Below are 57671 nucleotides of genomic sequence, written 5' to 3'. Positions count from 1 at the left end.
ATGCCGATCCTCGGCGCGATACCGGCAGCTTGCGCAGCACGGCGCACACGCCTCTCCGCGTGCGTGGGCCGTGCCGGCAATGCGGACAGCCTCGCTCATTACGAGGCCTGCCCCAAGCTATTCCAGTACGGTGCGAACACGTGCGCGGACAGCGCGTAGCCGATGGCGATATTGACCACGACGCCCGCTGTGAAGGCCAGGAACGGCTTCAGACCCGTGGCCGTCAGCGAGCGCAGTCGCGTGGTCAGCCCGATGCTCAGGAAACAGAACGTGAACGCCCACGTGCGCAAAGCGGTGATCGGCGCGACGAATTCGGGCGTCACGACCTTGCGGTAGTCGACCAGCGAGTAGTGGCTGGCGATCCACGTCACCAGCGCCGACGCGATCACGAAGCCGATCACGAATTTCGGAAAGCGCGCCCAGATTTCACCCGCATTGGCCTTGGTTTTGACGCCGCTGTCCTGCGATTCCCAGCGCGTCGTCGCGACGATCGCTAGCACGAACGCCCAGATGCCGATCCAGATATCGCGGCCGACCACCTTCATCAGCGTGAATGCCTGCAGTGACGCCTCGGGTGCACCCACAATCGCGCCCGCATGCTTCGCGAAGTCGCCGTAAGCTTGCGCGGCGGCAATGCCCGCGGCATCGGCGAATTCGGATGTGCCGATCCACGCGCCCGCTACCGCCGTCGAGAGGCCCAACGAACGCGATGCGAACGGCAAGACGAAGATCATCACGATCGCCCACAAGACCACCAGCGTAATCGCCACCGACGCCTGTTCGCGCTTGGCGCGCACCGCACCGGCAATCGCGATGGCCGCCGAGACGCCGCACACCGCACCGCCCACGCCCAACACGGCCGCAAAACGCCGGTCGAGGCCGAGCGCCTTGGCTGCGAGGAAAATCACGAAGAACGTCACGAGGGAAACAATGGTCGCCTGCCCCACCGCGACCGGCCCCGCCCATACCAGCAAGGTGAACGGCAGCGTCGCGCCGAGCAACACGATGCCGACCTTGATATAAAACTCGACCCGCAAGCCCGCGGAGAACCACGCCGGCAGCGTGAACACGTTGGAGATCAAGAGACCCAGCGCCAGCGCCACCAACGGCGGCTCGAGGTTGTACTTCGACGCATTGACCCACGCGCCCAGCGTGAAGATCAGCGCCGATGCGATGAACAGGATCAGGAACGAACCGAGGAAAATGCTCACCCGCTGCTTCAGCGCGGCAAGGCTCACGCCGAACAGCACGGCGAACACGATGAACAGCGCGGCATAGTTCGGCAGATGCTTGCCGATGTCCTGCGCGGCCTGCCCCACGCTCGCCCATTTGGCCGGCGCCACGGCCAGCCACTTGATGCTGCTGCCAGACGCGAACAGCGCCCAGGCAATCACGATCACCAGCAGGCCGATCCAGACGGCCCACCAGTCTTCCGTGGAAAAGAGACCGCCGCCGCGTGTGCTATGGCCACTGTGCGGTGTGCTGGGCGTCGCGCCGGTCGGCAAAGTCTGGTTGGTATCGCTCATCGCAAATGCCCCGAGGAAGTTGAGGTGCGTCGGCGCAAGGTTGTTGAGTTTTGCTTGAATATGCGCCGATTCGGCGAAATATAGGCGAGCGGCGACGCAAAACGAAACGACCATTCGCTCTATGAATATGACTTAAAGAAGTAATGCCGCGAAGCGCGCCCAGCAACGGACGTCAGATGTCGAGCGGATCGACTTCCAGATTCCAGCGCAGCACGCCTTTCAGGCCGCGCAGCATCGGCTGCCACGCGTGCAAGGTGGCCTGCAACGCCGCCCGCGATGTGCTCTCGATCAGCAATTGCGCCCGATGCACGTGCATCACCTTGACGATGGTGAGCGGCACGGCGTCATAGACCGTCACGCGCCCGGCGGCGGGAATCTCCGTCAGCGCGGCGGCGGCCTGCTGCAGAAAGGCGAGCGCGGCCTCGAGCGTGCGGCCTTCGGCGCGCAGCAAAGCCTGATAGGCGAACGGCGGCAAATGCGCGTCGCGCCGCTCGGCCAGCGTCGAATTGGCGAAGCCGACGTAGTCGTGCCGCCCCAGCGCGTGATACAGCGCATGACGCGGATAGCGCGTCTGCACCAGCACTTCGCCCGGCAAGCCGGCGCGGCCCGCGCGGCCGCTCACTTGCATCAATTGCGCGAAGAGACGTTCGCTCGCGCGGAAGTCGTGTGAAAACAGAGCGGTGTCGGCGTTCAGCACGCCGACCAGCGACACCCGCTGAAAATCGTGGCCTTTCGCGATCATCTGCGTGCCGACGAGGATGTCGACCTCGCCGGCGTGGACATCGGAAAACAGCGCTTGCGCGCTGCCTTTGCGGCGTGTGCTATCGGCGTCGATACGCAGCACGCGGGCGCCGGGCACCGCGCTCGCCAGCGTTTCTTCGACGCGCTGCGTGCCGCGTCCCATCGGCGCGATGTCGACATTGCCGCACTCCGGGCACGAGCGCGGAATACGCGATTCCCAGCCGCAGTGGTGGCAACGCAGCGCGCGCTCGGACTTATGCAACACGACGTAGGCGCTGCAACGCGGACAACCGGCCACCCAGCCGCAGGCGTCGCAGGCGAGTTGCGGCGCGTAACCGCGCCGGTTCAGGAACACGAGACTTTGCTCGCCGCGCTCGAGTCGCGCCTTCAGCGCCGCGATCAACGGCCCGGACAACCCCTCCACCGAGGCCCGCCCGCGCCGGCGCTCTTCTTCCAGATCGATAAGCCTGACGGTCGGCAGAACGGCCTCGGCAACAGCACGGCGCGACAGGGTGAGACGCTTATAGCGTCCCTGATCCGCCTGCCACCAGCTTTCCAGCGACGGCGTGGCCGAGCCGAGCACAACCGGCAAGCCGAGTTGCTTGGCGCGATAGATCGCCAGATCGCGCGCCGAATAGCGCAAGCCTTCCTGCTGCTTGTAGGCCGGATCGTGTTCCTCGTCGACGACGATGATCGCGAGTTTCGGCAGCGAGGCAAGTACCGCCAGCCGGGTGCCGAGCACGATGCGAGCGCGCCCGGCGTGCGCGGCGAACCAGTTGCGGGCGCGTTCGCCTTCCGCGAGACCACTATGCAGGGTGACGATCGAGGTGCCTGCGAGCGCAGCAAAGCGCGCACGGAAGGCCGACTCGAACTGCGGCGTCAGATTGATTTCCGGGACGAGGACGAGGGCCTGCGCGTCGGGCTTCGTCGCCAGGATCTCGGCGAGCGCGCGCAGATACACTTCGGTCTTGCCGCTGCCTGTCACGCCGTGCAGCAGGAACGGCGCGAAACCGTTCGCGTCGCGGATCGCTTCGACCGCGCTCGCCTGTTCGTCAGTGAGCGTGGGCAGGGTGGGTGCGGGCGTATCCGGCGATGGGGGGGGGGCGAGCACCTCGGCCGCTTCGATCACCTCCAGCGCAACCCAGCCTTCGGCCTGCCATCCGTCCAGGGTTGCAATGGCTTTGGGGTGGAGCGCGCGAACGTCGGCAGCGCTCAGGAACTCGGCCTCGGCCAAAGCCTGGGCAAGCTTGCGCAGCGCGCTGGCGCGTACAGGCAGTGTGTCCGGCAACGCGGCGCGGCCCTCCGCTGTCAGGCTGTAACGCTCTTCCGGTGCGAACAGCCGCGACCAGCGCGAGGCGTCGCGCAGAGCTTGCGGCAAAGCGGGCAACGCCACTTCACCGAGGCCGCGTTGATAGTAGTCGGCGGCGAAGGCTGTCAGCGCCAGCCATTCGGCCGAGACGGGCGGGCACTCGGTGCAAATATGGTTGACCGCTCGCAGGCGGTCGGCGGGCACGTCGCTGTGAGTGGTCACTTCGCAGACCAGGCCGACTACGTGACGTTTGCCGAACGGCACGCTCACCAGCATGCCCGGCGCGACACGCTCGGGCATGTCGTAGCGGTAGTCGAACAAAGTCGGCAGCGGATGATCCAGCGCGACGCGGACGAACATTTCACTCACGCGGCGGTGTGGATCGGGTGAGCGGATGCGGCATTAGGCCGCGTCACGGTGCACAGGGCGCAAACGGCGAACCCATCGAAGTTAAAGTAAAACTTCAATTTCGGCGCTAAGTTTTGGATTCGGCTGAACAATTGCAATCGGTCCGCTTGCCTGTGGATAACTTTGTTGAGAACTTCGTTTAGATAGGCCGGGAACCGCGCTGCAGCGGCCTTCTGTGGGATTCCGCACATTCTGTCGCGAATCCGTGAAACCCTTGCCAGACAAGGCTTAGATCAAATGCGCCTGCAATGTGCAAGGGCCGGGGCACGACGAAAGCCTCTACCGCGCCGCAGCGTGATCAATGTGCATAAGTCAAGTCTTGACTTTCGCGAGACCGCCATCTGACGGCCCCCTGACTACAATTATTCCCTTAGGCCGAGAGCCCAGTTCGCTGCGTCGCAACAAAAATGGTAACGATTACGGCGTCAGCTTGGTGCATGCGTGCCGCTGCGAATCGCGCGGCTATGACGATGCACTTCGTCCACGAGTTCGGCAACATGCTCCGGCGGCGTGAACTGCGAAATGCCGTGGCCGAGATTGAAAACGTGACCCGGATGATTGCCGAAGCTGTCGAGCACGGCGCGCGCTTCCATGCGGATCGAAGCCGGCGGCGCGAACAGCACCGAGGGATCGATATTGCCTTGCAGCGCCACCTTGCTGCCCACGCGTTCACGCGCCTTGTTCAGGTTCACGGTCCAGTCGAGACCGACCGCATCGACGCCGATATCGGCGATCTCGTCGAGCCACAGTCCACCGCCTTTCGTGAAGGTGATCACCGGCACTTTCTCGCCGTCGTGATCGCGTTTCAACTGGCTCACGACCTGCTGGATGTACTGCAACGAGAAACGTTGATAGACACCGTCCGCGAGCGCCCCGCCCCACGTGTCGAAAATCATCACGGCTTGCGCGCCGGCTTCGATCTGCGCATTCAGATACGCCGCAACCGATTTCGCATTGATGTCGAGAATGCGGTGCATCAGGTCAGGGCGCGCGTACAACATCGATTTGACCGTGCGGAAATCCGCCGAACCGCTGCCTTCCACCATGTAACACGCCAGTGTCCACGGGCTGCCCGAAAAGCCGATCAGCGGCACGCGCTGACGGCCTTGCGCGTCGGTGAGCGCCGTGCGGATTTCGCGCACCGCGTCGGTCACGTAGCGCAGCGTGGCGTCGATATCGGGAACGTCCAGACGCGCCACATCGTCCTCCGTGCGCACCGGCCGGGCAAATTTCGGCCCCTCGCCCGCGACGAACTCGAGACCGAGGCCCATGGCGTCCGGCACCGTCAGAATGTCGGAGAACAGGATCGCGGCGTCGAGCGGATAGCGCTCGAGCGGCTGCAACGTGACTTCCGTTGCATACGCCGGGCTCTTCGCCAGACCGAGGAAACTGCCCGCGCGACCGCGCGTGGCGTTGTATTCCGGCAGATAGCGGCCAGCCTGGCGCATCAGCCAGATCGGCGTGTAGTCGGTCGGCTGGCGCAGCAGCGCGCGCAGGAAAGTGTCGTTCAGGAGTTTATGGGCCACGTTGCGTACGACTGAAGGCAAAGGAGCATTTTACCGGACCAGGCTCGCCGCATCGCGCTTGATGCGGGCAATAACTGTCGCGCACCTTGCTTGCGGCTTGCTTTTTTGCCGCCAGGTGCGGCGCGATGACCTGGCTGAACGGCCAATGTTCAAGCGTGAATTGCCGGGCTATCATCCGACAGCCTTACCAAACAATTACGCGCAACCAAGGAGACTCGATGAACAAGGCAGCACTCGCACTGCTCGGCGTTTTGGCCGGCGTTTTGATGCATGCAGGCGTGGTCCAGGCGCAAACCGCCGCCACCACCGCGGCGCCCTCGCGGCTCGATGAAATCCTCGCACGCGGCACGCTACGCGCCTGTACGACCGGCGATTACAAACCGTACTCGTTTTACAAGGCAGACGGCCAGTTCGAAGGCATCGATATCGACATGACCGAGTCGCTCGCGAAATCGCTCGGGGTGAAGACGGAATTCGTCAAGACGTCGTGGTCCAACCTGATGAACGACTTTGTCGCGAAATGCGACGTCGGCGTGGGCGGTGTTTCGCCGACGCTTGACCGCCAGAAGCGCGCGTTTTTCACACAGGCGTACATGATCGACGGTAAGACGCCGATCGTTCGATGCGACGACGTCAACAAGTATCAAACGGTGGCGCAGATCGATCAGCCGGCGACCCGCGTGATCGTCAACCCGGGGGGCACCAACGAGCGTTTCGCCAAGCAGTATTTCCCGCATGCCAACCTGACCGTCTATCCGGACAACGTGACGGTCTTCAAGCAGATCCTCGCGGGTAAGGCCGACGTGATGGTGACAGATGCCTCGGAGACCTTGTTGCAGCAAAAGCTGAATCCGGGACTGTGCTCGGTGCATCCGGATAAGCCCTTCCAGTACGGCGAGAAGGCTTGGTTACTGCCGCGTGGCGATGTGGCTTTCCAGCAGTATGTCGATCAGTGGTTGCACCTTGCGCGAGCGACCGGCGAATATCAGGCGATATCGGATAAGTGGCTGAAGTAAGGGTGCGCGGTTCGGCCTACGTGCCATTCAATCGGGAAAGCGGCGCTGCCTGATCGATTAACAGGTCCGTATGGCCGACACAATCGTGTAACCGGACCCCAAGGCATTAAGCCAACCCGAACAAGGCAGGTGAACAAGGGGTCAATGAATCGGCCGCTTGCGCATCTGTCCCCCGCGCGTGAGATGTTGCAACGCAACACACGCGCTCGACCGCAAACCGAGGTTTCGCCACGCTGGAAAAGCGCTTGTAACACGGTCGATCCGTCCAAAAAAAGATGAACGTGCAACCATTTCATGCGGAATCGACTGAATGGATCATGCCGCACGATGCGTCGCGAATAGCATCAATCAGGCGTATGAAATTGCCAACGAAGCATCGGTAAAAAATTCGTTTAAAACGTTTCTGATTGGAAATAAGTCCCGCAATGCCTTATCTGGCGGGCGTTACAACCTGAAACACTTTGTTACCGCGCTCGTAGGTTAATTCGCCCACAATGCCCTCAACGGTTTCAACACGGATGTGGCTGGGTGCGTGGTGTGAGCGGATACGATGCACTTGCCGGTCGGCGTATGCCGAAGCCCTGTGAAGGGGCATCCCTGCTGGGGCCGTAGTCGGCGCAGGGTCGTCGTCTCAGTAGGTTCCACCTTTGGTCTCCTCGCGCTAACCCCGTAGCGTGTGGTTTTTAGCGGGCTCCAGGCCCGCTTTTTTTTCGTCCGGTCAAACGTTTGCGAGCTTCTGTGCGGGTCGATTTTGCGGTTTTCTAAACGCGCGTTTTCTGCCCGCTGATTCCTTTCAAAGCAAACGGTTTTCCCAACAATGCAGAGCCGGCGCCGCGCCAGGATTCGCGCGGCGTCGAACCCGCATGGCCTTCAGGCCGTTTTATTTTCCTGCACCTTCAATTCGCTGATCATCCGTTCGCGCATGATGAATTTCTGTACCTTGCCGGTGACCGTCATGGGTAGTTCGTCGACGAAACGGATGTACTTCGGCACCTTGTAGTGCGCAATCTGGCCCTGGCAAAACTGCTGGATGTCCTCGGCAGTGGCCTGCTCTCCTGAGCGCAATACGATCCACGCACACACTTCCTCACCGTACTTCGCGTCGGGCACGCCAAACACCTGCACGCTCTGGATTTTCGGGTGGCGGAACAAAAACTCTTCAATCTCGCGCGGGTAGATGTTTTCGCCGCCGCGAATCAGCATGTCCTTCAGGCGGCCGACAATGTTGCAGTAGCCTTCGGCATCCAGCGTCGCCAGATCGCCGGTATGCATCCAGCCATCGACAATGCTTTCCCGCGTCTTCGCTTCGTCTCCCCAATAGCCCTGCATCACCGAATAGCCCTTGGTGCACAATTCGCCCGTTTCCCCAACCGGCACGATATTGCCAAGCGGATCGACGATTTTGACTTCCAGATGCGGCTGGATACGGCCAACCGTCGTGGTGCGTTTGTCGAGCGGGTCGGTGGTGGAACTCTGGAAGGACACCGGGCTCGTCTCCGTCATGCCGTATGCGATCGTGATCTCGTTCAGATGCATCTTCGAGACGACCTTCTTCATCGTTTCGATCGGACACGGCGAACCGGCCATGATGCCGGTGCGCAGGCGTGAGAAGTCGTAAGTGGCGAAGTTCGGGTGATCGAGTTCGGCGATGAACATGGTCGGCACCCCGTGCAGCGCAGTGCACTGCTCTTCGGCGACGGCGGCCAAGGTGGCGGCTGGATCGAAGCCCTCACCCGGGAATACCATATTCGCACCGACCGAGACGCACGCGAGCACCGCCAGCACCATGCCGAAGCAGTGGTAGAGCGGGACAGGAATGCACAGGCCGTCTTGCTCCGTCAGACGCATCGCCATAGCGATATAGCGCGCGTTGTTGACGACGTTTCTGTGGGTCAGCGTCGCGCCCTTCGGATTACCCGTCGTACCGCTGGTGAACTGAATATTGATCGGGTCGTAGCAGGAAAGCGTCGCGCCGATGGCGTCGAGCTTCGCGACGTCGAGTGTTGCGCGGCCCTGCTCGATCACGTCGGAGAAAGTGAGCATGCCGGGCGTTTCCGTGTCGCACATGCGGATCACGTAGCGCAGATCGGGCAGGCGAGCGGCGCGCAGTTCGCCCGGCGCTTGCGTTGCCAGTTCCGGCGCGAGCTCCTGCAGCATCTCGAGATACATCGACGTCTTGAAGCGCTCGGCAGCAATGATCGCCTTGCAGCCCACCTTGTTCAACGCGTACTCGAGCTCGGCGAGGCGGTAAGCCGGATTGATATTGACGAGCACGGCGCCGATGCGTGCCGTCGCGAATTGCGTAAGCAGCCATTCCACCCGGTTCGGCGACCAGATGCCGACGCGGTCGCCCTTCACGATTCCAAGTGCGAGGAGCCCGGCCGCCAGCACGTCGATTTCTTCAGCGAACTCCTTCCACGTCCAGCGGATTCGTTGCTCACGAAACACCACGGCCGGGCGATCAGGGAAGCGCGCGGCCGTGTCACGCAGAAACTGCGCTAGCGGCGCATCACTCAACGGGACCTCGGTCGACCCGCGAACATATGACAGATTGTCTTTGGGTTCAATGAGTGCGCCTTCGCCTGACATGTGCGTTGCCATGGTGTTTGTCTCCGTGAGCGGATGCTCGCTCAGTCTATTGAAATGAAATTGAAATCAATTGTGCCACCGGCGTGTGTCCGTACGGCATCAAGTCTTACCCGCAGCGCATTGGTGGCTACTGGGCTCGTTTCGACTGCTCACCGTTCGATCTGAATACAGGATTTTTCTGACCTTTCCGTAAACGTCAAGTACAGGTCAAAAAAAAGCAGCCGCGAAGGCTGCTTTCTCTCTAATACATGATGCTTAGTTCTGACCGCGCAGCTTGCGCAGACGCTGGATCGCAGCGAGCTGAGCCGTTGCATACGCCAGTTCCGCTTGCGCGGTTGCGTATTCGAGGTTCGAACCCGTGTTCTGCAGCGCTTCTTCTGCGCGCTTGCGTGCATCTTCGGCCTTGGCTTCGTCGAGATCCTTGCCGCGGATCGCCGTGTCGGCAAGAACCGTCACAGCGCCAGGCTGGATTTCGAGGATACCGCCGGCGACGAACACAAACTCTTCTTCGCCGTTTTCAGCTTCGATGCGCACCGCACCCGGACGAATCCGCGTGATGAGCGGCGTGTGGCCCGGCAGAATGCCGAGTTCACCCGCTTCGCCCGGCAGCGCGACGAACTTCGCCTGGCCCGAGAAGATCTGCTCTTCCGCGCTGACGACGTCTACTTTAATGGTTGCCATATCGACTCCTATGTCGACCAGAGTTAGCGCTTTAGCGCTTACTTTGGTCCCATGCAACGCTCGACGAGTGTTAACGCTTATGTCGACCGGCGCGAATGCTTCAGCACTGACTCCGGTCCCACGCAGCACGCTCTCGTCTCATGCAAGGCGGGGTTGAGCGTAGTAAGAGGCGCCGTTTTCGCGAAATACTACCGTTCTGGTAGTGGTTCGGCGCGAGCGGCGCCCGCTTCGTTACACCCGACCTTTACTGGATCTTCTTGGCCTTTTCGAAGGCTTCGTCGATCGTGCCGACCATGTAGAACGCTTGTTCCGGCAGGTGGTCGCACTCGCCTTCAACGATCATCTTGAAGCCACGGATCGTTTCCTTCAGCGGCACGTACTTGCCCGGCGAGCCCGTGAACACTTCAGCGACGTGGAACGGCTGCGACAGGAAACGCTGGATCTTACGAGCGCGCGCCACGGCGAGCTTGTCTTCCGGCGCCAGTTCGTCCATACCCAGAATCGCGATAATGTCGCGCAGTTCCTTGTAGCGCTGCAGCGTTTGCTGCACGCCGCGCGTGATCGAGTAGTGCTCTTCGCCGATCACGTTCGGGTCGATCTGACGCGAGGTCGAATCGAGCGGGTCCACTGCCGGGTAGATGCCCAGCGAAGCGATGTCACGCGACAACACGACGGTTGCGTCCAAGTGGCCGAAAGTCGTAGCCGGCGACGGGTCGGTCAAGTCATCCGCAGGGACGTACACGGCCTGCACCGACGTAATCGAGCCAGTCTTGGTGGACGTAATACGCTCTTGCAGCTTACCCATTTCTTCAGCCAGCGTCGGCTGATAGCCCACTGCCGACGGCATACGGCCGAGCAGTGCCGACACTTCCGTGCCTGCCAGCGTGAAACGGTAGATGTTGTCGACGAAGAACAGCACGTCGAGGCCTTCGTCACGGAAGTGCTCAGCCATCGTCAGACCGGTCAGCGCGACGCGCAGACGGTTGCCCGGCGGCTCGTTCATCTGGCCGTACACCAGCGCGACCTTGTCGAGAACGTTCGAGTCCTTCATTTCGTGATAGAAGTCGTTCCCTTCGCGGGTACGCTCGCCAACACCGGCGAACACGGAGTAACCACCGTGTTCCTTAGCGATGTTGTTGATCAGTTCCATCATGTTCACGGTCTTGCCCACACCGGCGCCACCGAACAAGCCAACCTTACCGCCCTTGGCGAACGGGCAGATCAGGTCGATAACCTTGATGCCGGTTTCGAGCAGTTCCGTCGACGGCGACAGTTCGTCGAACGCCGGCGCCTTCTGGTGAATACCGCGAACCACGTCCGAGTTGATCGGGCCGGCTTCGTCGATCGGGCGACCCAGCACGTCCATGATCCGGCCGAGGGTCGGCTTGCCAACCGGCACGCTGATCGGCTTGCCGGTGTTCTTCACCGTCGTACCGCGGCGCAGACCGTCCGAGGCACCCAGACAGATGGTACGGACGACGCCGTCGCCCAGCTGCTGCTGGACTTCGAGGGTCAGTTCCGAACCGTCGAGAATGAGCGCGTCGTAAATCTTCGGCATCTGGTCGCGCGGAAATTCCACGTCGATCACCGCGCCGATGCACTGTACGATCTTGCCTTCTACCAAAGCAGTAGTACTCATCGCTTTTCCTTTAGATACTCAATTCTTCACTCGCGCAAAGGCGCAATTTCGATGGGGCCGCCAAGGTGGGGGTGCGCCTCACGGGCGCACACGAAGCAGCTTGCCTGACCGTCAAGGTCAGACTGCCGCCGCGCCACCGACGATTTCCGACAGTTCTTTCGTGATCGCGGCCTGACGGCTCTTGTTGTACACGAGCTGCAGTTCGTTGATGACCGTCTTCGCGTTGTCCGAAGCGGCCTTCATTGCGACCATTCGTGCCGACTGCTCCGATGCCATGTTTTCCGCGACGGCCTGATAGACCAGCGCTTCGACATAACGCACCAGCAGTTCGTCCACCACGGCCTGTGCATCCGGCTCGTAGATATAGTCCCACTGCGTGCTCGGCGTCGTGCCGTCTTCGTCCTTGCGCTCGAACTGATCTGCCGACAGCGGCAGCAGTTGCTCGATCACCGGCTCCTGCTTCATCGTGTTGACGAAGCGCGTGTACGCGAGGTACACCGCCGAAACCTTGCCTTCCGAGTACAGGTCGAGCTGCACCTTCACCGCGCCGATCAGCTTTTCCAGATGCGGCGTGTCGCCCAGATGCACGACATTCGACACCACCTTGGCGCGCAGACGATTCAGGAAACCCAGACCCTTGGTACCGATCGCAGTTGCTTCGATCGTCTTGCCCTGGCCTTCCAGCTCCTTGAACTTCTGCAGCGACGCACGCAGCACGTTGGTGTTCATCCCACCGCACAGACCTTTATCGGTCGTGACGAGGATGATGCCGGCCGTTTTCGCACCTTCGTTCGACACCATGAACGGGTGACGATACTCCGGGTTCGCACGGCTCATGTGCGCAGCGATATCGCGGACCTTGTCGGCGTACGGGCGAGCAGCGCGCATGCGCTCCTGAGCGCGGCGCATCTTCGATGCGGCCACCATCTCCATCGCTTTCGTGATCTTGCGCGTGTTTTGCACGCTCTTGATCTTGCCGCGAATTTCCTTCATTCCAGCCATTGCTTGCTCCTTGTCGGCCCGAGTTAGCGCTTTAGCGGTTACTCGGGGCCCATGCAAAGCGATCGAAGCAGCGCGGATTCAGTTGCCTGCGGCCCGCGCCGCTCCAAGGTCCTTTTATGCCTTGCGGATCACTCGCACATCAATAAGCGCCGGACTTCTTGAAGTCTTTGAGAGCCGTATGCAGCAGGGCTTCGTCGTCCTTCGAGAGTTCCTTGGTATCTTCGATGCGCTTGACCAGGTCAGCGTGCTTCGACTTCAGGTAATCACGCAGGCCCTTTTCGAACGGCAGCACTTGCGCGACTTCGAGGTCGTCGAGGTAACCGTTGTTCGCGGCGAACAGCGCGACAGCCAGTTCCCACACTTGCAGCGGCTGATACTGCGGCTGCTTCAGCAATTCCGTCACGCGGCGGCCGCGCTCCAGTTGCTTGCGGGTTGCTTCGTCGAGGTCCGATGCGAACTGCGCAAACGCTGCGAGTTCACGGTACTGCGCCAGGTCGGTACGGATACCGCCCGACAGCTTCTTCACAACCTTGGTTTGAGCCGCACCACCCACGCGCGACACCGACACACCGGCGTTAATTGCCGGGCGGATACCTGCGTTGAAAAGGTCGGTTTCCAGGAAGATCTGGCCGTCGGTAATCGAGATCACGTTCGTCGGAACGAATGCGGTCACGTCGCCGGCTTGCGTTTCAATGACCGGCAGTGCCGTCAGCGAACCGCTCTTGCCCTTCACTTCGCCGTTCGTGAACTTCTCGACGTACTCTTCCGAGACGCGAGCAGCACGTTCCAGCAGACGCGAGTGCAGATAGAACACGTCGCCCGGGTAAGCTTCGCGGCCCGGCGGGCGGCGCAGCAACAGCGAGATCTGACGGTATGCCCAAGCTTGCTTGGTCAAATCGTCATACACGATCAGCGCGTCTTGACCGCGGTCGCGGAAGTATTCGCCCATCGTGCAGCCGGCGTACGGTGCGAGGTATTGCATCGCAGCCGATTCCGAAGCCGAAGCGGCCACGACGATCGTGTATTCCAGCGCGCCGGTTTCTTCCAGCTTGCGGACCACGTTCATGATCGACGAAGCTTTCTGGCCGATTGCGACGTAGATACAGAAGAGGTTCTTGCCCTTCTGGTTGATGATCGCGTCGACTGCGACTGCGGTCTTGCCGCACTGACGGTCGCCGATGATCAGCTCACGCTGGCCACGGCCAACCGGCACCATCGCGTCGATCGACTTCAGACCGGTTTGAACCGGCTCTGAAACCGACTTACGCCAGATCACGCCCGGCGCAATCTTTTCAATTGCGTCGGTCTTCTTCGCGTTGATCGGGCCCTTGCCGTCGATCGGGTTGCCGAGTGCATCGACCACGCGGCCGAGCAGTTCCGGACCCACCGGCACTTCGAGAATGCGGCCCGTCGTCTTGACGATGTCGCCTTCCGAAATGTGTTCGTACTCACCCAGAATCACGGCGCCGACCGAGTCGCGCTCGAGGTTCAGTGCGAGACCGAAGGTGTTGCCCGGGAATTCGAGCATTTCGCCCTGCATCACTTCCGACAGGCCGTGGATGCGCACGATACCGTCGGTCACGGAGATCACGGTGCCCTGGTTGCGAACGTCTGCGCTCGCTTCAAGGCCCTGGATCCGACTCTTGATCAGCTCGCTGATCTCAGAGGGATTGAGTTGCATTATTCGCTCCTGATAGTCAATTCTGTTGCGTGCCAGCCGCTAAAGCGCCTCGGGCGCTTCAGGCCGTCAGAGCCGTCTGCATGCTGGCAAGCCGCGCGCGGACCGAGGTATCGAGCACTTCGTCACCGACCGTCACGCGCACGCCGCCGATAAGCGACGAGTCGACTTCGACCGTCGGCTTCAGCTTGCGCTTGAATTTGCGTTCGAGACTTGCGACGAGTTCGTTCAACTGCGCGCCTTCGAGCGGGAATGCGCTGACGATCAGCACATCTGCCGCCCCTTCGCGGGCGTTCTTCAACTCTTCGAACTGCGTGGCGATTTCCGGCAGCAATTGCAGGCGATGGTTATCGACCAGCATTTGCACCAGATTCTTCGCTTGTGCATTGTCCTTGAGCGGCGACTTGACCGCGGACAGCAGCAGATCGCTGACCTGTGCGCGGCTCACTTTCGGGCTCGAGGCGATCGACAGCACTTCGGGCAGACGCGCAACCTGTGCCAGCTCCTGCACGAGCGTGGACCAGGCGGCGATGTCACCAGCTTCGGCCACGCCAAACAGCGCTTCTGCGTACGGACGGGCGATGGTTGCAAGTTCGGCCATGATCAGAGCTCGGCTTTCAGTTGATTCAGCAGGTCAGCGTGAGCTGCCTGGTCGACTTCGCGCTTCAGGATCTGTTCAGCGCCCTTCACGGCGAGTGCAGCAACTTCGCCGCGCAGCGTTTCGCGGGCCTTCACGACTTGCTGTTCCGCGTCGGCCTTCGCTTGCGCGATGATGCGAGCGGCTTCAGCTTGTGCTTGAGCCTTGATTTCGTCAGCGACTGTCACTGCGCGCTTTTCTGCGTCAGCGATACGTTGCTGACCGTCATTGCGTGCCTGAGCGAGTTCCTGGTCGACGCGCTTGTGGGCGGCTTCGAGTTCCGCCTTGCCCTTTTCAGCAGCCGACAAACCGTCAGCGATCTTCTTTGAGCGCTCGTCGAGGGCGTTGATCAACGGCGGCCACACGAACTTCATCGTGAACCACGCGAGGATCAGGAACACGACCATTTGCGCAAACAGGGTTGCGTTGAGATTCACGGTGTTTCCTTAAACGTTGCTAGTTCGGAAAGTGAAACGGCAAGGCGCTCATCGATTCTGTATTCGATCAGCGCCTAAGTGCCCGTTCCGCCCTGCGCCTTTACCAGTTATAGCTCAGGCGCAAACTTCCGAGGAACCTCAGCCTGCCAGCTTCGACAGCAGCGGGTTCGCGAACGCGAACAGCATTGCCACACCAACGCCAATCAGGAACGCAGCATCGATCAGACCAGCCAGCAGGAACATCTTGGTTTGCAGCGGGTTCATCAGTTCCGGTTGACGAGCACATGCTTCGATGTACTTGCCACCCATCAGGCCGATACCGATACAGGCGCCGATTGCACCCAGGCCGATGATGATGCCGATACCGATGGCGGTCAGACCCTGAATGTTGGCGATGAAAGCTTGCATGATCACTCCTTTGTGAAAAGTCTTTTAGAACTGGTTGGAACTGGGATTTAATAAAACAAAACTAAAAACAATTCGTCATTCGACACGCCGTGATTAGTGGCTGTCGTGTGCCTGTCCGATGTACACCAGCGTCAGCATCATGAAAATGAACGCTTGCAGCAGAACGATCAGGATGTGGAAGATCGCCCAGACCGTGCCTGCGATGACGTGGCCGATAAAGCCGAGCACTGACGCGTCCGCGCCGAAACCCCACATGCTGCCGAGCAGGGCAATCAGCAGGAACAACAGCTCGCCCGCGTACATGTTGCCGAACAGCCGCATGCCGAGCGAAACCGTCTTTGCGACGAACTCGATAATGTTCAATGCAAGGTTCGGGATCCACAGCAGCGGATGCGCGCCGAACGGAGCCGACAGCAGTTCATGCACGAAGCCGCCTGCGCCCTTGATCTTGAAGTTGTAGTAAATCATCAGCGCGAACACGCCGAGCGCGATGCCGAGCGTGCCGTTCAGGTCGGCGGTCGGCACGATGCGGTGATGGGGGATGGCTTCCGACAGACCCAGCCAGCCGATCACGCGGCCCGGCAGATCGACGGGGATGAAGTCGAGCGAGTTCATCAACGCGACCCAGACGAACACGGTCAGTGCCAGCGGTGCGATGAAGGTGCGCGAGCCGTGGATCATCGATTTCGATTGATCTTCGACCATCTCGACCAGCATTTCGATCAGGCATTGGAAACGGCCCGGCACGCCGGATGTCGCCTTGCGAGCCGCCATATGGAGGATGCCGATCGTGACCAGACCGCAAACGATCGACCAGAAAAGGGTGTCCAGATTCCACACATGGATGTCGAAAATCGACGTCTGGTGCGCGGTGGAAAAGTTCTGCAAGTGGTGCGCGATGTACTCGGACGGATCCAGAGCGCGCGTGCCTTCGCTAGCTGCCATATCGTTAATGCCACCCAAATTGTCGAAAATCGTCTTAGGCCGTTCCCGCCGCAATTCTGTATTGCGGGAACACGCCGGGTGCGGATCGTGTCATATCCGCACTCCTTACGCCAGCGCTACGCGCCAGCCTGAATTTTGTGCTGCTACTCTCTGCTACTACCTTAGCGCCACGCGAGGGCGATCCAGTATGTTTTGAGCGCGATGAGGTAAGTCACGAGCAGCGGCACCCAGCATACGTCGTGATACCAGAAAGCGATGACGACAAACATCGCGATCGTTGCCCCCATCTTGAGCGCTTCGCCAATCATCCAGCTCATCGCTGTTTTGGCGCCGCTCAGCGTTCTAAGACGTGCCGCGAACAGCGCGCTCGGCACCCAGCAGATCGCCCCCCCCAGGAACGCGGACAGCGCAGCAGCGCCCGGCGGCTTGTAGAACAGCCACCACACCAGCGTCGCACCCAGGGACAAAACCATTTGCGCCGCCACGACCTTGAAAGGCGTAACGCGCGATGGACGACTCACATTCGGGCCAAACAGCTTTTCGGCCTCGACCCGGGTGAGCGGAACGATATTGTTATCTTGTTGCTCGACATCCCGCGCATCGTCAGTTGTAACGTGCTGACCGGTGGACGCATCGGAAACGGTGCGTTCAGCGCGGTGGTCGTCACGCCCATTCTTCGGCGCTTGATTCGACGTTTTAACCGCCATCGCAGTGTTCCGAAAGTCTTGTTCCAGCCCGCGAGCTTACGCTGCGCTTACGGGGTTGCCGTGCAATTAAATCCGGGCGATTGTAAGCGATAGTTGCAGGCAATTCAAGACTTTAGGCCGTTCAATAACCAGCGTGAAAACGGCCTCCACGATGCGGGAACACGATCTTGGGCGCGCTGTACACGGCAAATGTAAGGCGGTCGGGGGATGGCAAAACATGCGTGATGAATCAGGCCGTTTGAAGTGCGCGAATGCGTCGTTTCGACGCTGCTGCGGACGTCTCAAAAATGCAACAGACGATGATTTTTGCCAGCTTTGGTAGACATGGGGGGCGCCGCCGGGTAAAGGCGGGGCGGTAGACCACGGCCCTTTCTGTGATGACCAGACAACGAGGGGCACTGCCCTCTGCCCTGACGATCGACGACGCGAGCAATCAGGCGGCTGCTACTCCCTATCGCTCCTGCCCCACCCTGCCATCCCCGTGTTGGCATCCAACACCTACGGCCTGATCCATTTTTAAGTCAAAGGGCCGAGCATGCGGAACCCATTGCCGTATCGCGGCAATAAGGCCAAGCCTTCGCGAACAGCTCAAATCGAAGGACAATCCGGCCACTTCTGCATCACCATGAAAATATCCACGAAAACAGATGTGTCGCAATCCTTATTATCAAACGTAATGGTTAGTTAGGAATCCAACCGACATCCACGTGTGGTGCTCACCGGCAGTATCGAGCATTTCAGTCGCATCGTGCACCATCCCTACTCGGTCAGCGACTATCGATCGATCAGAAAAATCGCCAAACAAGCCACACTTGCGTCAGATGCAACCGCCACACTACCGCTACCATCGAAAACCACACCAAGCGCGCCAAATAGCCTACGAGCGGAAGCCGGGAACAAGGCCCAGCCAGTCCGCAAGCAGGCTCAACACATCCTTCACGCTCAACCGCCAGGATCAGGCCGTGGCGTTTCCACGCAACCGGACAAGAATCCCTTCCAACGCATCCAGATCGCCGAAGTCCACCAGCACCTGGCCACGACCGCGTCGGCCGAGCTTGATCTTTACCGTTGCTGCGAGCAGATCGGACAACTCCTCCTCAAGCCGTCTTGTGTCGCGGCCACCGTCCTGACCCGCTCGCGCCTTGACCGCAGGCGCAACCTTGGTCGTCGCCGTCACCAGTTTTTCGGTTTCGCGTACCGACATGCGCTTGTTGACAACCTGGTTGGCCAAGGTGATCTGCGTCGCGGCGTCGACGGCCAATAGCGCGCGTGCGTGCCCCATGTCGAGATCGCCGGCCAGCAACATCGTCTGCACCGGCGACGCCAGATTCAGCAAACGCAGCAAGTTCGATACAGCACTGCGCGAGCGGCCCACCGATTCAGCCGCCTGCTCGTGCGTGAAATTGAACTCGTCGAGCAAGCGCTGAATACCCTGAGCTTCTTCCAGCGGATTCAGATCTTCGCGCTGAATATTCTCAATCAGCGCCATCGCAGCGGCGGCCTGGTCCGGCACGTCTCTCACCAGCACCGGCACCTCGTTGAGGCCCGCGAGACGTGCCGCACGGAAGCGCCGCTCGCCCGCGATGATCTCGTACTTATCCGCCGATACCGGCCGCACCAGGATCGGCTGCATGAGCCCCTGAGCACGGATGCTGGCGGCCAATTCCTGCAACGCGCCTTCGTCCATGCGCGTGCGCGGCTGGTACTTGCCGGCCTGCAGTTTGCTGAGCGGCAGCACGTTCGGCGCACCCTCGATCACGACGGCCTCGGTAATATCCGCACTGCCACCCAGCAATGCTTCCAGACCGCGGCCCAACCCCTTCTTTCTTGCTACTGCGTTCATCGTGCTTCCTCGATCCGCTTAGGACGCCTGGGGCGCGTCATTCAATGTGCGCACCCGCTCAATCATTTCTGCACCGAACTGCACATACGCTTGCGCACCGCGCGAGGCCTTATCGAACACGACGCCCGGCAACCCGTAGCTAGGCGCCTCAGCAAGACGTACGTTGCGCGGGATCACCACATCGAACACCTTGTCGCCAAAGTGCTCTTTCAGTTGATCCGAGACTTGCTGTTGCAAGGTGATGCGTGGATCGAACATCACACGCAGCAGGCCGATGACCTTCAGGTCACGATTCAGATTCGCGTGCACCTGCTTGATCGTGTTGACCAGGTCGGATAGCCCCTCGAGCGCGAAGTACTCGCATTGCATCGGGATCACCACGCCATGGGCAGCGCATAGACCATTGAGCGTCAGAAGCGACAGCGCAGGCGGGCAGTCGATCAGCACGAATTCGTATTCGCTTTCGACCTCCGCCAAGGCGACTTTCAGTTGCCGCTCGCGATGCTGAACGCTGACCAGTTCGACTTCGGCACCCGCCAGTTCACGGTTCGCGGGCAACACGTCGTAGCCGACTGCTTCCGGACGCACTCGCGCATCCGCCACGGATACGCCGTCCACCAGCACTTCGTAGACGGTGTTCGCACACGCAGCCTTGTCGATACCGCTGCCCATCGTGGCGTTGCCCTGCGGGTCCAGATCGATGAGAAGGACTCGCTGTCCCTGCGCTGCCAGGCTCGCGGCCAGATTGACTGCCGTCGTCGTCTTGCCGACGCCGCCCTTCTGGTTCGCAACGCAGAAGATTTTTGCCATCGTTGGTGTGTCCCTTTTGCTGCTTGAATAAAGTAGAAAGCGCTCGTGGTATGCAGGGCGTGCCCGGCACCTATGGGTGACCGCCGTCAGTTGCCCGCATCCACCCGAACCTTGATCAAATGCCGCTCCGCGTCGAGCAACGGCACGTTCAGCCGGATGATCTGTTCCACCTGGGCACCCGCTGGCAGGCGCTCGATTTCGCCGTCCGGCCGCACACCCTTCATCGCCCAGATCGCGCCCTGCTCCGCTACCAGATGACGGGCCAGTGTAACGAAATCCGAGAGTTCTGCGAATGCGCGCGACACGATTACGTCGAACTTTGCCGGTACTTCGGCGCCCGGCTGCAAAGCCTCGACGCGGCCCGTGACCACCGACAGATTGGCAAGGCCGAGCTCGGCTTTGGCCTGAGCCTGAAACGCCGTCTTCTTGTGCACGATGTCGTTCACGGTGACGGTCCATTCAGGCAGAACAATGGCCAGCACGATACCCGGCAAGCCGCCGCCAGAGCCCACGTCCAGCACCGAAGACGCACCGCGCGGAGCGAGATGCGGCACGATCGAAAGCGAATCCAGGATGTGCTGGATAAGCATCTGCCGCGGATCGCGAATCGCCGTCAGGTTATAGACGGCATTCCATTTGGACAACAGCGCGACGTAGTCGAGCAGTTTGCCGAGCTGCGCGTCGCTTAGTTCAAGGCCGAGTTCGCGGACGCCCTCTGCTAGCAGTGGCGCCAGTGCCTCACGCCCCATCCCCTTCTGACTCACCGTCATTGCGCCACCGGCGTGCTGTCGGCGCCAGGTTCGGCAGGTTTCGTCGAGCGGCGCCCAAAGCCACGCTTCAGGTGGACCATCAGCAAGGAAATCGCCGCCGGAGTAATGCCGGAGATACGCGATGCCTGACCGATGGTTTCCGGGCGGAATTGCGTCAGCTTCTGACGCGCCTCGAACGACAGCCCTCTCACCTCGGCGTAGTCCAGCCCCTCAGGCAAACGCGTACTTTCGTGCGACTCATTCCGCTCGATCTCGTCCGCCTGGCGATCGATATAACCTTGATACTTAATGCCGATCTCGATCTGTTCCTTGATTTGGGCAAGCAAAACGTCGTCTTCGGCCAGCGCCTCAGGCGCAGCACATGCGCCCGCGCGCAAACCGCAGACGCCGTCATACGTCACGCCCGGACGGCGTAACAGATCCGCCAAGCTGTATTCATGGTCGATCGGCTTGCCGAGCAATGCCGTCGCCTCGTCGGCCGGCAGCGTCTTGGGATTGACCCATGTCGTACGAAGGCGCTCTGTTTCACGTGAAACAGCATCGCGCTTGCGGCTAAATGCATCCCAACGGACGTCATCGACCACGCCAAGTTCGCGGCCAATTTCCGTCAGACGCATATCGGCATTGTCTTCGCGCAGGCTCAGACGGTATTCGGCGCGACTCGTGAACATGCGGTACGGCTCGGAAACCCCTTGCGTCACCAGATCGTCGACCAGCACACCCAAATAGGCCTGATCGCGGCGCGGGCACCATGCGTCCTTGCCCTGCACGTGCAAACCGGCGTTAATCCCCGCCAGCAAGCCTTGCGCTGCGGCCTCTTCATAGCCGGTCGTCCCATTGATCTGGCCGGCAAAGAAAAGCCCATTGATCACTTTGGTTTCCAGCGATGCCTTCAGCCCGCGCGGATCGAAGTAGTCGTATTCAATCGCGTAGCCCGGCCGCAGAATATGCGCGTGCTCCAAACCGCGCATCGAACGCACGAGTTCCAGCTGTACGTCGAACGGCAGGCTGGTGGAAATCCCGTTGGGATAGAACTCGTTCGTCGTCAGTCCTTCCGGTTCGAGGAAGATCTGATGCGATTCCTTGGACGCGAAACGGTGAATCTTGTCTTCGATCGATGGGCAGTACCGCGGTCCTACCCCTTCGATCACGCCCGTGTACATCGGCGAACGGTCGAGCCCACCGCGGATGATGTCGTGCGTCCGCTCATTCGTATGCGTAACCCAGCACGGCACCTGACGCGGATGCTGCTCGACGCGCCCCAAAAACGAGAAAACCGGCACCGGATCCAGATCACCCGGCTGTTCTTCGAGCTTCGAAAAGTCGATCGTCCGACCGTCGATGCGCGGCGGCGTCCCGGTCTTGAGGCGGCCTTGCGGCAGCTTCAGTTCCTTTAGACGACCGGACAGCGACACCGCTGCCGGATCGCCAGCACGACCACCGGTGTAGTTGTTCAAACCCACGTGAATCTTGCCGTCGAGGAAAGTCCCAGCCGTCAGCACAACGGCCCGCGAACGGAAACGAATTCCCACCTGCGTCACCGCGCCAACCACCCGGTCGCCTTCCACCATCAAATCGTCGACCGCTTGCTGGAACAGCCACAGGTTCGGCTGATTCTCCAGCCGATGCCGGATCGCCTGCTTGTACAGCAGACGGTCCGCCTGCGCGCGCGTCGCACGAACCGCCGGCCCCTTCGACGAATTGAGGATGCGGAACTGGATCCCGCCCTCATCCGTCGCAGCCGCCATCGCACCGCCGAGCGCGTCGACTTCCTTCACCAGATGGCCCTTACCAATCCCGCCGATGGACGGATTGCAGCTCATCTGACCGAGGGTTTCGATGTTGTGCGTCAACAGGAGCGTCGTATTGCCCATGCGCGCCGAAGCCAAGGCGGCCTCGGTGCCGGCATGACCACCGCCGACGACGATTACGTCAAATTCTGTGGGAAAAAGCATCGCGAATCTCACGCCAGATCGTCGCGTGAGCCTTTCAAAGGAAATGTATGGGCGAATTATAACGGGTTCGGTTTAGGCCCGAATTTCGGCCGAATGGCCAGGTAAGAAAAAAGCGGTGTGTTTCACGTGAAACACACCGCTTTGAACCGCAGCGAGCTGGACGAAAAATGGAGAATTAAGCCACTTTCTTGGCCAACCCAAGATACGTTTCGATCACGCGGGGATTCTGCGCCAGATCGGCGGCCGGTCCTTCCAGCGCCAGCTCACCGGTTTCAAGCACATAACCGTAGTCGGATATCTGCAGCGCAGCGCGCGCATTTTGCTCAATCAGAAGCGTAGCCACACCCGTCTGTCGCAGCGCACTAATGATGTGGAAAATTTCTTTCACGATCAGCGGCGCGAGACCCAAGCTCGGCTCATCGAGCATCAATAGATCGGGCTTGCCCATCAGCGCACGGCCCACCGCGAGCATCTGCCGTTCGCCGCCGGACAAAGTCCCGGCCGCCTGCTTCCGTCGCTCTTTCAAGCGAGGAAAAAGTGTAAAGACCGGCTCGAGCTGATCGAGAAAGTTACGCTCCCCTGCCCGCTTACGCCGATACGCGCCAAGGACCAGATTGTCTTCAACAGTCATCGACGCAAACAGCTCCCGTTTCTCCGGCACCAGGCACATGCCGCGCGCGACCCGCTTTTCAACGGGCACCGCACTGACGTCTTCACCCTGATAGAGGACCGAGCCCTTTGCATGGCCCGTCGTCGGCAGCGCGCCCATGATCGCGTTCAGCAACGTGGACTTACCCGCACCGTTGGGACCAATCACCGAAACGATCTGACCAGGCCGTACCTTGATTGCCGCGCCATGCAGCGCTTCGACCTTGCCATAGCGGACCGACAAACCATTTACGTCGAGAATCGGTGCAGCATCATTCATCGTCTTCTCCATCACTCCACCCCGCCGAGATACGCTTCGAGCACAGCCGGGTCCTGCTGGACATCCTGTGGCAGGCCTTCCGCGATACGCGTGCCAAATTCCATGACCACCAATCGGTCGGTGAGATTCATCACGAAATCCATATCGTGTTCGACCAGCAGCACACTCATGCCTTCGGCCTTGAGGCGACGCAGCAAGTCCGCCAATTGCAGCTTTTCCTGATACCGCAAACCGGCGGCAGGTTCGTCCAGCAACAGCAGGGTCGGGTCACAGCACAGTGCGCGAGCAATTTCGAGAATCCGCTGTTGCCCCAACGCCAGGCTACCCGCCTCGTCGTACATATGCTGTTCGAGTCCGACGCGACGAATCTGCCGAGCCGCTTCGGCCATCAGGCGCGCTTCTTCCGCACCGTTCAGGCGCGCGACACTGCGCCAAACGCCGGCGTGGCCGCGCAGATGCGCGCCAATTGCCACGTTCTCCAGCACCGTCATTCCAGGCAGCAGCTTGACGTGCTGGAACGTGCGGCCAATCCCGCGCTTGACGATTTCACGTGAACTCAGCGAATCGATACGCTCGCCGCGGAACGTGATTTCGCCACTCGTGGCTTGCAGTACACCCGTGACCAGATTGAAGGTCGTCGATTTGCCGGCGCCGTTCGGGCCGATCAACCCGATGATCTGCCCTGCTTTCACCTCGAAGCTGACATCGTTCACGGCGACCAGTCCGCCGAACTGCTTGCGCGCCTTATTCACCGTCAACAGGTTTTCGCCTGCGGTCGGCTTGCTGCGCTGCGGCAACGGCTCGGCATGATCCGACAGATGCGCACGCGGCCCCTTCGGGAAAAACCGCGCGACAAACGGCCAGACGCCTTGGCGAGCGTATTGCAGCAACAGCACCATCAGGATGCCAAACACGATTACTTCGAAGTTGCCGTTCTCGCCGAGCAGCTTCGGCAGCAACGTTTGCAGATAGTCTTGCAACACGGTCAGGATCGCCGCGCCGAGCACAGCGCCCCAGACATGCGACACGCCACCCACCACCGCCATAAACAGAAACTCGATGCCGTGGTTCAGTCCAAAAGGTGTCGGATTCACCGCCCGTTGCAGGTGTGCGTACAGGAACCCTGAAATCGACGCCAACACCGCGGCATAGACGAAAATGACGACACGCATCCAGCCCGTGTTGACGCCCATCGCCTCGGCCATCATGCCGCCGCCGCGCAATGCGCGGATCGCCCGTCCTGGCCGGCTATTAAGCAGATTTTGAACAGAAATCACCGCGCCCAGCACCACCACCCAGATCAGGTAATAAATATGGCGACCGGACTCCAGGTTGATGCCGAAAACGTTCAGCACAGGAATCCCGTTGATGCCGTCGTATTTGCCCAGCATCTCCAGATTGCCGAACAGATAGAACAGCGCGAGTCCCCACGCGATCGTGCCGAGCGGCAGAAAATGGCCCGATAGCCGCATCGTCACGAGCCCCAGCATGAGCGCGATCAACGCCGTCACCACCACGCCCGCGATCAGCGCGAGCCACGGCGACACGCCATACGCAGTCGTCAGATACGCGGTTGCATACGCGCCGATGCCGACGAACGCCGCCTGCCCGAAGCTCGTCATCCCGCCGATCCCCGTCAGCAGCACGAGTCCGATCGCGACGATCGAATACAGCCCGATGTAGTTGAGCAGCGTGACCCAGTACTCGGGCACATGAATAGGCTGCGGCAGCACCGGCAACGCGAACAGCACTACGAGGAACAGCCAGAAGAACTTGTTTTGCATGATCCGTTTCATCGTGTCACTCCTCTTCCTCTTCCGAGTGCGGGCTGGCCAGACTCCGCCACAGCAGCACCGGGATGATCAGCGTGAACACGATCACTTCCTTATAAGCGCTCGCCCAGAACGACGAATACGACTCCAGCAGACCGACGAGGATCGAGCCTGCGGCGGCCAGCGGATAGCTGACCAGCCCACCGATAATCGCCCCCACAAACCCCTTCAGACCGATCAGGAAGCCCGAGTCGTAGTAGATGGTGGTCAAGGGTGCGACAAGGATGCCGCACAGCGCGCCGAGGCCCGCAGCGAGCGTGAACGCGAGGCGCCCTGCTTGCGTCGTGCCGATCCCGACGAGCCGCGCGCCGAGCCGGTTCACCGAGGTCGCGCGCAACGCCTTGCCGGAGATCGAGCGATCGAAGTACAGATACAGGCCGCCGATCAGCACCACCGCCGTGCCGACCACCCACAGGCTTTGCCCGGAAATCGACAGCGTGCCGAGGTTGAAGGTTGCATCGGAGAACGCGGTGGTGCGCGAGCCTTCCGCGCCGAACATCACGAGTCCGAGACCGACCATCGCGAAGTGCACCGCCACCGCCACGATCAGCAGCAGCAACGTAGTCGCCTCCGCGATCGGCTCATACGCGAGCCGGTAGACGAACGGCCCCATCGGAATCACGATCAGCAGCGTCAGCGCGATCTGCGCGATCATCGGCAGCGGATGCAGGAAAACGCCTTGCGTGAGCGCGTAAACCGCGATCGGAAACAGCAGGTATTTGCCGACCAGCATCACCAGCGTGCGCGCCGCATGCCGACGTTTTTCGGGATGCCGCACCAGCCCCGCTATCTCGACGACAAAGCATGCCGCGCCCATTGCCATCAGCAACCAGCAGGTCGCCGGAAATTTCTGTGTCTGCAGTGCGGCGAGCGTCAGCGCGCCGTACGAAACAAACTCGCCCTGCGGGATGAAGATCACCCGCGTCACGGAGAACACCAGCACTAGCGCAAGCGCGAGCAGCGCGTAAATCGCGCCGGTGGTAATGCCGTCCTGCGCGAGGATCGCCGCAATTGATAGATCCATACTTCCTCGTCCTGAAGCGTCGAAGTCAAAACCGGGAACAGTCGTGGCGGCAGAACCCGCGGCCAGCCACTAACCAGCAATCTCAGAAAAAGCGACCGCCGCGCCGGAACACGGCGCGGCGGTCGTTGCCATTGTCATGGAACAGAATGGCAATGCGGCGTCGTGCGCCGCATGTTGCGCGAGAGGCGCGTACCGCTTTTGTTGTTAGTCGTTCTGCAGCTTCCACTTGCCGTCGACGATCTGCACGATCACGCGTGCGCGCTTGTCGAGGCCGTTGTGGTCGGTCGTTGTGGTGTTCATGATGCCGTGCGAAACCGGCAGCTCCTTGATGTTCTCAAGCGCGCCGCGCAGCGCCACACGGAACGCTTCGGTGCCCGGCTGAGCGGTCTTCAGCGCGACTGGAATCGCGGCTTGCAGCATCTGGCCGGCGTCCCATGCATGGCCGCCGAAGGTCGCCACCGAGCCCGCGCCATAGGCTTTCTCGTACGCCGCCTTGTAGGCTTCCGACGACTTCTTCACCGGATTCGATTCCGGCAACTGGTCCGCGACCAGGATCGGGCCGGCCGGCAGGAATTCGCCTTCGCAATCCTTGCCGCACACGCGCAGGAAGTCGTTGTTGGCGACGCCGTGCGTCTGGTAGACCTTGCCCTTGTAGCCACGCTCCTTGAGCGTCTTGGCCGGCAACGCCGACGGCGTACCCGCGCCCGCGATCAGCACCGCATCCGGGTTCGCGCCCATGGTCTTCAGCACCTGGCCGGTCACCGATGCATCGGTGCGGTTAAAGCGCTCATTGGAGACGATCTTCAGATGATGGGCCGCAGCCGCAGCGGTGAAAACGTTGTTCCATCCATCGCCATATGCATCCGCAAAGCCGATGAAGCCAACCGTCTTCACGCCATGACGCTCCATGTAGTCGGCGATCGCATCAGCCATCAGGCTGTCGTTTTGCGGCGGTTTGAAGGCCCATGCGCGCTTGGCGTCCATCGGCGAAATGATCGCGGCCGATGCCGCCAGCGAGATCACCGGCGTCTTGCCCTCGGACGCTGCGTCGAGCATCGCCAGCGAATTCGGTGTAACCGTCGAACCGATGATGGCGTCGACGTGATCTTCGTCGATCAGCTTGCGCGTGTTCTGCACAGCCTTGCCGGTGTCCGATGCATCATCGAGGATGATGTATTGCACCGTCTTGCCGCCAATCTCTTTCGGCAGCAGCGCGACCGTGTTCTTCTCAGGAATCCCGAGCGATGCGGCCGGTCCCGTGGTGGACAGCGTGACACCGATTTTCACCTGCGCGAAGGCGGCGCCCGCGCCGCACATCAACGCCATCGCGATGCCGGTCCGTACCCATTGCTTTGTCTTTTTCATGCAAGTCTCCAAACGCTTCGAAGCGCGTATCTGTAATCCGGCCTGCAGGCCGGGTGTCTGAATCTAGTTATAGGGTTCAGGCATGCCAAGCATGGTTTTCCCTGCTCGGCGCCCATGCCTTCGCCACTTTGGTGCCACTCCCCTGCTGCGAACCAGAACTGCGATTTCTTATGCGACAAACACTAACATGTTAGTAGTATTGCGTTCTGCATCATGCACGGTCAATAGACTCTCGCCCGAATACGGGTTTGTCCTGAAACCCGCCGCTACGGCGGCACTTTGACCGCCTGGCCGTTGCATGTCCGTTGCGTTTCACCCATCACCATTCATCCGGCGCGGGCAATAAAAAAGACGCGTCAACTGCACGCGTCTTTTTAATGGGGTTCCGTATCGCTTCGCCTTCGCTCAGTTGCCGGACAGCTTCCACTTACCGCCGACGATCTCCACCATCACACGCGCCCGCTGGTCGAGACCAGCATGGTCGTTCGCGCTCATGTTGAAGATGCCGTGGGAAGCAGGCATGTCTTTCGTGCTTTCGAGTGCCGCACGCAGCGCTTCGCGGAATGCAGGCGTGCCTGGCTGAGCTTTCTTCAGCGCCAACGGAATCGCGCGTTGCAGCAGCAAGCCCGCATCCCACGCGTGACCACCGAATGTCGACACCGAGCCGGCGCCATACGCGCCTTCATACGCCTGCTTGTACGCAAGCGAGGTCTTCTTTACCGGGTTCGAATCGGGCAGCTGCTCAGCAACCAGCAGCGGGCCGGCCGGCAGATAGGTGCCTTCGCAATCCTTGCCGCACACGCGCAGGAAGTCGTTATTGGCGACACCATGCGTTTGATAGTACTTGCCCTTGTAGCCGCGTTCCTTGAGGGTTTTCTGCGGCAACGCGGCCGGTGTGCCCGCGCCGGCGATCAGCACCGCATCCGGATTCTGCGACATGATCTTCAGCACCTGACCGGTCACCGACGCATCGTTGCGCGCGAACCGTTCGTTCGCGACGATCTTGATCTTCGCGAGATCGGCGGCCTTGCCGAATTCCTTGAACCAGCTCTCGCCGTACGCATCGGCAAAGCCGATGAAACCGACCGTCTTCACACCGTGATTCGCCATATGCTGTGCGATTGCGGTGGCCATCAGAATGTCGTTTTGCGGCGTCTTGAAGACCCACGCGCGCTTCGCATCCATCGGTTCGACGATGCTCGCCGCGGCGGCCATGGAGATCATCGGCGTGGTGCTTTCGGCTGCGACGTCGATCATGGCCAGCGAGTTCGGCACGACGGTCGAGCCGATCAACGCATCCACATGATCTTCGCTGGTGAGCTTGCGCGCGTTCTTGACGGCCTGGGTGGAATCGGTGGCATCGTCGAGCACGATGTAATCGATTTTCTGCCCTGCCACTTCTTTCGGCAGCAGCGCGATCGTGTTCTTTTCCGGAATACCGAGCGATGCAGCCGGCCCCGTTGCCGACACCGTGACGCCGATTTTCACGTCCGCAAACGCATGGCCGCTCCATGCCGCGGATACTCCGGTGGCGACCAATGCCGCGCTAATCCAACGCAATGCCGACTTCATCCCGCTCCTCTATCTGCCCCGTTATTCATTTGAATTTAAATCCGTGGATTTAAATCACCGACCCAGCGGTCGGTGAATAGCGAGTTTAGCGGACGAAAGCCACGCGCCGCAAGCATTTTGCAGGGTAGCAAGGGGAGAAATCAGGCGTGGTCCGGTGAATAAAAAAGGGTCACCGAATTAGCGAAAGATTTGAATGGCGAATAACGAAAAGTACAAATAAAAAGCGCTGTTGGATATCAATCCAACAGCGCTTTCGTCTGGGCACTGAGTGCCTCATTGTCTCCTCGTTCTCCACCTGCAAAATTCGTGGTGCATCAGAACTGCATGAAGATTAAACGAGCACCTGTCTGCTTACAACTAGCAATTACCCTAGTGGTGCACTGCGGCACAAATTTGGGGCACGTTTCGTACCGTGCCCGGTGCACAAGTCTGCGCTCCGCATAATGCCAGATCCGGCTTAGCCGACTATAAAGCCGCCGGATTATATCGGATGCCGAATCAATTCAAAATCCCGTGCCTTTTCACGCCCGCAACGGCCGTACCCGCGCGATGATCTCACCGACAATGCCACGCCGGAACGCCAGCACGCAGGCAATGAAAATCACGCCCGTGACAATGGTCACGGATTCGCCCAGCGAGCGGAACCATTCGACGCCCGTCGACGAAGCCAGCGCCGAGCCGATATCGCCGAGCCGGTCCTCGAGCGCAACAATCAGCGCCGCGCCGAGCAGTGGCCCGAACAGCGTGCCCATACCGCCGACGAGCGTCATCAGGATCACGAGGCCGGACATGGTCCAGTAGGCGTCGCTCAGCGTCTCGAAGCCCTGCACCAGTACCTTGAGCGAACCCGCGAGACCAGCAAGCCCCGCGGACAGAATGAACGCCAGCAGCTTGAAGCGATCGGTGTCGTAACCGAGCGACACGGCGCGCGGCTCGTTCTCTTTGATCGCGACCAGCACCTGCCCGAACGGCGAATGCACGATCCGCACAATCAGCAGGAACGCCAGCACCATCACCGCCAGCACGACAAAGTACAGCGTCACATCCGACGAGAGATCCAGCAGGCCAAACAGCTTGCCGCGCGGTACGCCTTGCAGGCCATCCTCGCCGTGCGTGAACGGTGCTTGCAGGAACACGAAATAGACCATTTGCGCGAGCGCCAGCGTCACCATCGCGAAGTAAATGCCCTGCCGGCGGATCGCAAACAGGCCGACCACCAGCCCGAGCAACGTCGCTGTGGCGGTGCCGGCCAGCACGCCCAGTTCCGGAGAGAAGCCAAGCGTCTGCATTGCATAGCCGGTGACATAACCGGCCGACGCGAGAAACATCGCGTGACCAAACGAAAGGAGGCCCGTGTAACCGATCAGCAGATTGAAGGCCGCCGCGAACAACGCGAAGCACAGCACTTTCATGACGAACAGCGGATAGATGCCGAGCACGGGCACCGCGAGAAGCGCGATCAGCAGCAAACCGTAAAGCACTTTTCTCTGCATCATTTTTCCTTGCCGAAGAGACCCGCCGGGCGCACCAGCAACACGAGCGCCATGATCACGAAGACGACGGTCGCCGACGCTTCCGGGTAAAACACGCGCGTCAGCCCTTCGATCACGCCGAGCAGCAGGCCGGTCAGGATCGAGCCCATGATCGAACCCATGCCGCCAATCACCACCACCGCAAACACGGTGATGATCATCGGCTGGCCCATCAACGGCGAAACCTGAATCACCGGCGCGGCAAGCACACCGGCGAACGCCGCCAGCGCGACGCCGAAGCCATATGTCAGCGTGATCATCAACGGCACGTTGACGCCGAACGCCTCGACCAGTTTCGGGTTTTCGGTGCCCGCGCGCAGATAGGCGCCAAGACGCGTTTTCTCGATCACGAACCACGTCGCGAAGCAAACCACGAGCGACGCCACCACCACCCACGCGCGATAGTTCGGCAGGAACATGAAGCCGAGATCGGTCGCGCCGGAGAGTGCCGACGGCACGTCGTACGGCTGGCCGGACGAACCGTAGATCGAACGGAACACGCCTTCGACCACCAGCGTGAGTCCGAAGGTGAGCAACAGCCCATACAGGTGATCGAGCTTGTACAGCCAGCGCAGCATCGAACGTTCGATCACGATGCCGAACACGCCGACGATCAGCGGCGCGAGCACCAGCATCACCCAGTAAGGCAGGCCGAAATACGACAGGCCCATCCACGCGAGCATAGCGCCGAGCATGAACAACGCGCCGTGCGCAAAGTTGATCACGTTGAGCAAGCCGAAGATCACAGCAAGACCCAGGCTCAGAATCGCGTAGAACGAGCCGTTCACGAGCCCCAGCAACAGCTGGCTCAGCATTGCCGGTAGCGGAACGCCAAAGATTTCCATTGAAGCCTTAATCCCTTAAGCCGACGCCCTGGTGAGATCGGTTGCACACGATCCAGCCGGCGTGCGACCGGCGAGCCATCCGCCCGATCGCATGCCGCATAAGAAGCGGTCTGCCGTCAGTCTGTGTACCATCGTGGCGTCATGCATTGCCCGTCAGGTATAGCAGACAGACGGTCATCTGGTTATCAACTCAGGTTCACTTCCACAGCGCACAGCGCGTTTCAGCCTTGGTCGTGAACGCCTGCTCGCCCGGAATCGTCGCGGTGATCTTGTAGTAGTCCCACGGCTCTTTGGATTCGGCCGGCGTCTTCACCTGCATCAGGTACATGTCGTGGATCATGCTGCCGTCCTGACGGATGTAGCCTTTCGCGTAGAAGTCGTCGATCTTGGTCTTCTTCAGCTGCGCCATCACCTTGTCGGAGTCGGTCGAGCCCACTGTCTGCACAGCCTTCAGGTAGGTCATGGTCGCCGAATAGTCGGCGGCTTGCAGGCTCGACGGCATCTTCTTCATCTTGTCGAAGTAGCGCTGCGCCCACTTGCGGGTCGTGGCGTCCTTGTTCCAGTACCAGCTGTCGGTCAACACCAGGCCTTGGGTCGTTTCCAGACCCAGACTGTGGACATCGTCGATAAACATCAGCAGTGCGGCCAGCTTCATCGTCTTGGTGATGCCGAATTCCTTGGCGGCCTTGATCGAGTTGATCGTGTCGCCGCCCGCGTTGGCAAGGCCGAGGATCTGCGCCTTCGACGCTTGCGCCTGCAACAGGAACGACGAGAAATCCGATGCCGACAGCGGATGACGCACGGCGCCCACGACCTGGCCGCCGTTGGCCTTCACCACGTCCGACGTATTCTTTTCGAGCGCCTTGCCGAATGCGTAGTCAGCCGTCAGGAAGTACCACGTCTTGCCGCCCTGCTTCGTCACCGCCGAGCCCGTGCCCTTGGCGAGCGCCGTCGTGTCGTACGCATAGTGGATCGTGTAAGGCGTGCATTGCTCGTTCGTCAGGTTATCGGCGCCCGCGCCGATGCTGATATAGACCTTGTGCTTCTCACCGGCCACCGTGTTCATCGACAGCCCGGTTGCCGAATTCGTGCCGCCGATCAGCATATCGACGCCATCGCGATCGAACCACTCGCGCGCCCGCGACGCCGCGATGTCGGCCTTGTTCTGGTGATCGGCATAGACCACGGAGATCGGCTTGCCGTTGACCTTGCCGCCGAAGTCGGCCACCGCCATGCGGATCGCTTCGAGACCGCCCTGGCCGTCAATATCCGCATACAGACCCGACATGTCGGTGATGAAGCCGATCTTCACCGCGTCGTCGGCCGCTTGCGCGCTGCTCATCGTCAACGCGGCGCCGGCGGCAACCGCGAAACAGAGTGTGGCAAGCCGCGCGAGTGGGTTCTTTTTCATTCCTGTCTCCTGGTTTCTTCGCTTGTGGTTATCAGAGGCAATCGGACGCTTCTTGTTACTTCCTGTCTATACGCCCAGCAGGTCGTGCAGTACCGGCATCTTGCTTTCGAGCTCACCGGCCCCGAAGTGCTCCACGATCGCTCCGTGCTCCATGACGTAGAAGCGATCGGCGAGTGGCGCGGCAAAACGGAAATTCTGCTCGACCATCACGACTGTGTAGCCGCGCGCCTTGAGCGTCATGATCATGCGGGCGAGCGCTTGCACGATGACCGGCGCAAGGCCTTCCGAGATTTCGTCGAGCAATAGCAAACTCGCGCCGGTGCGCAGAATGCGCGCGACGGCCAGCATCTGCTGCTCGCCACCCGAAAGCCGCGTGCCCTGGCTCATCCGGCGTTCCTGCAGATTCGGAAACATCGAATAGATTTCTTCGAGCGACATCATGTGCGCCTTGTCGCCTACAGCCGGCGGCAACAGCAGGTTTTCCTCACACGAGAGGCTCGAAAAAATCCCACGCTCCTCCGGGCAGTAACCGATGCCGCAATGCGCGATGCGATGCGTGGGCAGGCTGATGGTTTCGCGTCCGCTGATGCGGATCGAACCGGTGCGCCGGCCGGTCAGCCCCATGATCGCGCGCAATGTGGTGGTGCGCCCCGCGCCGTTACGGCCCAGCAGCGTGACGACTTCGCCGCGGTTCACCGTCAGATCGACGCCATGCAGGATATGGGACTCCCCGTACCATGCCTGCAAACCCGTGATCTCCAGCGCGGGGGCACCGTCAGCCGTTCCGCTCACTTCGAGGCTTTCGCGCTCGGCAATCGTATTCATGCGTGGGCTCCGGCGAGCGCCGCGTCTGCGCTGCCCATATAGGCCTGCATCACGAGCGGATTCTTCGACACTTCGGCGTAGCTGCCTTCCGCAAGCACTTCGCCGCGTTGCAGGACGGTGATGGTGTCGGAGATGCCGGCGATCACGTTCATGTTGTGTTCGACCATCAGGATGGTGCGGCCGCTCGATACTTTCTTGATCAAGGCGGTGACGCGATCGACGTCTTCATGGCCCATGCCTTGCGTCGGTTCGTCGAGCAGCATCAACTCGGGCTCCATCGCGAGCGTGGTGGCGATTTCCAGCGCGCGCTTGCGGCCGTAGGACAGTTCTACCGTGAGCACGTCGGCGAAGTCGGTCAATCCGACCTGGGTGAGCAGATCCATCGCCCGATCGTCGAGCTGACGCAGCGTGCGTTCGCTCTTCCAGAAATGAAATGCGGTGCCGAGCACGCGCTGCAAACCGATGCGCACGTTCTGCAATGCAGTCAGATGCGGAAATACGGCAGAGATCTGGAACGAACGGATGATGCCGCGCCGGGCGATTTGCGCCGGGCGTTCACGGGTGATGTCGATTCCGTTGAACACGATCTGGCCCGCGGTCGGTTCAAGGAATTTGGTAAGCAGGTTGAAGCAGGTGGTCTTGCCTGCCCCATTGGGACCGATCAGCGCATGGATCGAGCCACGGCGCACGCGCAGGTTCACCCCGTTCACGGCGATGAAGCCTTTGAACTCGCGGGTGAGGCCGCGCGTTTCGAGAATCGTATCGCCGAGAATCATGTTCCCTTCCATACGGAGTAAGGCGAAGCACTACGATCTTCCGCGCAAACGGCTGCGCGACTTTTTTATGACGGCGGCACCCCGTGCGCGCTCGTTGGCGTGCTGCACCAATCCGGAGGGTAATCCATGGGCGGCACGCAGCATGGCTGCCATTGTCGCGCCAATGATGCAGCGCATTCATTGGGATTTGCACTTAGTGGATGACGACTGTTTGAAGCAGGATCGAGGTGCGCACAGCGGCCCCGGTCCTGCTGTCACACAGTGTGTCACACGGCCGAGACGGACGGCGCAGGCCTCGTCTCAACCGGGATACTGCCGGCCAGCCGTGCGCGCCGGTCTTCGCGGATCATGTCGCTGGCGCGTTCGGCGATCATCAGCGTCGGCGAATTGGTGTTGCCCGAGGTGATGGACGGCATGATTGATGCATCGACCACCCGCAAACCGTCAATACCGATAACTCGTAGGCGGTTATCGACGACCGCGCCAGGATCGCCGGCGACGCCCATCCGGCAGGTGCCTACCGGATGAAAGATGGTAGTGCCGACTGCGCCCGCGGCCTGCTGAAGTTCTTCTTCGGTCTGGTACTGGATACCCGGCAAAATCTCTTGCGGACGATAGGGCGCGAGCGCAGGCGCCGCGGCGATGCGGCGCGTGAGGCGCAACGCGTTGGCAGCGACGTGCCGGTCGTAATCAGTGGACAGGTAGTTGGGCGCGATCAGCGGCGGCGCCGAAGCATCGGCCGATCCGATGTGAATGCTGCCGCGCGACGTCGGGCGCAACTGGCACACGGAGGCGGTGAACGCATTGAAGCGATGCAACGGCTCGCCGAAGCGATCGAGCGAGAGCGGCTGCACGTGATACTCGAGGTCGGGGCGCGTGAGGGTGCGATCGTCCGGATCGGATTTGGCGAACGCGCCGAGTTGCGATGGCGACATCGACATCGGCCCACTTTGAAACAATGCGTACTGCATGCCGATCATGAGCTTGCCCCACCAATGAGCGGAGGCGGTGTTGAGCGTGCGCACGCCGTCGACTTTATAGGCCATGCGCAATTGCAGATGGTCCTGCAGATTCTCGCCGACGCCGCGCAGATCCTTCACGACCTCGATGCCCAGGTTCTGGAGACGCGCGCCATTGCCGATGCCGGAGAGTTCGAGCAATTGCGGCGAGTTGACCGCGCCGGCGCTGAGGATCACTTCGCAACGGGCTTTGGCGAGGTAGTCGGTGTTGTCGCCGCGATATTCGACACCGGTGCAGCGGCGTCCTTCGAACACGAGGCGCTGTGTGTGCGCACCCGTGATGACGGTGAGATTCGGGCGCCTGAGCGCCGGACGCAAGAATGCTTTCGACGCATTCCAGCGGATGCCGCGTTTCTGATTGACGTCGAAGTAGCCGACGCCGGTGTTGTCGCCGCGATTGAAGTCGTCGGTGGCGGGTATGCCGGTTTGTTGCGCGGCTTGTGAGAATTCTTCGAGGATCTTCCATTTCAGGCGCTGCTTTTCGACGCGCCATGGGCCGCCCGCGCCATGCGACTCGGAGGCGCCGGCGTGGTGGTCTTCGCTGCGTTTGAAGATGGGGAGGACGGCGTCCCAGGACCACGAGGCGTCGTTGGTGACGCGGGCCCATTCATCGTAATCCTCGCGCTGGCCGCGCATGTAGATCATGCCGTTGATCGATGAACTGCCGCCCAGGACTCTGCCTCGCGGGTATGAGAGGGAGCGGCCGTTCAGGCCGGGTTCTGATTGGGTTTTGTAGAGCCAATCTGTGCGGGGATTGCCGATGCAGTAGAGGTAGCCTACTGGGACGTGGATCCAGTGGTAGTCGTCTTTGCCGCCGGCTTCTAATAGGAGGACTTGGGTTTCTGGGTCTTCCGATAGGCGGTTGGCGAGGACGCAGCCTGCTGTGCCGGCGCCGATTATTATGTAGTCGAATTCGCCTTCCAGGCGGGGGGTTTTTGCTGGTGGGGTTTGCTGGTTGCTCATTGTTCAGTCTCCTAAGCTTTTTTGCCTGCGGCGCTTGGTGATTGGTTGCCTGCGGGGCGTTCGTTTTTCTGTGCTCTTGGGGTGTTGGGGTTTCTTGATTTGCTAGTGGTCTATTAGTGTGGCCCCTGTGCGGGGCGGCACTTACTTTCTTTGCCGCCGCAAAGAAAGATAAGCAAAGAAAGCGGCTTACACCGCCAGCTCATAAGCGGGGCCCTCGCACAGTCGCGGTAGTGGTGCATCTGGAATCTGTGTTCTCGCACATTCGGCGTTAGTGACAAGGGCGTCATTCTTCCGGCGGCGCTGCGCGCGCCGACGAGCACTTCTAAAACCTCTCGCTACGTTTCGTGCGGCGCCGTCGGTCGAAGTTGCAGATCACCGTCCCAACTCGAAACTATTTTGCTACCGGCATGGTGAACTCTGCACCCTTTCCGATGCTGTCGGGCCATCTTTGCATGATGCTCTTGTAGCGCGTGTAAAACCGTACGCCCTCCTCTCCATAGGCATGGTGATCGCCAAACAGAGACTTCTTCCAGCCACCAAAAGAATGCCATGCCATTGGCACCGGAATGGGTACGTTAATGCCTACCATCCCGATCTGGATTTGTCGCGAAAATGCTCGGGCTACGCCACCGTCGGAAGTAAATAGTGACACCCCGTTCGCAAACTCGTTGGCGTTGATGAGCTCAACGGCAGACGCAAAATCCGCGACCCGCACCACGCATAACACCGGACCGAAAATCTCCTCGCGGTAAATCTTCATGTCGGGCGACACATCATCGAATAATGTGCCGCCAAGAAAGAATCCCTTTTCATGGCCGGCCACCTGATGGCCGCGTCCATCGACAATCAGCTTCGCACCAGCGGCAATGCCCGCATCGATGTAACCCGACACTTTTTCTCGGTGCGCCGCCGTCACGAGCGGCCCCATCTCGGCTTCGGGTTCCATGCCGTTCAGAATCTTCAGGCTCTTCACTCGCGGAGTCAGTCGCTCAATCAGGTCGTCGGCAATGTGGCCCACCGCTACCGCCACCGAAATCGCCATGCAGCGCTCGCCCGCCGAGCCATATGCAGCGCCAATCAATGCATCGACGGCCTGATCGAGATCCGCGTCTGGCATCACCACGAGGTGATTCTTGGCGCCGCCCAAAGCTTGCACGCGCTTGCCGTGTTTCGTGCCTTCCGTATAGATGTATTCGGCAATCGGCGTGGACCCGACAAACGACAAAGCACTCACCTCGGGATGCACAAGCAGTGCATCCACCGCGACTTTGTCGCCATGCACGACGTTGAATACGCCGTCGGGCAAACCGGCTTCCTTGAACAATTCAGCAAGGCGGTTCGATGCCGACGGGTCACGTTCCGACGGCTTCAGCACGAACGTGTTGCCGCATGCGATCGCCACCGGAAACATCCAGCACGGCACCATCATCGGGAAATTGAACGGCGTAATGCCGGCGACCACGCCCAGCGGTTGACGCAGATTCCAGTTGTCGATGCCGCCGCCAATCTGGTCGGTGAAGTCGGTCTTCAGCAGATTCGGAATGCCACACGCGAACTCGACGATCTCGATGCCGCGCATCACTTCGCCCTTGGCATCCGAAAACACCTTGCCGTGCTCACGCGTGATCAACTCCGCCAGCTCGTCATGGTGACGGTCGAGCAATTCCTTGAACTTGAATAGCACACGCGCCCGCTTGATCGGCGCGGTTTCACTCCACGCAGGAAACGCAGCCGCGGCGGCAGCGACCGCCGCATCCACTTCAGCAACGCTCGCCAGCGGCACGCGTGCACTCACGCTGCCCAGCGCGGGATTAAAGACGTCGCCGAAGCGACCGCTCGTGCCGTCGACCGGCTTGCCGTTGATGAAATGGGTCAGCGCTTGTGCGCTCGTCTCGCTCCGGACTGTTTCGTCCTGATATGTCTCGCTCATTTTTTTCCTCTTCCTAAGAATGTGTTCCGCCCGCGGCAATGGCGTGATGAACGCAAGCGTACGGCGCTTCGAGGCGACAAATCCAATGAGTAATGCTCAACTGCGCTATAAGCCGAGCTAATATCAGGATATGGATCTAACTCTACTCCGGGCGTTCGTCACTGTCGCACGCGAGGGCAACCTCACGCGTGCCGCGGTGCAGCTTCACCTGACTCAACCTGCCGTCAGCCTGCAAATCAAACATTTGCAGGAGACGCTCGGCGTGACGCTGTTCACGCGGACCTCGCACGGGCTTTCGCTGACACGCGACGGGCAGGCCCTGCTGCCGCACGCCGAACGCGCGCTGGGCGCCGCGAGCGACGTGCAGCGCGCGGCGGCATCGCTGCGCCACGAAGTGCGCGGCCGATTGCGGATCGGCACGATTCTCGATCCGGCCTTTCTGCGCCTCGGCGGCTTTCTCAGGCAACTGGTGGAAACCTGGCCGCGCATCGAAACGGCCTTGCGCCACGGCATGTCGGGCTGGGTGCTGGAGCAGATTCGCGCGGGTGAGCTGGATGTGGGTTACTACATCGGCCTTCCATCCGATGACGATGCCCGCGATGGCGCCACCTTTCACGCCGTCACGCTGACACACTTCCAGTACCGCGTGCTGGCCCCGGCGGGCTGGAAAGATCGCGTGAAGGGTGCGCGCGACTGGCGTTCGCTCGCGGCGCTGCCGTGGATCTGGACGCCGCCCGCGTCCGCACACAACAGATTGTTGTCGCGCTGCTTTGACGAGGCCGGCGTCAAACCGGTCAAGGTGGCGGAAGTGGATCAGGAGCCGTCGATGCTCGATCTGGTCAAATCAGGCGTCGGTCTGACGCTCGCGCGCGATGCCACGGCGATCGCCGAAGCGCATGCGCACGCGTTGACCATTGTCGAAGGCGTCACTGTGGCGACCCAGCTCAGCTTCATTACGCTCGCAGAGCGGAAGGACGAACCGGCAATTGCAGCGGCGCTGAAGCTGATCGAGCAGCAATGGGCGACTTGAAGACGGCATGAACGTACGCGTGAAGCCAGCCTGAGGGCAGCACGAGGGCGATATGAGCCGCTCTCATGACAGCCGCGCACCATGCAACCTATTGTCATCTCGCCACCTGCCATCACCGGCCGCTTTCCATTAATGGCGCGAGCAGAACACCCTCGCCAGCGCCCCATCACAATTCTCCGCGAAGGCCGCATTGGCGGGTTCCGTCATCTGAAACCACACCGTCACGCACTTTTTGTTAGATTGAGGGTTCGCGCTCACGCGCCGGCCCCGCATCGTTTTCATTCCGTCTGACTTTGTCCTTCCCGGCAGCTTCGCCCCGGCAACACCGGAAGCTGCTGACCACGCCATCCTTCGACAGGAGCCTGACATGGCACGCAACATTGAAATCAAAGCCCGCGCCCAGCATTTCGAGCAACTGCGCGAACGCGCCGCGAAACTTGCGCCGGACGCACCGCTGATCTTCCGCCAGCAGGATTTTTTCTACGACGTGCCGCGTGGCCGCCTGAAGCTGCGCCAGTTCGACGACGGCACGCCGGCCGAGCTGATCTTCTATCAGCGCGACGACCGCGACGGGCCAAAGGCGTCGTATTACACGCGCAGCCCCGTGACCAACCCTGAAGCCATGCACGCGCTGCTCGCCACGGCGCTGACCACGCGTGGCATCGTCACGAAGGAGCGTCACGTTTATCTGACGGGCCGTACGCGAATCCATCTGGACCGCGTCGATGGTCTCGGCGACTTCGTCGAACTGGAAGTGCTACTGGCTCAGGACGACGACGAAGAAGGCGGCCACGCCGAAGCGCATGCGATGTTCCAGACTCTCGGCGTGCCGGAATCGGATCTGGTGGCGGTGGCTTATGTCGATTTGTTGAGCCCGGACAGCGAGCCGAAGCAGGCTGCGTAAGGCTTGAGCATCACGGGTCGCGGCGACGTCGATCCCGGAACCGTGCCCCCAAAGACCGCAAACATTTCAAGGCCCGGGAAACCGCCACATCACGTGGCGGCCGCTCCCGGCGACAGGTGGCCGAGCGGCAACGGCCCATTGCGCTTGAATGTGGTCAGCACGATATTGGACCGCACGCTGTCAACGCCCGGTACGCGCATCAACTTCTTCATCACGAACGTCGACAGATAGTTCAGATCGGGCGCAACGATGCGCAGCAGATAATCGGCGTCACCGACCACCGCATGACATTCGAGCACTTCCGGTAGCACGTCGATCTGTTGCTGGAATTGCTCGATGATCGAGTCGCCGTGATGCTTCAGCTTCAGACTCGTAAAGGCCGTCACGCCGAGCCCGAGTTTTTCAGGGCGCAGCACGACACGATAGCCGTCCACCACACCCATTTGCTCCAGACGCTGCAAGCGCCGCCCAATCTGCGACGGTGACAGCGGCACTTGCTCAGCCAATTGCTGATGCGTGGCCCGGCCGAAGCGCTGAAGCACGTCCAGCAGCGCGAGATCGAAGTGATCGAGTTCCAACATGATCGTTATCCGCATTAAACCAGTTATTCATGCACGATTATTGCATATCATCATGCCATAGCGCCATCATTGCGCCCTTTCCGCACGCCTGCCGCTCTACACTTGCATCACCGTTTCAACCTGCAGTCACCGTAGAGTACGCAGCAACATGTCCACCGCCAACACCGCCAAACTCAAAGAGCAATTCGACGCCGGCCTCGAAACCCGCGCCGATTTCACCATCGACCAGCCGACCGAACGATATGGCGCAGTCGATCACGCTGTATGGCAGCAGCTTTATGCACGCCAGACCGCACTGCTCAAGGGCCGGGTGTGCGACGAGTTTCTGGCCGGCGTCGACTGTATCGGCATGCCGTCCGACCGCGTGCCCTCTTTCGACGACATCAACGCCAAGCTGACGCCCGCGACGGGCTGGCAAATCGTCGCCGTGCCCGGACTCGTGCCCGACCAGGTGTTCTTCGAGCATCTGGCGAACCGCCGTTTTCCTGTGACATGGTGGATGCGCCGCCCCGACCAGCTCGATTATCTGCAGGAACCGGACTGCTTTCACGATCTGTTCGGCCACGTGCCGCTGCTGATCAATCCGGTGTTTGCGGACTACATGCACGCGTACGGCCGCGCGGCGCTTGCCGCCAATGATGCCGGCGCTCTGCCGCTGCTCGCGCGGCTCTATTGGTACACCGTCGAGTTCGGCCTGATCCGCGACGCGGCGAGTCCGAACGGCGTGAAGATATACGGCGCGGGCATCGTGTCGAGCAAAGGCGAAACGATCTACAGCCAGCAAAGCGCGGCGCCGAACCGGCTCGGTTTCGACCTCGAACGCGTGATGCGCACGCGCTACCGCATCGACACGTTCCAGAAAACCTACTTCGTGATCGACGACTTCGCGCAATTGTTCGGCGTTGCGCAAACCGACTTCGCGCCACTGCTGGCGAAGCTGACCGCGGAGCCGGCGTTCGCGGCAGGCGACGTGCTCGAGCAAGATCGCGTCATCACGCGCGGCTCGCGGGAAGGCTGGCAAGTCGACGGCGATATCTGACAACACAACCTGAGCCGGCCGCAGCAAGCTAAGGGCATCCGTGAAAAAATAGCGGATGGGCACGCCTGCCGGCGCGCCGGTTCAGATCAACGAGGTAGCACCATGATCAACAAACTGACTTCCGAAGAACGCGCCACGCAGGTCGCCGAATTGCACGGCTGGCAAGCCGTGGCGGGCCGCGACGCGATCCAGCGCCACTTCCAGTTCGCGGACTTCAACGAGGCATTTGGCTTCATGACGCGCGTGGCGATCAAGGCGCAGGAGATGGATCACCACCCGGAATGGTTCAACGTGTACAACAAGGTGGAGATCACTCTGTCCACGCACGAGGCCAATGGTTTGACTGAACGGGACATCAAATTGGCCCGATTCATCGACAGTATTACTGCGTAATACAAGCGATCAGGTGCCTTGATGCACCCTGCATCGAAGGATTTGATGGTAATGAAAGGGCATTGCAGGCAATCTGGCGCTCAAACCTTCAGTTCTACAGGCTATTATTAAGGCGCACGTAAGAATCCCACGCAAGCCTCGCAATCGCGTCCAAACGATCCGGTGATAGCGTCTGCTGACGCTGTACAATCATCAGCGCATACGGCTTGGAGAGCGCGCTTGCCTCCTTGCACAGAACGAGTTCGTCGCCGCTCGAAGGTGAGCGGGCGCGCCAGAAGTTGATCGCGGCTTCCAGTTCGTGAATCGTTATCTCGGACATGACTTCGTGATCGCTCGGTGGCTGCTTTCGGGCTACTTCATGGCTGCTCGTTAGCTGTTTCGTGGCCGCCAGGTGCCAGTTAGGCACGGCCACGCGGCACGCTGCCTGTGCAGCAGGCGCCCCGGCGAACCGCTTGCCCAAACGCCTAAAACCATTGTACTTGAGCGAAATCCATGCGACTCCTTCTGATCGAAGATGACCGCCCCATCGCACGCGGCATCCAAAGTAGTCTCGAACAAGCCGGCTTCACCGTCGACATGGTCCATGACGGCATTTTCGCCGAACAGGCCCTCACCCAAAACCGCCACGAACTGGTGATCCTCGATCTGGGCCTGCCCGGTATCGACGGCATGACGCTGCTCGCACGCTTCCGTCAGAGCAATCGCCACACGCCGGTGATCATCCTCACCGCGCGCGACGAGTTGAACGACCGCGTGCAAGGCCTGAATTCCGGCGCGGACGACTACATGCTGAAGCCGTTCGAACCCACCGAACTCGAAGCGCGCATCCGCGCCGTGATGCGCCGCAGCGGCCCGCATGGCGACATGCCGCGTCCGGAAGTGTCGCTGGGCGGTGTACGTCTGTCGGGCGTCGATCGCCGCATTTTCAACGACGACAAGCCGCTCGAGCTGTCGCCGCGTGAATTCGCAGTGCTCGAAATGCTGCTGCTGCGCCATGGCCGTGTGGTCAGCAAGGCCCAGCTGCAAGACCATCTGACGCACTTCGGCGGCGATCTCGGCGATACCGCGATCGAAGTCTATGTGCACCGGGTGCGTAAAAAGCTCGAAAACTGCCGTGTCGAAATCGTCACGGTACGCGGCTTCGGTTACCTGTTGCAGGAAATCCGCCAGGCCGCATAATCGTCGCAAGGGCCGCTATTGCTATCGCGGCCTGACAGCGCCGGGCCGGCGCCGCGCATTCGCTGCGCAATTCGCCGGCATCCGGCGAATTTTCACGATGCCGCGGTGATTACGCCGTTGCCTCTTTCCCGCGCGTTCGATCATGCCCCAGCCGGCCGCCAATAGTCTGCGCCGCACGCTGCTGCGGCGCCTCGCTGCTCCCCTTTCGCTGCTCGCCCTGATGAGCGGCCTGATCGCTTACTGGCTGGCGTGGCAATACACGCAGCATGTGGTCGACCGTTCGCTCGCCGATCTCGCCACCGCGATCTCCAAACAGATCCAGATAGCCGGCCCTGATGCCAAGGTGACGGTGCCGCCGCTCGCGCAGGCCATGTTCTCCGATCCGGTCGAACAACTCGTCTATCGGATCAGCAACGGTGAAACCGAAATCGCCGGCGACCACAACCTGCCGCTGCAAGGCACCAGCGTGCGGCGCATGCATTACGCGTACGTTTTCGAAACACAGCACCAGGGTGTGACGGTGCGCGTGGCTCAGGTACGCGTCGATCAACCCGTCGGCAATCCTATCGTCGTCGAAGTGGGTCAGCCGGTGCATCACCGGTTTCAGATCGCCGCCGAGTTTCTGGTCGCGATCATGATGCCGCTGCTGTTGCTGCTGCTGGCGGGCTGGGTCATCGTGTGGCGCGTCGTCAATCAGCAACTCAATCCGTTGACCGATCTCGCGGATTCGCTGAACCGGCAGACCCACACGTCGCTCGAACCGGTGGACGAGACCTATGTTCCGGTTGAGATCCGGCCGCTCACCGGCGCATTGAACGCGCTGCTCGATCGTCTGAAAACCGCCCTCGACGGTCAGCGCAAATTTATCGCCGACGCCGCACATCAGTTGCGCACGCCGCTCACCGCCGTCAAGTTGCATGCAGAACAGGCCGCGGTCGCACGTGACCCGCATCAAACGCTCACCGCGGTCCGCGAGCTGCGCGCAGCAGCCGACCGTGCCGTGCGGTTGTCGAACCAGTTGCTTTCGCTTGCGCGCGCGGAGCCGGGCGAACAGGCGGCACGTTTCGTCAACGTGGATATGGCGGCACTCGCTTTCGATACGGGTGCGGAATGGGTGCCGCGCGCGTTGACTTTCCACGTCGACCTCGGCTTCCAGCGCCTCGACGACCCTGGCAACGATCGCCCGCTGATGGCGCGCGGCAATCCGGTGTTATTGCACGAAGTGATCGCCAATCTGCTGGATAACGCGCTCAAGTATGTGCCGCCTTCGCGCTTCGATGGCGGCCGCATCACCGTGACGGTGTCGCAAACCGTGATCGACGATCTGCATATGGCCGAGATCGTCGTGGAAGACAATGGGCCGGGCGTGCCGCCCACGCAGCAAGCCGATCTGTTCAAGCGGTTCTTCCGCGGCGACGGTCAGAGCGACGCCGGTGTGGACAGCGGCGCCGGTCTCGGTCTCGCGATCGTTCACGACATCATGGTGCTGCATCACGGCAGCGTCCACTACGAAGACGCGCCGGAAGGCGGTGCGCGCTTTATCGTGCGGATTCCGCTAATACCGCTCAGCGTTCAGCACGATACCGATTCCGAGACGCGGCGCCCGGCAAAAAAATCGGCGCACTCGGCGCCGATCGATATGTGACCCTGCAGGGGTTCTTTGCACTGCCACGGGCTGCCTTGAGTTCACTTGCATTCAACTCAGGCAGCCCGCGTTTCATTTCTTCTTCGCTTTTTTCGCGGACGTCTTCGCCTTCTTCACCGTCTTGTCGGACCTGGCAGCGCCCTTCTCCTTCTCCGGCGGCGCCAGCATCGTGCCGCGGCACTTGCGCGCGCCGCAGCGGCATTCGTATTCCTTCTTGAGCTTCTTGGTCTGGCGCGCGTCGATAACGAGGCCGTAGTCGTAAAAGACTTCCTCACCTTCGGCGATGTCGCGCAGCGCGGTCACGTACACGTGACCGTCGATCTCTTCAGCTTCGCAGTTCGGCGCGCACGAATGGTTGATCCAGCGCGCGCTGTTGCCGTCCACTTTGCCGTCGATCACCTTGCCGCTATCGAGCGCGAAGTAGAACGTGTGATTCGGTTCGTCCGGATTATGCGGATGACGACGCAACGCTTCTTTCCAGGAGATCCGCTCACCCTTGTATTCGATCAGCCGTTCGCCGGCCGCAATCGGCTCGATGGCAAACACGCCTTTGCCGTGCACACCCGAACGGCGCACGGCGATCCTGCGTGAACTCATTGAATGAATCCTTGTGAAGAACTAGGGGTGAAGATCCGGCAGCCGCCAGAAATGCCCGCGTCTAGCGCGCTGCTTTTTCCGACGCGGATAGCAAACGCGGCGCCTTGCGAGCGCCGCGTCGACCTGCGACGCTCATGCGCCACATCCGGCATCCTACACGCTCAAGACGGCTTCGTTCAACCGTCAATAAGACGTGCGCGCAGAAGGCGCGTTGGCAGCTTCACCGTTGTCCGAACGAAATGTCGCCGAACAGGGCTTTTTGCTCGCGCGGTTGCGAACGCCAGTACTGCGGCGGCGCTTCGACCGTCGCGCCGAGTTGCGCGGCGGCATGCCACGGCCAACGCGGGTTGTACAGCAACGCGCGGGCCAGCGCGATCAGATCAGCGTCGCCTTCTTCGATGAGTTGTTCGGCATGCAGCGGATCTGTAATCAGGCCCACGCCGATGGTCGTGAGGCCGGTGGCCTGTTTGACCGCCTTCGCGAAAGGAATCTGATAGCCCGGCTCGAGCGGAATCTTCTGCAACGGCGAGACACCGCCGGACGACACGTCGATCCAGTCGCAGCCGCGCTTTTTCAACTCCTGCGCGAACGCGATCGTATCCTCGAGCGTCCAGCCGCCGTCGACCCAGTCGGTAGCCGAAACGCGCACGCCAACCGGTTTGTCGGCGGGAAACGCGGCGCGCACGATGTCGAAAATCTCGAGCGGAAAGCGCATGCGGTTTTCGAGCGAACCGCCGTAGTCGTCGCTGCGTTGATTGGCGATCGGCGACAGAAACTGATGCAGTAGATAGCCATGTGCCGCGTGCACTTCCAGAGCGTCGATGCCAAGGCGCGCGGCGCGGCGGGCGGAAGCCGCGAACGCTTCACGAATCCGGTTCAGTGCGGGGGTGTCGAGTGCGAGCGGCGGTTCTTCACCGGCCTTGTGCGGCAACGCCGACGGCGCATGCGGTAGCCAGCCGCCTTGCGACACCGGAATCAGTTGGCCGCCTTCCCACGGCACATGGCTCGACGCCTTGCGCCCGGCATGCGCCAACTGCATCGCGACGCGAATCGGCGAATGCTTGCGGATGGCGGCCAAAACCGGCTCCAGGGCGGCTTCGGTGGCGGCGTCCCACAGTCCGAGATCGCCGGGCGTGATGCGGCCATCCGGCTCGACAGAGGTCGCCTCGATGCACAGCATGCCGGCGCCGGATAACGCGAGACTGCCGAGATGGATCATGTGCCATGCTGTCGCCTCGCCACGTTCGGCGGAATACTGGCACATCGGGGAGACGACGATACGATTGGGAAGCGTCACGCTACGCAGCGTGAGCGGGGAAAAAAGCGCGCTCATGGATTACGCCCAGTAGAAACCCGAGAGCGAACGAGCATAGCACCGCATGTGATTGTCTGCAGGCGCGCAGATCAGGGTTTTGGTTCGACCTGATCGAGCCACTCGCTGAACATCCGGCGTGCGGCGGCTTCCAGCGCCGGGCCGAACTGCGCGGTCTCCGCCCGCAACTGCCGCGCATCGATACCGTGGCCGGCAATCTCGCCGGCATTGCCAATCAACCAAGGCTCGAACCGGTCAGCGCGAATCTCCGGATGACATTGCAGACCGAGCACGTGACCGCCCCAGGCGAACGCCTGGTTTTCGCAGGCAAGCGTCGAGGCAAGACGTGTGGCGTTGTCGGGCAGATCGAAGGTGTCGCCGTGCCAATGCAGCATCGACGTGTGTGCGCCGTCAAGATGCCGCACCGGTGAAGCACGGCCCGCATCGGTGAGCGTAAGCGGGGTCCAGCCGATTTCGGTATGGCCTGCGGGATAGACGCGCGCGCCGAGTGCACGCGCGATCAATTGCGCGCCGAGGCAGATGCCGAGCGTCGGCAAACCGGCGGCGATGCGCTTCTCGATCATGGACAGCAATGGGACGAGCGTCGGATAAAGCGCGTCGTCGGTTGCACTGATTGGGCCGCCGAGTATGACCATGAGCGACGCGGCGACGGGGTCCGGCGCTTCAATACGGGCAAAGCCGACATCGAGATAGCGCACAGGGCGACCTCGTTCGCCGAGCTCCAGCTCAAGACTGCCCAGATCCTCGAAGTGCACATGGCGAATGGCCAGAACTTCGCGATTCATCAGCCTGTCCCACCTTCAGGTTGCCTAAAGACTTGCCGCTACACGGCGCGAACCGGCCGGCAGACGGCAATCGCCGCCCACCGGAACACGGCTCGGCAGTGTAACGGATTGTCCCAGGAAAAGTCGCCTTATTGGGCGAAGATCTTCCAGGTCTTCTTTTGGGTAGCGACGTCGGCCACTTCGTACACCGAGCAATCGAGACGCAGATCGGTGTCCGACATCTTCATGTCGAGCAGCGTGCAGTGATGCGGCGTCTTCTTCGGATTCTTGCTCGGCTCGAAATGCGAGCAGCTCAGGCACATGCGGTGCGACGGAATGGTGCCCTGCGCTTCGAGCTGGTGAATGGTCTTCAGCAGCGTGCGATAGAACAGCGTCTGCTCTTCGTCGCGCAGCGTACCAACCGCTTTGGCCAGGAAATCCGGCCATTGCGCGGCGCGCTTTGCAGCGGTGCGGCCACGGGCCGTCAGACGGACCGCGAGGGCGCGGCCGTCGTCGAGGGCGCGGCGCTTTTCGACCAGGCCTTTGGTCTCGAGCGTGCTCACGGCATCACTCGTGGTCGCGGCGGTCAGGGCCGTTTCGCGGGCAATTTCGCCAAGACGCATCGGGCCCTTGCGCTGCATCAGCAAGACCAGGATTTCGCCTTGAGTCGGCGTAAGGCCCGCGCCTTCCGCCCATTCCCAAGCCTGGCTCCGCATAGCCGTGCTCAATCGCAATAGGCTGTGGGTCACTCGCCCGGCTGCCTGTTCTCCGTATACGCCTTCGCTCATAATCTTCGTTTAGTTTATTAAGCTTGCGGGCAATGTCAGCGAACCGCTGCCGAACACGCCCGTAGCCTGTGTGGGGTAGCCTCGCCCAAAAACGGACGAGACGGTTTCTACTATCTCAAAAATTTACCGCCTTGCAAGCCCAAGGCGATGAAAACGACATTCTATGCGAGACCGGCCAATCGTACAGCTAAGTTATCCAACGCAAGCTGTGGATAACCATGGGAAAACACAGGGATAGCGTGTGTGCCGATTCTTGATAAGCAAGGTGCGCCTTCAGTCCTTACAAAAGTTGTCCTCGTTTACCGGCGCCGATGCGCCCCGGATCAGCCCAGTTATGGTTTACGTAGCGCATTGACTTTTCAGGGAATTATTCAGTTGTCCACAGGCAGATGCAATGCTTGTTAACTACTACTACGTTTGTATACGTAAATTTTTTAAAAACCTGAAGCCCCGCGAGCTGGAAATTTATTTACGAAAAAAAACCCGCACGAAGCGGGTCTTCCTTACGGCTTAACGTAAGCAATCCTGTTTCTGGCTAGGCTCGCCACTGCAAACACTGCTGCCTTACCGCTTCGTGCAAGGATTTTTCCCGTTCGAAGACGCCGCGCAGCCATGTCGCGTCATTGACCTGACCGCGCGCAATCGCACCGATTTCGGCGAGTGCGTTGCCTGAACCCAATGCTTCGGCGTGCGGTGCAATCAGATCCAGTGTTTCGAGGATGTCTTCGGAAATCGTCTTGCGTTCGCTTGTTTGCGGATTGATGCAGTTGCCGGCCAGACCGAAACGGCATGCTTCGAACCGGTTGAACGTGTAGACGAGGTAATCGTCTTCCTTCGGCGTGATGGGCTTGTCGAGTAGCAAATGCCGTGCAAGCGTCTGGATGTAGCAGGCAATCGCCGCGGCGCGATCCACTGAAAACGGCGTATCCATCACCCGCACTTCGATCGTGCCAAAACCGGGCTTCGGACGGATGTCCCAGTAAAAATCCTTCATGCTGTTGACCACGCCCGTGTGGACCATCTTGGAGAAATATTCCTCGAAGCTGTCCCACGTCAACACGAACGGCGCACGGCCTGACAGCGGAAACGCGAACACGGAATTCAGTCGTGCCGAATGAAAACCGGTGTCGACACCTTGCACAAACGGCGACGAAGCGGACAACGCGATGAAATGCGGGATGAAGCGTGACATCGAATGCAGCAGATACAGTGCGCTGTTCGGATCCGGACAGCCGATATGCACGTGCTGGCCGAACACCGTGAACTGCTTGGCAAGATAACCGTACAACTCGGAAAGATACTGAAAGCGTGGCGTATCGACGATTTGCCTTTCACTCCATTGCTGGAATGCGTGCGTGCCGCCGCCGCACAAGCCGACGTTCAGGTGATCGGCTGCGGACACCAGCGTGTCGCGAATCTTGCGCAAATCGGTGACGGCCTGTTCATGCGTCGTGCAGATACCGGTCGACAGCTCGATCATGCTTTCGGTGATTTCCGGCGTGATGTTGCCGGGGATTTTTTCGTCCTTGATGAGGCGCATCAGATCCGAGCCGGCTTTGGTCAGATCATAGTCGTGCGTATTGACGATCTGCATCTCGAGTTCGACACCGAAAGTGAACGGTTTCGAATCGATGAAGGGTTCGAGTGACATGGCGTCCCCTGAGTCAGGTCGGCCGGCGTGCGTCACCTATCTGTGTCACACGCCTGGCCGTTTTTGAATCGAATAAGCTGGATAAAATGCGCAAATCAGGCGCATGAAGCATTGGACAGCGCATCGGGCAGCAGCGTGCGCTTACCGTGTGCTTAGTCTTCGCGCCGTTCAGCCACCAGCGCCAGGCTGCGATACACGAGCCACGGCCCGAGAATCTGCAGCACGAAAATCGAACACATCACGATTGCGCGCAGTTGCGGATCGAAATTCGGATAAAGGTTGTACGTATCGTCGACGAGCAGGTACGCGAGCGCCGACATGGGCGATAACGACAATCCCAGGGCCATGCCCTGCTTCCAGTTCAAGCCACTTGGCTTGGCAAAGGCCATCACGCCGACCAGTTTCGCAACCAGACGCGCAACAATCAGGCCCAGTGCCGCGACACCGCCGAGCGCGATGTCTTTCCATTCGAACGAAGTCAGTGTCAGCACGAACAGAATGACGGTCAGCAACCAGCCGGCCGTGCCGAAATGTTCCGGCCACAGCTGCGGACGCGCTTCAAGATTCTTCACGATGATGCCCGCGGCCAGCAACGCGAGAATGGTGGAAAGCTTGAACACATGCGCCACGGCAATGGCCAGCACCACGAGACCGAATAGCGCGACGAATGAATGCTCGTCCTGCATGTTCAAGCGGCGATAAAAAAACGTGCAGGTGCGCGCCAGCAGATAGGCCAGTACAAGCGAGCCGACCAGCAGATACAGCGGCTGCAGAATCGTGGCGTATACGTTGCCGTAAACCTCCTGATGCAACCAGCTCGAGACGAGCTTTTCGATCACCACCGCATACATGCTGTTCAGCGCGGTAAGGGTCAGCAGACGTTGGGTCACCTGGCCTTCCGCGCGCAGCTCGGTTTTGAGCTGGATCACCATTGCCGGCGAAGTCGCCATGGCAATTGCGGCGAGCACGGTTGCCACCATCAGCGGCACGTTCAGGAACAACAAAACCGGCAAAACCAGCGCGAATGTCAGTGTGGCTTCTGCGACGCTCGACAGAATCAGCCAGGGATTGCGGCGAATCCAGCGCAGATCGAGCCGGCTACCCAGTTCGAATAACAACAAACCGAGCGCCACGTCGAGCAGTGGTCGCGCGGCGCTCGCGGAATCGGCGTCGATTACACCGAAACCGGCTGCGCCTGCTACCAGCCCAATGACCGCGTATCCGGAAATGCGCGGCAAACGCCATGCGCGATAGCACAGTTCACCGCACAGACCCGCGGCGAGCAATGCGAGACCAGCCCAAAAAATGGCGTCGGGTGTGAGGGGCCAGGCTGGAAAAAATGAAAACGCCGACTTCATCGTGATGGGTTCTCCTTGGCAGCAACGGCAGACAACACGAACCGGCGCAAACACCGGCGAGCGGATGAACGCATGAGGCGCTCACTGTCGCGATCGCTTCGCGTGACCCGCGTTGCGAGTTTTCAACGATCGGATGATCTGAACGTGCCGCAGCCGCAAGGGGCGCAGCGCATTCTGGGGGCGGCCGTAGCTACCGGCCCGGCACGGTGAAAGAACGCCGTCGACTTTGAATCAGATTCTGATTGAGCGGCACCGTTCCGTTGCAGCGTGTGCCGGCGGCGGCGAGGCACGACGCGGAAAAGAACGGCGATTGTGCCATAGCTTTTTCAGGCTTGACCGAAAAGACAGGAACATGCAGGGAAAACGGTAAAAACGTACGTTATCTTCGTGAGATGAGGAAAAAGCGACCGTTTTAAAAACGGGTCGGGCTCCCATAGCGTACAGATTCAACGTTGCAGATGTGTTTCCTGGGACACGGCCGGAGGCGTTTTCTTTCCAACTTTCGACGTTTTGGGCTCAACGATTGCGCTCGATCCCGGCACGGCCTTTCTGTTTACAGGTTTACTGTATGTATACGTAGTAACAGTTAACAAGGTGCCCCGTTTCCTGTGGATAACCCCGGTTTACCGAATCAATTCATCGGGTTGCCGCTCGCATAACAGGATGCACAGCGTGTGCGGCAACGGCGGGTATACAAGGGTAACTTTTAGCGATTTTCGACCGCGGCAAAGTTACCCCGTTTACGTCCACAACGGTTCCACATGAGTTGCGCCGGTAAACGGCGCAGTTATCCACACGTTTCGGTGAATAACTCTTCTCGCCACCGATGAGTCAGCGCGATGGTTAACTCACCGTGCCCTGGCGCAACGCACGTAAGAGGAAGCGGGCCGGATCGATGTCTTCGGCCAAATCCCGTTCGAGCGGCCATGGTTCGCCTTCGATCTGCGAGGCGATCAGCTCTGCCCCGAGTGCCGCCCATACCAGACCGCGAGAACCGTAAGCGAATGCGCCGTACAAGCCGTCGACGCGTGGTAAATCGAGCGGCCATGCGCCGCGCAGGCGCTGAGCGTCGCGGGCGGAAGCGGCTTCGTCGGCGAAGTTGCCGATCATCGGCATGCGGTCGCTCGTGACGCAGCGAAACGCGACGCGTCCAGTAAGCGTCGCCGCCTGTGCCGGGTCGACGATGCCGTCAAAGGCCGGCAACATCTGCGCGACACGCTCAATGTTTTCCAGATGACCATCCGGCCGCAACGCTGTGCCAGGGTCGTCGAGTTCGTAAGTAGCGCCGGTCAGCGTGACGCCGTCGGGTAGTGGAACTGCGTAGCCTTCGCCGATTACCGGCATTCCGAGTGGAGGCACGCTGCCCGGCTGCAGCAACGTCAGCTGGCCGCGGATGCTGCGGGTCGGCGCGTGCTGCAAGCCGGCGAGGCGCGCGGCATCGTGCGCGCTCGCGACAATAACCACCGGTGCGCGCGCAACGACCTGCCCGGTTACGTCGAAGACGGTCCATTGATTGCCGGAGCGTTCGAGGCGAGCCACGTCCATCCCAAAGCGGCGTTCGAGCAGCCCGCCCGCGGCCGCGCACTGCGCGGCGCAAAGCGACGCGGGGTCGATCCAGCCGCCTTGGGGAAAGAGCCAGCCGCTTTGCGCGAGCGGCATGCCTGCAAGCCTTTGTGCTTCGCTCAGCGACAAGGGCGTCACATAGTCCGCCGGATAACCGAACGTTGCGATCGCGTTGCTCATCGCGCGAGCTTCTTCGTCGTCCGCGGCGATCTGCAAGAGCCCAGGCGCGCCGCGCAATGGACGGTAACCCAGCCGTTCGAGCGCGGCCCAGCGTCTGAGTGCGTAAAGAAAGCCCGCACGTGTGACGCGCGAAGCGACGCTGTCGTCGCGCGAGATCATGGGATGGAACACGCCGGCCGGATTGCCCGAGGCGTCTTGCGCGACCGAAGCGTGTCTTTCCAGCGAGGTGACGCGCCAGCCGCGCGCGGTCAGCCGCTCGATCGCCGCGCAGCCGGCGAGCCCGGCGCCGATCACGATCGCATGCCGTTCAGGGACTTCAAGCGGCGCGGGCGGCTCATAACGGCGTACGCGCCAGCGTGGCGCAAAATGGCCAACCAGCATGGCGCGCTTCCAGCCGAAGCCGTCAACTTTTTGGTACACAAAGCCGTTTTGAGTCAACGCCCGCTTGATGTCGCCAGCGCTGCTGTAGGTTGCGAACGTGGCGCCGTCGCCGGCAAGCCGGGCGAGCGCCTTGAAGATTGCGGGGCTCCAGATTTCCGGGTTCCTGGCGGGTGCGAAACCGTCGAGATAGAACGCGTCGGCGCGCAGCCTCAACGCCGGTAAGCTTTTCGCGGCGTCGGCGAACACGAGCGTCAACGTGATTCGTCCGCCCTCGAATTCGAGCCGGTGCGAGCCGGGGACGAGCATCGGCCATTCAGCGGCCAGCGTTTCCGCCAGCGCGGCGATCTCCGGATCTGAAATTGTCGTCGCGTAGACGCTGCGCAAATCGGCTTGAGTAAACGGATGCTTCTCGGTCGAGACGAAATGCAATCGTTCGCAGCGCGCCGGATCGGCTCGCCAGGCGGCCCAGGTCATCAGGAAGTTGATCCCCATGCCGAAGCCGGTTTCAAGCACGGTGAAGATGCGGTGGTCCCGCCACCGCGCGGGCAGCTCATTGCCGCGAAGAAAAACGAATTCAGCCTGTTCGAGACCGCCGACAGCGCTGTGATAGATGTCGTCGTAGAGCGGCGAAAAAGGTGTGCCGTTGCTGCGAAATGCGAGGACGGCGGGGATCAGCGGATCGGTCATGCGCAGTGGAAATGACGCTCGAAAGAGCGGATCAAATGTTACCGCCAGCGCGCGCAGCTCGCCGGGCGGCGAAAAAGAGGCGCTGCAACGTTGGCAAAAACCAACGCCAAGCCCCGTCCATGCTGGGTTTCAGCCTTCGATTGAGGTCTGGGAAGAGAAAAAAGAAGGGTTTCCCCTTGATATCTGCCCCGGGACCGCTTAATTCTTCGAAACCCTTGTCCTGATTGGGTTTGCGCTGCGCTATCATAGCAAGCGCCGCGAAGGGAGCGGCAGCACGGCCGACGGGCAGTTACTGCCCGGTGCTAACTCCGGAGGGGATCCGGAGCCGCAGCTGCTCGACGGCGCGGCCCGCGCACGTATAATCGGCGCGTTCGCGCTGTTCGTGTCAACCTAAACTCAGAAAGGAACCTTAATGAACAAACAGGAACTGATCGACGCCGTCGCAGGACAGACCGGCGCCAGCAAGGCTCAAACCGGTGAGACGCTGGACACGTTGCTTGAAGTGATCAAGAAGTCTGTGTCGAAGGGTGACGCGGTCCAGTTGATCGGCTTCGGCAGCTTCGGTTCGGGCAAGCGCGCAGCACGTACGGGTCGTAACCCCAAGACCGGCGAAACTATCAAGATCCCGGCCGCCAAGACCGTCAAGTTCACGGCTGGTAAGGCGTTCAAGGACGCAGTCAACAAGCGCTAAGCAGATTACTGCCCGGCAGTTGACACCCGCCAACGGCGGGTTTTTTCGTCTGCGATTTCTGTTTAGCCGCGATGGGCGTCGCGGCTAAACAGTCAGCACCAGGCGTAGAGGCCGCTCAAGCCTAATCGTGGCGATGCACGATTTCGCCGTGGCCATGACCGTCGTGGTCGTGATGATCGTGGTCGTGGTCATCTTCGTCGAAGTCCCATGCCGGGAACGGATCGGTGAATTGTTGCCACGCTTGCGGTCCCGCCGCGTATTCCTCATCGGTCACGAGGCACGCGTCGAACTTTGCTTTCCAGACAGCCGGGTCGATGCCGACGCCGATCATCACCAGTTCCTGGCGGCGATCGCCGATGCTCAGATCGTCCGGATCGCCGTACCAGTCGGCGGCAATTTCCGCGGCCAGCTCGTCATCGCCGTCCGGCCATTCGCTGCGATCCTGAGCGGCCCACCACATTCCCGCCGGGCCATGCCGGCAAGCACCGCCTGCCTGCGACAGCGAACCGGCAATGTCGTTACGCGTGGCGAGCCAGAAGAAGCCCTTGCTGCGCAAGACGCCCTTCCACTCCTGATGCAACAACGCCCACAGGCGCTCCGGGTGAAACGGCCGCCGCGCGCGATAAATGAAATTGCCGATGCCGAATTCGTCCGCTTCACCGTGATGGGCATGGCCATGTTCATGGTCGTGCTCATGTTCGCCGTTAAGCGACGCCAGCCAGCCCGGCGCGCTCGATGCTTCGTCGAAATCGAAGCGCCCGGTGTTCAGCACGTCGGCCAGCGGGACTTCGCCGAAACGGCTCACCACCTGCACGGCACGCGGATTGATGCGGGCCAGGATGCGCTGCAAACGCGTGAGTTCGTCCGCGCTCACCAGATCGGCCTTGTTCACCACCAGCACGTCGCAGAATTCAATCTGCTCGATCAGGAGCTCGACCAGCGTGCGATCGTCCTCTTCGGTCGCGGCGATACCCCGTTCGGAGAGCGCGTCGGCTGAACCATAGTCGCGCAGGAAGTTGAACGCATCGACCACCGTCACCATCGTGTCGAGCTGCGCCACGTCGGACAGCGACACGCCGTCGTCGTCGACGAAGGTGAAGGTTTCGGCAATCGGCATTGGCTCAGCCACGCCGGTCGACTCGATCAGGATCGCATCGAAGCGCTTTTCGCCCGCGAGCCGCTTGATCTCGACCAGCAAGTCGTCACGCAACGTGCAGCAGATGCAGCCGTTCGACAGTTCGACGAGCTGTTCTTCGACATGCGAGAGCGCGGCGGCATCGCGCACGAGTGTTGCATCGATATTGACGGCGGCCAGGTCGTTGACGATCACGGCGACGCGCAAACCGGCGCGATTCGCGAGGATGTGGTTCAGGAGCGTGGTCTTGCCGGCGCCCAGAAAACCGGAGAGCACGGTGACGGGCAATAGCGGCTGGTTCATCGCAGTACGGAAAAACAAGAGGATTGGAAGGCGGGCCGGGTCGGGGTCGCATGACTCCGGGGCCAGACGATGGCCGAACACCGGCGGCAGCACGAAGCCGCATTGTGCATCAAACGGGTGGCGGCCGCGCGGCGGCCCGGATCGGGACGTGCGTGAATCAGCGTGCAGCAGCCGGCATCAGATTCCACTTGCGCAGGATCGCGGCGATCTGCATCGCATACTTATCACGCAACGCCGGCGTCTCGGAGTGATAGGCGCCGACCGCCTGCCAGGTATTGCCGTACTTGTTCATCTGGCGGCGCAGATGCCATGCCGCGATGTAGACGTTCTTGCAAGGCTCCATCAGCGTGCCTTGCGAGATACCGTACTGCGCAAGCACCGGCAGATGAATCGAGTTGATCTGCATCACACCGTAGTCGGTCGAACCGTTGGCGTTCTTATGCTGCGCGTCCGGCCGGTTGTGTGACTCCTGCCATGCAATTGCGCGCAGAATCAAGGGGTTAACCTTCTGATACTTCGCCGCTTCGTCAAAGCAATCGGCGCGTGCCTGCCCTGCTGCGATCAGCACGGCAAGTCCTGCGGCGACGGTGACAAGGGCTCGTTTCATCGGTCAAGACGACTAAACAAATCGTAAAGGTAAGGCGTGGTAAGGCAATGCGTCGGCCATACTTCAGCCGCTAGAAGCCGGAGAGGCGTACTGGCCGGGCTTTCGTGCGGTATCCGGGAAAACCCGCGTCGGCAAGTCGCAACCCGCACCTCGAACGGCTCGTATCATACCGGCAGACTTTCAAGCGTCAAGTTGGCTAACCGACATAATCAA

Annotated in this window: 49 protein-coding genes (1 of these 49 cut by a window edge); 8 read left to right on the top strand and 41 right to left on the bottom strand. The window is 60.8% G+C overall.

Going from position 1 to position 57671, the window contains the following annotated elements; all coding sequences use genetic code 11:
* The 4 genes from PQQ95_RS01240 to hemE all read right to left on the bottom strand — a co-directional run.
* Positions 1-99, bottom strand: partial view of a hypothetical protein gene (locus PQQ95_RS01240; protein ID WP_408433938.1) — the 5' end (the start) only. The gene continues 147 nt to the left of window position 1, outside the view; 99 of the gene's 246 nt are visible here — the first part of the coding sequence; the start codon lies at positions 97-99; its stop codon lies off the left edge, out of view.
* The gene (locus tag PQQ95_RS01235; protein ID WP_408433935.1) at positions 99-1526 is read right to left on the bottom strand and encodes a YeiH family protein; all 1428 of its coding nucleotides are present in this window, start codon (positions 1524-1526) and stop codon (positions 99-101) included. The genes PQQ95_RS01240 and PQQ95_RS01235 overlap by 1 nt, the downstream gene beginning before the upstream one ends.
* 172 nt (positions 1527-1698) lie before the next feature.
* Positions 1699-3936 carry a primosomal protein N' gene (locus PQQ95_RS01230; protein WP_408433932.1) on the bottom strand — a complete coding sequence of 746 codons (2238 nt, stop codon included), beginning with the start codon at positions 3934-3936 and terminating at the stop codon, positions 1699-1701.
* 473 nt (positions 3937-4409) lie between these two features.
* Complete coding sequence (gene hemE / locus PQQ95_RS01225; RefSeq protein WP_408433929.1) at positions 4410-5510, bottom strand: uroporphyrinogen decarboxylase; 1101 nt, start codon at positions 5508-5510, stop codon at positions 4410-4412.
* Between the two features lie 218 nt (positions 5511-5728).
* Here hemE and PQQ95_RS01220 point away from each other — a divergent pair, with 218 nt between their 5' ends.
* Positions 5729-6526, top strand: a complete 798-nt coding sequence (locus PQQ95_RS01220; protein WP_408433927.1) for a transporter substrate-binding domain-containing protein — start codon at positions 5729-5731, stop codon at positions 6524-6526.
* Positions 6527-7396: 870 nt separating this feature from the next.
* Here the strand turns inward: PQQ95_RS01220 and PQQ95_RS01215 are convergent.
* The 26 genes from PQQ95_RS01215 to PQQ95_RS01090 form a co-directional block, all read right to left on the bottom strand.
* Positions 7397-9127 (bottom strand): AMP-binding protein, encoded by a 1731-nt coding sequence (locus PQQ95_RS01215; RefSeq protein ID WP_408433924.1) that lies wholly within the window; start codon positions 9125-9127, stop codon positions 7397-7399.
* Between the two features lie 243 nt (positions 9128-9370).
* Positions 9371-9796, bottom strand: coding sequence for a F0F1 ATP synthase subunit epsilon (locus tag PQQ95_RS01210; RefSeq protein WP_012434800.1), 426 nt, complete (start codon positions 9794-9796; stop codon positions 9371-9373).
* 244 nt (positions 9797-10040) lie between these two features.
* Positions 10041-11435: a F0F1 ATP synthase subunit beta gene (atpD, locus tag PQQ95_RS01205; RefSeq protein WP_408433921.1), complete on the bottom strand. Its 1395-nt coding sequence runs from the start codon at positions 11433-11435 to the stop codon at positions 10041-10043.
* 117 nt (positions 11436-11552) lie between these two features.
* Positions 11553-12437 (bottom strand): F0F1 ATP synthase subunit gamma, encoded by an 885-nt coding sequence (atpG, locus tag PQQ95_RS01200; RefSeq protein WP_115781412.1) that lies wholly within the window; start codon positions 12435-12437, stop codon positions 11553-11555.
* Between the two features lie 139 nt (positions 12438-12576).
* Positions 12577-14118: a F0F1 ATP synthase subunit alpha gene (atpA, locus tag PQQ95_RS01195; protein WP_408433918.1), complete on the bottom strand. Its 1542-nt coding sequence runs from the start codon at positions 14116-14118 to the stop codon at positions 12577-12579.
* 58 nt (positions 14119-14176) lie between these two features.
* Positions 14177-14716: a F0F1 ATP synthase subunit delta gene (locus PQQ95_RS01190; RefSeq protein WP_408433916.1), complete on the bottom strand. Its 540-nt coding sequence runs from the start codon at positions 14714-14716 to the stop codon at positions 14177-14179.
* 2 nt (positions 14717-14718) lie between these two features.
* Positions 14719-15189 carry a F0F1 ATP synthase subunit B gene (locus tag PQQ95_RS01185; protein ID WP_054038575.1) on the bottom strand — a complete coding sequence of 157 codons (471 nt, stop codon included), beginning with the start codon at positions 15187-15189 and terminating at the stop codon, positions 14719-14721.
* A 138-nt stretch (positions 15190-15327) separates the two neighbouring features.
* Positions 15328-15597 (bottom strand): F0F1 ATP synthase subunit C, encoded by a 270-nt coding sequence (gene atpE, locus PQQ95_RS01180; RefSeq protein ID WP_007180033.1) that lies wholly within the window; start codon positions 15595-15597, stop codon positions 15328-15330.
* A gap of 93 nt (positions 15598-15690) precedes the next feature.
* On the bottom strand, positions 15691-16542 hold the full coding sequence (atpB, locus tag PQQ95_RS01175) for a F0F1 ATP synthase subunit A (protein WP_408433913.1): 852 nt from the start codon (positions 16540-16542) through the stop codon (positions 15691-15693).
* A gap of 161 nt (positions 16543-16703) precedes the next feature.
* Positions 16704-17249 (bottom strand): ATP synthase subunit I, encoded by a 546-nt coding sequence (locus tag PQQ95_RS01170; protein ID WP_408433910.1) that lies wholly within the window; start codon positions 17247-17249, stop codon positions 16704-16706.
* A gap of 955 nt (positions 17250-18204) precedes the next feature.
* Positions 18205-19092: a ParB/RepB/Spo0J family partition protein gene (locus PQQ95_RS01165; RefSeq protein WP_408433907.1), complete on the bottom strand. Its 888-nt coding sequence runs from the start codon at positions 19090-19092 to the stop codon at positions 18205-18207.
* 18 nt (positions 19093-19110) lie between these two features.
* Entirely contained in the window at positions 19111-19902 is a 792-nt protein-coding gene (locus PQQ95_RS01160; protein WP_408433904.1) for a ParA family protein, read from the bottom strand.
* Between the two features lie 86 nt (positions 19903-19988).
* Positions 19989-20672: a 16S rRNA (guanine(527)-N(7))-methyltransferase RsmG gene (rsmG, locus tag PQQ95_RS01155; RefSeq protein WP_408433901.1), complete on the bottom strand. Its 684-nt coding sequence runs from the start codon at positions 20670-20672 to the stop codon at positions 19989-19991.
* Entirely contained in the window at positions 20669-22627 is a 1959-nt protein-coding gene (mnmG, locus tag PQQ95_RS01150; protein ID WP_408433898.1) for a tRNA uridine-5-carboxymethylaminomethyl(34) synthesis enzyme MnmG, read from the bottom strand. Before mnmG ends, rsmG begins: the two co-directional genes overlap by 4 nt.
* Before the next feature lie 175 nt (positions 22628-22802).
* Positions 22803-23555 carry an ABC transporter ATP-binding protein gene (locus PQQ95_RS01145; protein WP_128576564.1) on the bottom strand — a complete coding sequence of 251 codons (753 nt, stop codon included), beginning with the start codon at positions 23553-23555 and terminating at the stop codon, positions 22803-22805.
* Between the two features lie 11 nt (positions 23556-23566).
* Complete coding sequence (locus tag PQQ95_RS01140; RefSeq protein ID WP_408433895.1) at positions 23567-25351, bottom strand: branched-chain amino acid ABC transporter ATP-binding protein/permease; 1785 nt, start codon at positions 25349-25351, stop codon at positions 23567-23569.
* A 4-nt stretch (positions 25352-25355) separates the two neighbouring features.
* Positions 25356-26411: a branched-chain amino acid ABC transporter permease gene (locus PQQ95_RS01135; protein ID WP_408433892.1), complete on the bottom strand. Its 1056-nt coding sequence runs from the start codon at positions 26409-26411 to the stop codon at positions 25356-25358.
* 204 nt (positions 26412-26615) lie between these two features.
* Positions 26616-27776, bottom strand: a complete 1161-nt coding sequence (locus PQQ95_RS01130) for an ABC transporter substrate-binding protein (RefSeq protein ID WP_408433889.1) — start codon at positions 27774-27776, stop codon at positions 26616-26618.
* Between the two features lie 405 nt (positions 27777-28181).
* The gene (locus tag PQQ95_RS01125) at positions 28182-29348 is read right to left on the bottom strand and encodes an ABC transporter substrate-binding protein (protein ID WP_408433886.1); all 1167 of its coding nucleotides are present in this window, start codon (positions 29346-29348) and stop codon (positions 28182-28184) included.
* A gap of 521 nt (positions 29349-29869) precedes the next feature.
* Positions 29870-30841, bottom strand: coding sequence for a branched-chain amino acid ABC transporter permease (locus PQQ95_RS01120; RefSeq protein ID WP_408434538.1), 972 nt, complete (start codon positions 30839-30841; stop codon positions 29870-29872).
* A complete protein-coding gene (locus tag PQQ95_RS01115; RefSeq protein WP_054038594.1) occupies positions 30841-31725 on the bottom strand; it encodes a branched-chain amino acid ABC transporter permease in 885 nt (294 codons plus the stop codon). Before PQQ95_RS01115 ends, PQQ95_RS01120 begins: the two co-directional genes overlap by 1 nt.
* A gap of 196 nt (positions 31726-31921) precedes the next feature.
* Positions 31922-33136, bottom strand: a complete 1215-nt coding sequence (locus tag PQQ95_RS01110) for an ABC transporter substrate-binding protein (RefSeq protein WP_408433883.1) — start codon at positions 33134-33136, stop codon at positions 31922-31924.
* Positions 33137-33202: 66 nt separating this feature from the next.
* A complete protein-coding gene (locus PQQ95_RS01105; protein ID WP_408433880.1) occupies positions 33203-33961 on the bottom strand; it encodes an ABC transporter ATP-binding protein in 759 nt (252 codons plus the stop codon).
* A complete protein-coding gene (locus tag PQQ95_RS01100) occupies positions 33958-34737 on the bottom strand; it encodes an ABC transporter ATP-binding protein (protein WP_408433877.1) in 780 nt (259 codons plus the stop codon). Before PQQ95_RS01100 ends, PQQ95_RS01105 begins: the two co-directional genes overlap by 4 nt.
* Before the next feature lie 266 nt (positions 34738-35003).
* A complete protein-coding gene (locus PQQ95_RS01095; RefSeq protein ID WP_408433874.1) occupies positions 35004-36719 on the bottom strand; it encodes a GMC family oxidoreductase in 1716 nt (571 codons plus the stop codon).
* Positions 36720-37110: 391 nt separating this feature from the next.
* The gene (locus tag PQQ95_RS01090) at positions 37111-38649 is read right to left on the bottom strand and encodes a CoA-acylating methylmalonate-semialdehyde dehydrogenase (protein ID WP_408433871.1); all 1539 of its coding nucleotides are present in this window, start codon (positions 38647-38649) and stop codon (positions 37111-37113) included.
* Positions 38650-38779: 130 nt separating this feature from the next.
* On the opposite strand from PQQ95_RS01090, the gene PQQ95_RS01085 reads away from it, so the two are divergent.
* On the top strand, positions 38780-39679 hold the full coding sequence (locus tag PQQ95_RS01085; RefSeq protein ID WP_408433868.1) for a LysR family transcriptional regulator: 900 nt from the start codon (positions 38780-38782) through the stop codon (positions 39677-39679).
* A 367-nt stretch (positions 39680-40046) separates the two neighbouring features.
* Positions 40047-40583: a class IV adenylate cyclase gene (locus PQQ95_RS01080; RefSeq protein ID WP_169485637.1), complete on the top strand. Its 537-nt coding sequence runs from the start codon at positions 40047-40049 to the stop codon at positions 40581-40583.
* 89 nt (positions 40584-40672) lie between these two features.
* Here PQQ95_RS01080 and PQQ95_RS01075 read toward each other — a convergent pair whose 3' ends face one another.
* Positions 40673-41164, bottom strand: a complete 492-nt coding sequence (locus tag PQQ95_RS01075) for an Lrp/AsnC family transcriptional regulator (RefSeq protein WP_408433864.1) — start codon at positions 41162-41164, stop codon at positions 40673-40675.
* A gap of 148 nt (positions 41165-41312) precedes the next feature.
* Between PQQ95_RS01075 and phhA the strand changes: the two genes are divergently transcribed.
* Together phhA and PQQ95_RS01065 are read left to right on the top strand one after the other, a co-directional pair.
* The gene (phhA, locus tag PQQ95_RS01070) at positions 41313-42203 is read left to right on the top strand and encodes a phenylalanine 4-monooxygenase (RefSeq protein ID WP_408433861.1); all 891 of its coding nucleotides are present in this window, start codon (positions 41313-41315) and stop codon (positions 42201-42203) included.
* A gap of 48 nt (positions 42204-42251) precedes the next feature.
* The gene (locus PQQ95_RS01065; RefSeq protein WP_408434536.1) at positions 42252-42596 is read left to right on the top strand and encodes a 4a-hydroxytetrahydrobiopterin dehydratase; all 345 of its coding nucleotides are present in this window, start codon (positions 42252-42254) and stop codon (positions 42594-42596) included.
* Positions 42597-42690: 94 nt separating this feature from the next.
* Here the strand turns inward: PQQ95_RS01065 and PQQ95_RS01060 are convergent, their stop codons facing one another.
* A complete protein-coding gene (locus PQQ95_RS01060) occupies positions 42691-42915 on the bottom strand; it encodes a DUF3717 domain-containing protein (RefSeq protein ID WP_408433858.1) in 225 nt (74 codons plus the stop codon).
* 173 nt (positions 42916-43088) lie between these two features.
* Here PQQ95_RS01060 and PQQ95_RS01055 point away from each other — a divergent pair, with 173 nt between their 5' ends.
* Together PQQ95_RS01055 and PQQ95_RS01050 are read left to right on the top strand one after the other, a co-directional pair.
* On the top strand, positions 43089-43775 hold the full coding sequence (locus tag PQQ95_RS01055; protein ID WP_028197606.1) for a response regulator transcription factor: 687 nt from the start codon (positions 43089-43091) through the stop codon (positions 43773-43775).
* A 142-nt stretch (positions 43776-43917) separates the two neighbouring features.
* Entirely contained in the window at positions 43918-45420 is a 1503-nt protein-coding gene (locus PQQ95_RS01050; RefSeq protein WP_408433855.1) for an ATP-binding protein, read from the top strand.
* A gap of 72 nt (positions 45421-45492) precedes the next feature.
* Here PQQ95_RS01050 and PQQ95_RS01045 read toward each other — a convergent pair whose 3' ends face one another.
* The 7 genes from PQQ95_RS01045 to mnmC all read right to left on the bottom strand — a co-directional run bounded on the left by PQQ95_RS01045 (position 45493) and on the right by mnmC (position 54722).
* Positions 45493-46017, bottom strand: coding sequence for an SET domain-containing protein (locus tag PQQ95_RS01045; RefSeq protein ID WP_408433852.1), 525 nt, complete (start codon positions 46015-46017; stop codon positions 45493-45495).
* Positions 46018-46237: 220 nt separating this feature from the next.
* Complete coding sequence (locus PQQ95_RS01040; protein ID WP_408433849.1) at positions 46238-47350, bottom strand: NADH:flavin oxidoreductase/NADH oxidase; 1113 nt, start codon at positions 47348-47350, stop codon at positions 46238-46240.
* A gap of 71 nt (positions 47351-47421) precedes the next feature.
* Entirely contained in the window at positions 47422-48135 is a 714-nt protein-coding gene (locus PQQ95_RS01035; RefSeq protein WP_408433846.1) for a glutamine amidotransferase, read from the bottom strand.
* Positions 48136-48263: 128 nt separating this feature from the next.
* Positions 48264-48902 (bottom strand): MarR family winged helix-turn-helix transcriptional regulator, encoded by a 639-nt coding sequence (locus PQQ95_RS01030; protein ID WP_408433843.1) that lies wholly within the window; start codon positions 48900-48902, stop codon positions 48264-48266.
* Between the two features lie 535 nt (positions 48903-49437).
* Entirely contained in the window at positions 49438-50553 is a 1116-nt protein-coding gene (locus PQQ95_RS01025) for a YbdK family carboxylate-amine ligase (RefSeq protein ID WP_211616132.1), read from the bottom strand.
* 152 nt (positions 50554-50705) lie between these two features.
* Positions 50706-51911, bottom strand: coding sequence for a cation:proton antiporter (locus tag PQQ95_RS01020; RefSeq protein ID WP_408433840.1), 1206 nt, complete (start codon positions 51909-51911; stop codon positions 50706-50708).
* Between the two features lie 843 nt (positions 51912-52754).
* A complete protein-coding gene (mnmC, locus tag PQQ95_RS01015; RefSeq protein ID WP_408433837.1) occupies positions 52755-54722 on the bottom strand; it encodes a bifunctional tRNA (5-methylaminomethyl-2-thiouridine)(34)-methyltransferase MnmC2/FAD-dependent 5-carboxymethylaminomethyl-2-thiouridine(34) oxidoreductase MnmC1 in 1968 nt (655 codons plus the stop codon).
* A 412-nt stretch (positions 54723-55134) separates the two neighbouring features.
* On the opposite strand from mnmC, the gene PQQ95_RS01010 reads away from it, so the two are divergent.
* Entirely contained in the window at positions 55135-55413 is a 279-nt protein-coding gene (locus PQQ95_RS01010; RefSeq protein WP_006050811.1) for an HU family DNA-binding protein, read from the top strand.
* A 121-nt stretch (positions 55414-55534) separates the two neighbouring features.
* Here the strand turns inward: PQQ95_RS01010 and PQQ95_RS01005 are convergent, their stop codons facing one another.
* Together PQQ95_RS01005 and PQQ95_RS01000 are read right to left on the bottom strand one after the other, a co-directional pair.
* Positions 55535-56851, bottom strand: coding sequence for a GTP-binding protein (locus tag PQQ95_RS01005; RefSeq protein ID WP_408433834.1), 1317 nt, complete (start codon positions 56849-56851; stop codon positions 55535-55537).
* 157 nt (positions 56852-57008) lie between these two features.
* Positions 57009-57458 carry a lytic transglycosylase domain-containing protein gene (locus PQQ95_RS01000; protein ID WP_408433831.1) on the bottom strand — a complete coding sequence of 150 codons (450 nt, stop codon included), beginning with the start codon at positions 57456-57458 and terminating at the stop codon, positions 57009-57011.
* Positions 57459-57671: the final 213 nt, after the last annotated feature.

The organism is Paraburkholderia caffeinilytica, from assembly GCF_046030355.1.
Lineage (GTDB): Bacteria > Pseudomonadota > Gammaproteobacteria > Burkholderiales > Burkholderiaceae > Paraburkholderia > Paraburkholderia caffeinilytica_B.
Note: the sequence above shows the minus strand (reverse complement) of the source record. Positions and strands in the feature narration are given on the sequence as shown.

Excerpts from the sequence above, each read along its gene's own strand:
- PQQ95_RS01020 (WP_408433840.1), bottom strand. The coding sequence starts at position 51,911 with ATGAAGTCGGCGTTTTCATTTTTTCCAGCCTGGCCCCTCACACCCGAC.
- PQQ95_RS01115 (WP_054038594.1), bottom strand. The coding sequence starts at position 31,725 with ATGGAAATCTTTGGCGTTCCGCTACCGGCAATGCTGAGCCAGCTGTTG.
- PQQ95_RS01140 (WP_408433895.1), bottom strand. The coding sequence starts at position 25,351 with ATGAAACGGATCATGCAAAACAAGTTCTTCTGGCTGTTCCTCGTAGTG.
- PQQ95_RS01170 (WP_408433910.1), bottom strand. The coding sequence starts at position 17,249 with ATGGCGGTTAAAACGTCGAATCAAGCGCCGAAGAATGGGCGTGACGAC.
- PQQ95_RS01040 (WP_408433849.1), bottom strand. The coding sequence starts at position 47,350 with ATGAGCGCGCTTTTTTCCCCGCTCACGCTGCGTAGCGTGACGCTTCCC.
- PQQ95_RS01125 (WP_408433886.1), bottom strand. The coding sequence starts at position 29,348 with ATGAAGTCGGCATTGCGTTGGATTAGCGCGGCATTGGTCGCCACCGGA.
- PQQ95_RS01060 (WP_408433858.1), bottom strand. The coding sequence starts at position 42,915 with ATGTCCGAGATAACGATTCACGAACTGGAAGCCGCGATCAACTTCTGG.
- PQQ95_RS01055 (WP_028197606.1), top strand. The coding sequence starts at position 43,089 with ATGCGACTCCTTCTGATCGAAGATGACCGCCCCATCGCACGCGGCATC.
- atpE (WP_007180033.1), bottom strand. The coding sequence starts at position 15,597 with ATGCAAGCTTTCATCGCCAACATTCAGGGTCTGACCGCCATCGGTATC.
- atpD (WP_408433921.1), bottom strand. The coding sequence starts at position 11,435 with ATGAGTACTACTGCTTTGGTAGAAGGCAAGATCGTACAGTGCATCGGC.
- PQQ95_RS01215 (WP_408433924.1), bottom strand. The coding sequence starts at position 9,127 with ATGGCAACGCACATGTCAGGCGAAGGCGCACTCATTGAACCCAAAGAC.
- mnmC (WP_408433837.1), bottom strand. The coding sequence starts at position 54,722 with ATGACCGATCCGCTGATCCCCGCCGTCCTCGCATTTCGCAGCAACGGC.
- atpG (WP_115781412.1), bottom strand. The coding sequence starts at position 12,437 with ATGGCTGGAATGAAGGAAATTCGCGGCAAGATCAAGAGCGTGCAAAAC.
- PQQ95_RS01190 (WP_408433916.1), bottom strand. The coding sequence starts at position 14,716 with ATGGCCGAACTTGCAACCATCGCCCGTCCGTACGCAGAAGCGCTGTTT.
- phhA (WP_408433861.1), top strand. The coding sequence starts at position 41,313 with ATGTCCACCGCCAACACCGCCAAACTCAAAGAGCAATTCGACGCCGGC.
- PQQ95_RS01080 (WP_169485637.1), top strand. The coding sequence starts at position 40,047 with ATGGCACGCAACATTGAAATCAAAGCCCGCGCCCAGCATTTCGAGCAA.
- PQQ95_RS01075 (WP_408433864.1), bottom strand. The coding sequence starts at position 41,164 with ATGTTGGAACTCGATCACTTCGATCTCGCGCTGCTGGACGTGCTTCAG.
- PQQ95_RS01085 (WP_408433868.1), top strand. The coding sequence starts at position 38,780 with ATGGATCTAACTCTACTCCGGGCGTTCGTCACTGTCGCACGCGAGGGC.
- PQQ95_RS01100 (WP_408433877.1), bottom strand. The coding sequence starts at position 34,737 with ATGATTCTCGGCGATACGATTCTCGAAACGCGCGGCCTCACCCGCGAG.
- mnmG (WP_408433898.1), bottom strand. The coding sequence starts at position 22,627 with ATGCTTTTTCCCACAGAATTTGACGTAATCGTCGTCGGCGGTGGTCAT.
- PQQ95_RS01145 (WP_128576564.1), bottom strand. The coding sequence starts at position 23,555 with ATGAATGATGCTGCACCGATTCTCGACGTAAATGGTTTGTCGGTCCGC.
- PQQ95_RS01005 (WP_408433834.1), bottom strand. The coding sequence starts at position 56,851 with ATGAACCAGCCGCTATTGCCCGTCACCGTGCTCTCCGGTTTTCTGGGC.
- PQQ95_RS01235 (WP_408433935.1), bottom strand. The coding sequence starts at position 1,526 with ATGAGCGATACCAACCAGACTTTGCCGACCGGCGCGACGCCCAGCACA.
- PQQ95_RS01135 (WP_408433892.1), bottom strand. The coding sequence starts at position 26,411 with ATGGATCTATCAATTGCGGCGATCCTCGCGCAGGACGGCATTACCACC.
- atpA (WP_408433918.1), bottom strand. The coding sequence starts at position 14,118 with ATGCAACTCAATCCCTCTGAGATCAGCGAGCTGATCAAGAGTCGGATC.
- PQQ95_RS01160 (WP_408433904.1), bottom strand. The coding sequence starts at position 19,902 with ATGGCAAAAATCTTCTGCGTTGCGAACCAGAAGGGCGGCGTCGGCAAG.
- PQQ95_RS01095 (WP_408433874.1), bottom strand. The coding sequence starts at position 36,719 with ATGAGCAACCAGCAAACCCCACCAGCAAAAACCCCCCGCCTGGAAGGC.
- PQQ95_RS01210 (WP_012434800.1), bottom strand. The coding sequence starts at position 9,796 with ATGGCAACCATTAAAGTAGACGTCGTCAGCGCGGAAGAGCAGATCTTC.
- PQQ95_RS01025 (WP_211616132.1), bottom strand. The coding sequence starts at position 50,553 with ATGTCACTCGAACCCTTCATCGATTCGAAACCGTTCACTTTCGGTGTC.
- PQQ95_RS01120 (WP_408434538.1), bottom strand. The coding sequence starts at position 30,841 with ATGCAGAGAAAAGTGCTTTACGGTTTGCTGCTGATCGCGCTTCTCGCG.
- PQQ95_RS01090 (WP_408433871.1), bottom strand. The coding sequence starts at position 38,649 with ATGAGCGAGACATATCAGGACGAAACAGTCCGGAGCGAGACGAGCGCA.
- PQQ95_RS01130 (WP_408433889.1), bottom strand. The coding sequence starts at position 27,776 with ATGAAAAAGACAAAGCAATGGGTACGGACCGGCATCGCGATGGCGTTG.
- PQQ95_RS01110 (WP_408433883.1), bottom strand. The coding sequence starts at position 33,136 with ATGAAAAAGAACCCACTCGCGCGGCTTGCCACACTCTGTTTCGCGGTT.
- atpB (WP_408433913.1), bottom strand. The coding sequence starts at position 16,542 with ATGGCAGCTAGCGAAGGCACGCGCGCTCTGGATCCGTCCGAGTACATC.
- rsmG (WP_408433901.1), bottom strand. The coding sequence starts at position 20,672 with ATGACGGTGAGTCAGAAGGGGATGGGGCGTGAGGCACTGGCGCCACTG.
- PQQ95_RS01230 (WP_408433932.1), bottom strand. The coding sequence starts at position 3,936 with ATGTTCGTCCGCGTCGCGCTGGATCATCCGCTGCCGACTTTGTTCGAC.
- PQQ95_RS01105 (WP_408433880.1), bottom strand. The coding sequence starts at position 33,961 with ATGAATACGATTGCCGAGCGCGAAAGCCTCGAAGTGAGCGGAACGGCT.
- PQQ95_RS01050 (WP_408433855.1), top strand. The coding sequence starts at position 43,918 with ATGCCCCAGCCGGCCGCCAATAGTCTGCGCCGCACGCTGCTGCGGCGC.
- PQQ95_RS01000 (WP_408433831.1), bottom strand. The coding sequence starts at position 57,458 with ATGAAACGAGCCCTTGTCACCGTCGCCGCAGGACTTGCCGTGCTGATC.
- PQQ95_RS01030 (WP_408433843.1), bottom strand. The coding sequence starts at position 48,902 with ATGAGCGAAGGCGTATACGGAGAACAGGCAGCCGGGCGAGTGACCCAC.
- PQQ95_RS01035 (WP_408433846.1), bottom strand. The coding sequence starts at position 48,135 with ATGAATCGCGAAGTTCTGGCCATTCGCCATGTGCACTTCGAGGATCTG.
- PQQ95_RS01220 (WP_408433927.1), top strand. The coding sequence starts at position 5,729 with ATGAACAAGGCAGCACTCGCACTGCTCGGCGTTTTGGCCGGCGTTTTG.
- PQQ95_RS01010 (WP_006050811.1), top strand. The coding sequence starts at position 55,135 with ATGAACAAACAGGAACTGATCGACGCCGTCGCAGGACAGACCGGCGCC.
- PQQ95_RS01045 (WP_408433852.1), bottom strand. The coding sequence starts at position 46,017 with ATGAGTTCACGCAGGATCGCCGTGCGCCGTTCGGGTGTGCACGGCAAA.
- PQQ95_RS01165 (WP_408433907.1), bottom strand. The coding sequence starts at position 19,092 with ATGAACGCAGTAGCAAGAAAGAAGGGGTTGGGCCGCGGTCTGGAAGCA.